Origin of the sequence: Microbacterium pumilum (assembly GCF_039530225.1) — a bacterium.
Classification (GTDB): Bacteria; Actinomycetota; Actinomycetes; order Actinomycetales; family Microbacteriaceae; genus Microbacterium; species Microbacterium pumilum.
In genome coordinates, this window is record NZ_BAAAOH010000001.1 from 115,344 (window position 1) to 170,306 (window position 54,963).

Genomic DNA, 54,963 nt, shown 5'->3' on the forward strand with positions numbered 1-54,963 from the left:
TGTGGACCCGCGCCCCGCTCGAGAAGCAGGCGAACCTGCTGGTCGACGCGTACAACGCCGGCCACGAGAACCAGGTCGAGCTCACGGTCGTCCCGAACGACGACTACGTCGCCAAAGTCGGCGCTGCCGCCGGCTCCGGCGGACTGCCCGACCTGTTCGCCGCAGACATCGTCTACGTGCCGAACTGGGTGGAGCAGGGCCTCTTCCAGGACATCTCGGCGCAGATCGATGCGCTGCCCTTCAAGGACGCGATCAACAAGGGTCACCTGACCGCCGGCACCGCCGACGGCAAGGAGCACGTGCTGCCCTTCGTGCTCGACCTCTCGATGCTGTTCTGGAACAAGGAGCTGTTCGAGGAGGCCGGGCTCGATCCCGACACGGCACCCTCTGACCTCGCCGAATTCGCTGCGGACGCCAAAGCCATCCAGGCGCTGAACAAGGACGGCGTGTACGGCACGGCGACCGGTCTGAACTGCGGCGGATGCCTCGTCTTCACGTGGTTCCCGAGCGTGTGGGCCGCGGGCGACCAGGTGATGAACCCCGAGGGCACCGAGTCGCTCCTGAACAGCGACACCGCCAAGGAGATGTACTCGACGTGGCGGGACCTGTGGGAGTCCGGCGCGGTGCTGCCGAGCTCGCAGGACGAGGCCGGCCCCACCTGGACAGCCGGATTCACCGAGGGCAACGTCGGCCTGATGTTCTACCCCGCGACGCTGCTCTCGTCGACACCGTTCGACGTGGGCGTCGCCGGGATCCCCGGACCCGACGGCGGCGCCTCGACGTTCGTCGGCGGCGACGGCATCGGCGTCTCGAAGGACTCCAAGAAGGCTGCGCAGGCGTGGAACTTCCTCAGCTGGATGATGTCGGAGGACGCGCAGGTCGGCGTGCTGGCCAAGGACAACGACGTCGTCTCACGTTCCGACCTCGCGACCAACGAGTACTCCGAGAAGGACCCGCGTCTGGTCACGATCAACGAGGTCGCGGGCAACGGCGACACTCCAGTGGCGCTGAACTTCCAGCAGGCGTTCAACGCACCGGGCAGCCCCTGGCTGACACTGGTGCGCAACGCTGTGCTCGAGGGCACCGACACCGTCGACGATGACAACCAGGGCATCACCGAGATCCTTCAGCAGTGAGGATTCGTGGGAGGCGACGTCCCCAGCGTCGCCTCCCACAGCCCGGTCCCCGACACGAAGGACAGTACACATGGTCGCCGACACCCTCCCCGCGCGCACCGGCCGCGCGTCGCGTCGCAGACGCTCGCCGCGCGCCCGGCGCGAAGCCGTGCGCGGCTGGGCTTACGCCGCCCCGACGGCGATCTTCGTCATCTTCGTCTTCCTCATCCCGCTCGGTCTCGTACTGCGGATGTCGGCCTCGGACTGGCCGCTCATGGCCGGCTATCAGGGACCGAACTTTCCCGACAACTACACCGAGGCCGTGCAGCACCGCCTGTTCTGGGACTCGATCGGCTTCACGCTGAAGTACACGGTGATCACCACGATCCTGCTCGTCGGACTCGGCCTCGGGCTGGCCCTGCTCGTGCAGGAGTCGACCCGCTGGAAGTCGTTCCTGCGCACCTCCTTCCTGGTGCCGAGCGCACTCGGGCTGGCCTCGGCATCCCTCCTCTTCTACGTCCTGTACTCCCCCTACGCCGGACCCTTCGCCGACCTGATGCAGTCATGGGGCTTCACCTTCCTCGGCACTCCCGAGGGGGCACTGTGGTCGACCGTGTTCCTCGTGGTCTGGCGGTACGCCGGCTTCTACATGCTGCTGATGCTGGTGGGACTCCAGGGCATCCCGGATGACGTCTACGAAGCCGCCCACATCGACGGGGCGTCCCGCTGGCAGACATTCCGCGACATCACCCTGCCGCTGCTGCGGCCCACGTTCGCGCTCACGATCGTGCTGTGCGTGACCGGCTCGCTGCTCGCATTCGAGCAGTTCTACATCCTCACCAAGGGCGGGCCAGACAACAGCACGATGACGATCGTCCAGCTCATCTACAACGTGGCGTTCCAGGGCCAGAACAACCTCGGCATCGCCGCGGCACTGTCGGTCATCGTCCTGATCGCGCTCATCGTGATCAACATCTTCCAGCTGCGCGCGTTCCGCCGCCCGGACGAGAACTGACGGAGGCGAAGGCTCACCGTGACCTCGAACAGCACCCTCACTCCCACCGACGTCCTGCGCGTCGCATCGACAGCGGCCGGTCACCGCCGGTCCCCCGGCATGCGGATCGTGCTCGGCATCCCGTACTGGGTTTTCACCACCGCCCTCGCGGTGATCTTCCTGTATCCGCTCATCTGGACGACGATCACGTCGGTACAGCCGCGCGCGGGCACGAGCCAGACCGATCGCTGGGGCTTCGGCAACTACGTCGCCCTCGCCGACTACCAGGCGGGCATCTGGGTGTACCTGGCGAACTCACTGTTCGTCTCGCTGCTGACGGTGCTTCTCACATTGGTGGTCTCGCTGCTCGGCGGCTACGCGTTCGCTCGGTTCTCGTTCCCGGGCAAGAACCTGCTGTTCCTCACGACCCTCGCGATCCTCATGGTCCCCTACGCCACGCTGCTCATCCCGCTCTACGTGATCCTCAACGCGGTCGGTCTCAGCAACTCCCTGGTGGGTGTCGCGATCGTGCTCGCCATGTTCCAGCTGCCGTTCGCGATGTTCATGATGCGCATCTCGTTCGAGTCCGTTCCGCGCGAGCTCGACGAAGCCGCGATGGTCGACGGATGCTCGAGCTTCGGCGCCCTGTGGAGGGTGCTGCTGCCGGCGGTCAAGCCGGGACTCATCACGGTGGGGCTCTTCGCGTTCCTCGCGGCGTGGAACGACTTCCTCGCGCCCCTCATCCTGATCACCGACACGAACAAGATGACGCTCCCCCTCGCGGTTGCGAACCTGCGCGTACAGGTGCAGGGGGTCATCGACTACGGCGCGACCGAGGCCGGCGTGGTCGTGCTCGCAGTGCCGTGCATCGTGCTGTTCCTCGTTCTGCAGCGGCACTATGTCCGCGGTTTCATGTCCGGCGCTTTCAAGGGATGACGATGACTTCGACCACCACACCGGCGACCCCCGTGGTTCCCGCGGGCGGCCGCTTGCGGCCCCTCGGACTCGACGAGGTCCGGATCACCGACGGATTCTGGGCTCAGCGTCAGCGCGTGAACGGCACGGCGACGCTGGCGCACATCGAGCACCGGCTCGAGTCCGAGGGCTGGATCGGCAACTTCGATCGCGCCGCCGACGGCACGCTGCCCGAGGGCCGCCGCGGACGGGAGTTCTCGGACTCCGAGATCTACAAGTACCTCGAGGCAGCGGCCTGGGAGATCGGACGCACGGGCGAAGATGCGCTCGAGACCCGGTTCCGAGCGGTCGTCGACCGTGTTGCGCGAGCGCAGGAGCCGGATGGTTATCTGAGCACCCGATTCGGGCGGCCGGGGCAGGAGCCGCGCTGGTCGCACCTCGAGTGGGGACACGAGCTGTACTGTCTCGGCCACCTGTTCCAGGCAGCCGTGGCCCGATACCGCACCCGCCCCGACGCAGACGACGGCCTCATCCAGGTGGCACGGCGGGCCGCCGACCTGGTGTGCGAGGTCTTCGGCGAGGGCGGGAACGAGTCGATCTGCGGTCACGCCGAGGTCGAAGTCGGACTCGCCGAGCTCGGTCGGGCGCTGGATGAGCCGCGCTACACGCGGCAGGCGCAGCTGTTCATCGAGCGTCACGGGAAGCACAGCCTCGCCGACATCGAGTTCGGCCGGTCCTACTTCCAGGACGACATCCCGGTCCGCGATGCGACGATCCTCCGCGGCCACGCGGTCCGCGCGAACTATCTCTCGGCCGGGGCCGCCGACGTCGCCGTCGACACGGGCGACACCGAGCTGCTCGCAGCTCTTCAGGTCCAGTGGCAGAACACGATCGCGCGCCGCACCTACATCACCGGTGGCCAGGGCTCGCACCACCAGGACGAGGCGTTCGGCGAGGACTGGGAGCTGCCGCCGGACCGTGCCTACTCCGAGACGTGCGCCGGCATCGGCTCGATCATGTTCGCATGGCGGCTGCTGCTCGCCGACGGAGATCCGCAGTACGCCGACCTGATCGAGCGGACGCTGTACAACGTCGTGGCGACCTCGCCGAACGACGACGGCCGTGCGTTCTACTACGCGAACACCCTGCACCAGCGCGTACCGGGCACACCGGCCGAGCCCGACGAGACCTCGCCGCGGGCGTCATCGTCGCTGCGCGCGCCGTGGTTCGAGGTCTCGTGCTGCCCACCCAACGTCGCGCGCACGCTGGCGAGCCTCGACGCCTACGTCGCGACGGCCGACGAGTTCGGCGTCCAGGTGCACCAGTATGCGTCTGCCACGATCCGCACCACGCTCGAGGACGGGCGTGCGGTGGCATTCGACATGTCGACGCACTACCCCGAAGACGGCGTCGTCCGCATCTCGATCGTGGACGATGCACCGGGCGAGTGGACCCTCGGCCTGCGCGTGCCGGCGTGGGCCCACGGGGCAAGCGTGCGAGTGACGAGCGCCGGCGAGACGGACACGCGGGATGCCGCGCCCGGCCGGTTCGATGTCACCAGGGCCTTCCGCGCCGGCGACGTGGTCGAGCTGCACCTGCCCGTGACGCCCAGGATCACGTGGCCCGATCCCCGCATCGACGCGATCCGCGGCTGCGTAGCCGTCGAGCGGGGGCCGGAGGTTCTCGCCCTGGAGTCGACGGATCTCGCACCGCTCGGAGTCGACGATGTCGGCCAGATCGTCATCGTGCCCAGCGCTCCGCCGAGCGATGCGAACGGACAGGTCTCCGCGACGCTTCGGGTGCGCACCTCGCCCTCGACCGAGTGGCCCTACGGCGACGCCGACGCGTCGACGGCGGGCGCCGACATCCCGATCCCCCTTGTGCCGTACCACTCGTGGGCCAACCGCGGTCCCTCGACGATGCGCGTCTGGATCCCGACGAGTCAGCCCGGAGCGCGCACAATCGAGTCATGACACGGCACTGGAGTCCACTCGCGTTCGTCTACCTCGGTCTCGCGATCGCCGGCTTGATCGGCACGTGGTGGTTCAACGTGATCGCGATCATCCAGCTGCGCGACTATGTCGGCGATCTCGTGACCAGCGGCGCGGCCGTGTCGTCGTTCACGATCGATCTTCTCGTCGCCGCGATCGCCGGGAGCATCTTCATCATCGTCGAGGCGAGGCGGCTGCGGATGCGGTTCGGCTGGCTCTACGTCGTGGGTGCCGCGATCACGGCTTTCGCGTTCACGTTCCCGCTGTTCCTCTCGATGCGGCAACGGCGGCTGACCGAGCTCGCCCGAGCGGAGGAGTGACGCCGCGCGTCACAGCGCGGCGATGCGAGTCTTCAGCTGCTCGAGCGTATCGGCCGGCAGCTGGCCGCCCGCCATCTTGAGCACGGCCGCGGCCGGCATCCCCTTGGCGAATCCGATCATCGGGTGATCCGGCAGCTCCGGGACGAGCTCGACGATGATCGCGCGCGCGTCCGGATCGTCGAGGAGCGTTCCCAGGGTCGTCGTCTCGAGGTCGAATCTGCCCGCCATGTGCGCTCCTTAGTGCATTGCCGGCGACACCCCCTGGGCGGCGCCGATGGTCCAGGATGTCAGACTTGCGCGGCGTGACGATCACGCCAGCGTGTCGAGGATGTCGACCAGCCTGTCGTACGTCGTGAGCGGGCTGATGATCGCGAAGCGCAGCACGGTCTCGCCGCGGTGCGAGCTCGGCACGACGAAGGCCACCTGGTCTTCGAGCAGGCCGTCCGACCACCGCTGATAGTCGGCCGGCGTCCAGCCCTCACGCCGGAAGACCACGACGGAAAGCTGCGGATCGCGCACCAGCGACAGTCCAGCGCGCGCCGTGATCTCGTCGGCGATCTGCTGCGCGAGGGTGATCCCGTGGTCGATCGCCGCGCGGTAGAGGTCGGTGCCGTGGGTGGCGAGCGAGAACCACAGCGGCAGGCCGCGGGCGCGGCGAGTCAGCTGGATGCCGAGATCCGACGGGTTCCAGTCGGCCGTCTCGGTGAGCGTGTCGAGGTACTCGGCCTTCTGGGTGTGCGCGAGCTTCGCCCCGGCCGGATCGCGGTAGATGAGGGCGCAGGCGTCGAACGGGGCGAAGAGCCACTTGTGCGGGTCGACGATCAGCGAATCGGCGAGCTCGACTCCGGCGAACGCCGGACGCATCCGTGGCACGAGCATGGCCGCGAGGCCGTATGCGCCGTCGATGTGCAGCCAGACCTCCCGCGCCTTCGTCTCGGCGGCGATCGAGGCGATGTCGTCGACGATCCCGAAGTTCGTGGTACCGCCTGTGGCGACAACCGCGAACACGGCTTCGGCGTTCTCATCGAGCGCGCGTGCGACGGCGCCGCCGTGCAGGCGTCCGTCGTCGCCGGGCGGTGCGGCGACGACGTCGACATCCATCACGGCCGCCGCGGACGTGATCGACGAGTGCGCCTCCGCGCTGCAGACGACGGCCCACCGCGCAGGGTCGGGTCTGCCCGCCTCGCGATTGCGCCGGCGTGCGGCATCCCGTGCCGTCACGAGCGCCGAGAGATTGCCGATCGTGCCGCCCTGCATGAAGACGCCGCCGGCGCCCGCCGGAAGGCCGAACTCGGCCGCAAGCCAGTGCAGCACCTCGTTCTCTGCGAAGACGGCGCCCGAACCCTCCATCCACGAACCGCCGTAGATCGACGACGCCGACACGACGAGGTCGAACGCGATGGCGGCCTTCGTGGGAGCCGAGGGGATGAACGACAGGTAGCCGGGGTGGTCGGTCGTCACGCACGCCGGTGCGAGGACGTTCTCGAACAGGGATGTCGCGCGTCGCGCCCCTATGCCCGCCGCCGTGATCGAGCCCGCCGCCAGGCGCGACAGGTCTCGTGGAGTCAGGGGCTTGTCGAGCGGGATGTCCTCCCAGACGGCTCGCCTGCGGGCATAGTCGAGCACCTCGTCGACGGTCGCCTTCGTCTCGGGCGAGATGGCGTGCATGCGGTCGGGTTCCTGCGCCGGCGAGCCGGGGGTTCGGGGCGGAGCCCCGTCGGGCACATCTGCGGTCACGGCCCCTCCTTGCGTCACTCCACGGTATCGGGCGCGGTGAGAGAATCAACCACCGGCGGCCTCGGCCGCACCGTCGACGCGAGGCTTGCCGATGACCCGCTTCCCCCGATCCGTGTACGAACGCGGCACCGAACCGGACGTCCGGTTCAGCCTGGCGAACGAGCGGACCTTCCTCGCGTGGATCCGCACCGGCCTGGCGCTGCTCGCCGGCGGCGTGGCGCTCGAGGTGCTCGGACTCGATCTGCACCCGGAGCTGCGGTTCGCGGCATCCCTCGTGCTGGTCATCGCGGGAGTCTTCACGCCGGCGCTGGCGTGGGCCAACCGGATGCGCACCGAACGTGCCATGCGAGAGGGGATGCCGCTGCCCGCTTCGCTGCTGGGTCCGATGCTCGTCGTCACCGTGACGCTCGCGGGTGCGCTCGTGCTGCTCGCCGTGATCCTGTGACGCAGCTGTCGCCGCGCGACCCCGGCCTGCAGCCCGAACGCACCGAGCTCGCATGGCGCCGCACGGCCCTCGCCCTCGCGGTCGGATCGCTCATCTCGCTGCGGCTGTTTCCCGAAGCACTCGGCGACCCGCTCTGGGCGATTCCCGGACTCGCCGGGCTGGTCGCCGCCGGCGCACTGTGGATGACCGCCCGCCGGCGATACCGGCAGACCGAGGCCGCTGTCACTGAGCCGGATGTCGCGCTGCCCGATGCCCGGGCCCTGATCGGCCTCGCGGCTGTCGCGCTGGCCGTCGGCGTGGTGGGGTTGGGTGCGGTGCTGGTCGCCGCTGTCGTTGGCTGACCCCGGTCGTTGAGCGAGCGAAGCGAGACGAAACGCCGACAACCCGGCGATCCGGTCAGGTTCGGCGCGTTTCGTCACTTCGACTCGCTTCGCTCGCTCAGTACGGCGCTCGGTGGCACGAAAGCGCCCGGTCCGCCGAAGCGGACCGGGTGCCTCAGCTCGTCAGCCGAAGTTGAAGTCGCCGATGTTGTCCTTGTCGAACACGTACGGGTCGCCGAGCAGCACGATGTTGTCGGCCCCGACCGTGTACGAGCCGAGCTTCCCACCGTCGAACTCGTCGCCCTCAGCGCCGGTGATGTCACCTTCGATGAGCGCCTTCGCCGCGTAGGAGGCCAGGTAACCGACATCAGCCGGGTTCCATAGCGCGAACGACGTGACCGTTCCGTCGTTGACGTAGTCGGGCATCGACGCGGTCCCGCTGAACCGGAACCTTCACGCGGCGCGTTAGCCTTGCGGCCGTGGCTGAACCTCTCCCCTACATCGTCGCGACCGACGGCGCGTGCCAAGGCAACCCCGGTCCGGCGGGCTGGGCGTGGGTCGCCGAGGACGGGCACTGGGCTGCGGGCTCAGTGCCGCAGGGCACCAACAACATCGGCGAGCTGCTCGGTCTGCTGCGCGCGATCACCGACCATCCGGAAGTCGAGAACCTGGTCGTGCAGGCGGACTCGATGTACGCGATCAACACGTATCGCACGTGGATGGACGGCCACCGGCGGCGGGGCTGGAAGACATCGACGGGTCAGCCCACGAAGAACCGCGACCTGCTCGAGGAGCTGATCGTGGCCCGCGACTCGCGACGCGCGGCAGGTCTGCCGGATGTCGTGCTCGAGCACGTGCGCGGACACTCCGGCCACCGGCTGAACTCGTGGGCGGATGAGCGCGCGGTCCGCGCCGCGACGCATGCCGCGAAGGGCCTCACCAGCGCGTGGTCGTCGCACTTCGGCCAGGAGCGCCTCGATGTGACGGTCGCGCCGTCCGGTGGGGAGGACCGCCCCACGCGCAAGCGGTGAGGGAAGCCGCTCGCCCCCGCTCCTCGCGAGAGCACATGTATTCGGCGAGGCGACACCTGCCGGTGCGCCACGATGCGTCGGCTCGCCGAGAGCATGTGTTCTCGCGGATGACGGCGGGTGCCCGGTTTGGCGGATCATCCGCGTGGGGTGATTCGGCTCGGTGAAAGCAGGGCCAGACTCGGCCTTGCCGCGGCGAACTCGCACGCCGCCCGATAGGAAGGTTCCCCCACATGACCGACACCACCGTGACCGGCTGGGCAGGCTGGGGCGTTTTCGCCTCGGTGCTGCTGCTCATCGCCGGCGTCTTCGACCTGGTCTTCGGCTTCGCAGCCATCATCGGGCCCGATTCCACACTCGTGATCACCGAACAAGGGCTGTTCGCGGTCAACGTGGCCTCGTGGGGATGGTGGCACATCCTCTCCGGTATCGTGCTGATCCTCGTGGCCGGTGCGCTGTACCGGGGGATGACGTGGGCTCGCGTCGTCGCGATCATCCTCGTGATCCTCAACGCGGTCGGCCAGCTGACACTCCTCGGCGCGCAGCCGTGGCTGTCGCTGATCATCCTGACGATCGACATCCTGATCATCTACGCGCTGACCGTCCACGGGCGCGAGCTGAAGGCGCGAAACGGCTGACACGCCGAACGACGTTGGGCGGGGGTCTGCGGATCCCCGCCCATCGTTGTTCTTCGGCGCTGGCAGACGGTCGTTCAGCTCCCCCATCCGCCCTTCGACAGGCTCAGGGACCGATGCTTGCGCCAGCCGGCTGCTACCAGGTCGAGACGTACGGCGACACGCGCTGCAGGGCGGCCTGCTCGACCAGCGGCAGGCCGCGGTTAACGGCCTGCTCGATGCGCTGGTGGATCGCTCCGTCATCGCGCAGGCGGTATCCGTCGAAGTCCGACGTGCTGGCGTAGACGCCCAGCGGAAGGGTCAGCGCCTGGAAGAAGCCGAAGAGCGGCCGGAGCTGGTGCTCGATGATGAGCGCGTGGCGCTCGCCGCCGCCGGTCGCCGCCACGAGGACGGGTTGACCCACCAGCGCGTACTGACCGACGAAGTCGAAGAGGTGCTTGAACAGACCGGTGAACGAGGCCCGATAGACGGGAGTGGCGACCACGAGGAGATCGGCGGTCTCGATGTCGACCAGGGCATCCTCGACGTACGCGGGCAGGTCCTCGCGGCGCAGCGCGCCGGCGAGCGACGGCCCGAGGTCGGTGAGCTCGATGAGCCGGGAGTCGATCTCGGTGTGGCCGGCAACCGCCTCGATGATGGCGGCCACCAGAGCGGTCGTCTTGCTCGGCTCGTGAAGCGAGCCCGAGACGCCGACGACGCGCAGTGGACGCGGGGTGCCGTCTTCGGTCCCGGGTACCACAGGAGCGAGTCGTTCGGTGTCGATGGTCATGAAGCGACCATAGGCCGACGGCGACATGCGTCGTCGGGGCGGCCGCAATGCGGCGACACACGAGCGTCACGGCGCGTAATGACGGCCGCGGCCTCTCGCGGCGAGGCTAGCGTGGCAAGTCCGTACCGGGCACTCCGCCCTCGGGGTGAAAGGGCACAGTGACCATGGGCGACTTCTTCGACCGCGAGGGCGACCGCGCGTACAACCGCGTGTACAAGGCTGAGACGCCCGACATCCTGCGCGCCTGGGTCGACTTCGACAGTGCCGTGTTCGCCTCGCAAGGACGCGACATCCCGCTGAAGTTCCGTGAGCTGATCGCCCTCGCCGTCGGCATCACGACGCAGTGCACCTACTGCATCGACTCGCACGCGCAGAAGGCTGTCAGGGCCGGGGCCAGCGAGGCCGAGCTCGCCGAGACCGCGTGGGTGGCGACCGCGATCCGTGCCGGCGGCGGGTTCGCGCACGGCAGGCTCGCGTTCAAGCTGGCCGAGGATGCCATCGTGCCGGTGCACCAGCACTGACGCGGGCTCGCGAGGACGATCCAGGCCGAACCCACGCGTTTGGACCCAGCCCATGCGTTCGGCTCGGTCGAACGGGTGGGTTCGATGCGAATGAGCGGGTTCGGGACGGAGCGGAGCGGTGGCGCACCGCTCCTCGATCGGCACGGACGAACTAGAGGCTGCTGCCGGGGTTCAGGATGCCGCGCGGGTCGAACAGGTCGCGGATACGGGTCTGCAGGGCATGGACGTCGGCCCCGAGCTCTCGCGCCGCCCACTCGCGCTTGAGGCGTCCGACGCCGTGCTCGGCCGTGATCGTGCCTCCGAGTTCGAGCGCCAGCGCGAAGATGCGGTCGGCCGCGCGCTGGGCCGCCGCCGGAATCGGCGCGCCCGCAGGCTCGGACTCGGTCACGATGATCGGGTGGAGGTTGCCGTCTCCGGCATGCCCGAACACGAAGATCCGCACGTTCTCCTCTTCGGCGATCGCACGGATGCGACGCACCGCCTCGGCGAGCCGCGAGCGGGGCACGGCGACGTCCTCGATGAGCGGGCGCCCGATGGCCTCGAGCGCCGGCAGGGCGCGCCGGCGCGCGAAGAGCAGACGATCGGATGCTGCGGCATCCGTCGCCGTCTCCACCAGTGCCGCGAACGGCGCGAGCGCCGCGGCGATCACCGCGAGCTCCTCCTCCGCGCCGAAACCATCCGTCTGCACCAGCAGGAAGGCCTCACCACGGACGCGCAGGTCGGTGCCCTCGACGGCGTCGATCGCGCCGAGTGTCTGTCCGTCGACGATCTCGAGCACCGCCGGCCGCGCACCCGAGCGGGTGATCGCCGAGACGGCGTGAGCTGCGGTCTCGATGTCGCTGAAGTAGGCCGAGAGGGTGGCGGTCCGTGCCGGCCGCGGCAGCAGACGCACGGTGGCGCCGACGATCACGCCGAGGGTTCCCTCCGAGCCGGTGAAGAGTCCGACGAGGTCGTAACCTGTCACGCCCTTGATCGTGTCGCGCCCGACGTGCACCTGCGTGCCGTCGGCGAGCACCACGTCCAGCGCGAGCACATGGTCTCGCGTGACGCCGTACTTCGCGCCGCGCAGCCCGCCGGCGTTGGTCGCGATGTTGCCGCCGATCGTGGAGATGCTGACGCTCCCCGGGTCGGGTGCGTACATCAGGCCGTGCGCGGCCGCGGCCGCATCGAGGTCGGCGGTGATGACGCCGGGCTCGACGCGTGCCAGCTGCTCGTCGGGATCGATGGCGAGGATACGGTCCAGACCGGACAGATCGAGCACCACGGCACCGTCCACTCCCGCTGCAGCGCCGGCGAGGCCGGACCCGCCGCCCCGGGCGATCACGGATGTGCCGGTCGCGTTCGCCCAGGCGAGCACATCCCTCACGTCGCCGACATCTCGAGCCCGCACGACCCCGCGGGGAGGAGCGGCACCCGGCCAGCCCGACCGGTCGGTCGTCGCGGAGAGGAGTGCGGCGGCATCCGTGTCGACGAGCGCGGGCAGCTCGACCAGGGTCATGCGCGCACCGCGGAGCGGGTGCGGGCCGGCACACCGGAGGCGAACTCCGGAGGGAGGCCGACCTCGCCGGGTCGGCCGCCGCGAGCGGCGAGCGCGCCGAGCTCGCGCGCCACTGCAGCGTTCAGGGGGGCCTCGAGCTCGTGCCGGCGGGCGATGAGCGCGATCTCGCCGCTCAGGTAGTCGACCTCGCTGGACGACCCGCGCGCGAAGCTCTGCCACGTCGACAGATGCCCGGGTTCGTGTCCTGGAACATCGCCGATGATGAGCGGCGACGCGTCGCGCGAGGGCGGCGCCACCGTGAGCCCGGCGTCGGCGAAGACGGTGCGCGCTTCATCCGCCAGCAGTCGCTCGGCGAGCTCGGCGTCCTCGAGCGTCGCGGAGAACACGCCGACGACGTTCCGCAGGTTGCCGATGAGCTTGCGGCGCTTGGCGGCCGCGATGTCGGGCTCGATGTACGCCCCGAACAGTGCACTCGCGAACGCCGCCCGGTGGCGCTCCTCCTCGCTCGGCAGGGATGCGGGGTACCCGCCGATCCACGCGACCCCGATCACCGGCCGCGCCGGGGAGACGATCACCCCGGGTTCGAGATGGCTCGCCGGAATGCCGATCGAGACTCCGATCACCCGGTCGAACCGCCGCAGGGCGATGTCTTCGGCGGCGAGGCCGTTCTGCAGGGTGAGGATCGGCAGATCCGCGACGACGCCGCGACCGTCGTCCAGCGGCACCCAGGCGATCGTGGCGATCGCCGCTTCTGCGTCCTGCGACTTCACCGCCAGCACAACGGTGTCCGACAGCGTCGGCCGTGCCTCGGCGATCGAGCCGACGACATCCACCTCGACCACGTCGTCGCCCTCGGGGCGCCGCACCCGCACTCCGTCGCGCGCGATCACCTCGAGCGCCTCGCCACGGGCGACCAGCACGGCGGGCACGCGCGCGAGGGTCCACTGGGCGGCGAGCAGGGCGCCTACGGCGCCCGCTCCGATCACGATGTAACGGCTCATGCGACGGCCACTCTCAGCGCTCGGCCGGGCACGGCGGCGAGCAGCTCCTTCGTGTAGTCATGCGATGGCGCGGCGAGGATGCGCTCGGCGGGTCCCTGTTCGACGACCTTGCCGCGACGGACGACGGCGACGTCATGCGCCACCTGGGCCACGACGCCGAGGTCGTGCGAGACGAGCACGTAGCCGACGCCGAGGTCAGTCTGGAGGCGCGCCAGCAGGCGCAGCACCTGGTCCTGCACCGACACGTCGAGGGCCGACACGGGCTCGTCGAGGTAGATCAGCTCGGGCTCGATCGCGAGCGCCCGGGCGATCGCCACGCGCTGGCGCTGCCCGCCCGAGAGCTCGTCGGGTCGCCGGGTCGCGGCATCCGACGGCAGTCCCACCAGGTCGAGCAGCTCTGCGACCCGGGCGCGCCGAGAGGTTCGATTGCCGATCCCGAAGGCGACGAGCGGCTCGGCGACGCTGCGGCCGACCGCGAACCGCGGGTCGAGAGACGAGAACGGATTCTGCTGCACGAGCTGGAAACGACGCCGCAGCGGACGTGCCGCCCGGCGGCTGAGCGTCGAGATGGGCACGCCGTCGAACACCACTCGACCGCTGGTCGGCGCCTCGACACCGAGCGCGATACGCAGCAGGGTCGTCTTGCCCGAGCCGGATTCGCCGACGATCGCCAGTGTGCGGCCGGCCCGCGCCTCGAGTGTGACCCCGTCCACGGCGCGGAGCGTCGTGTGCGCCCCTCCCGCGGGAAGCGCGAAGTCCTTGGTGACGTCCTCCCAGCGCACCAGCACGGCCGTGTCGCCCGAGGTCGGCGGCGGTGGCACGGGGGTCGTCAGACCCGGCGCGGCCGCGACCAGACTGCGGGTGTACTCGGTCCGCGGGGCGGCGAGCACCTCGAGCGACGGGCCGTGCTCCACGACCTTGCCCTCCCGCATCACGACGACCCGGTCCGCGCGGTCGGCGGCGACGCCGAGGTCGTGCGTGATGATCACGAGCGCGATCCCCCGCTCGCGTACGAGGCGGTCGAGATGGTCGAGGATGCGGCGCTGCACGGTGACGTCGAGTGCGCTCGTCGGCTCGTCGGCGACGATCACATCCGGCTGGCCGGCCAGCGCGATCGCGATGAGCACGCGCTGGCGGAGTCCGCCCGACAGCTCGTGCGGATACTGCCTGGCCCGGGCGACCGGATCTTCGATGCCCGCCTGCTCGAGCACCTCGATCACGGCGGCGTCGACGAGTGGCCGCGGAACCCCGCGCAGCTTGACCGCTTCGCCGACCTGATGCCCGATACGCTGCGTCGGGTTGAGCGAAACAGTAGGATCCTGCGGGACGAGACCCGCGACGCGCCCGCGGATGCCGCGAGCCACCTTCTCGCTCGCCCCGGCCAGTTCCACCCCGGCCACTTTCGCCGAACCGCCCACGACGTGCCCGACGTGCGGGAGCAGGCCGACGAGTGCCAGCGCCGCGGTGCTCTTGCCGGATCCGGACTCGCCGACGATCGCGACGCGTTCGCCCGGGCTCACCGTGAGGTCGATCCCGCGGAGCGCGTGCGATGTGCGGCCGTCGCGGCGGTAGTCGACCTCGAGGCCCCGGATGTCGATGAGCGGCTCGGTCATCGCTGCACCTCCTCGAGGCTCTTCGCCAGGTGGTTGAGGCTGAGCACGACCGCGGCGACGAACAGGCCGGGCAGCAGCGAGACCCACGGCGCAGTGATCAGATAGTTGCGGCCGTTCGAGATGAGCGTGCCCCACTCCGCGGCGGGAGGAGCCGCGCCGAAGCCCAGGAAGCTGAGCGCGGCCACGGCGAGGATCGCGGCGCCGAAGTCGAGCACCGCCAGCACGGCGACGGGGCCCCACGAGTTCGGCAGGATGTGGGTGAAGAGGATCCTCCCCCACGATGCGCCGCCGGTGCGCGCAGCCTCGATGTAGGGCAGCGTCTTCACGCGCAGCACTTCGGCGCGCGTGGTTCGGGCGAAGCCGGGGATGATGCCCACGCCCACCGCGATGGCGACGGGCAGGGTGCCGAACCCGAGCGCGGTGACGATGGCGAGCGCCAGCAGCAGGCCCGGGATGGCGAGGAAGACGTCCACGACGCGCATGGTTGCCGCATCCACTGTCCCGCCGATGAATCCGGCGAGGACGCCGAGCGCGAGTCCGCATACGAGGGCGATGCCGATCGCGAGGACGGTGGCGGCGATGGTCAGGGTTGAGCCGTGCACGACCCGGGAGTACAGGTCGCGGCCGAGCTCGTCGGTGCCGAACCAGTGCGAGACGGTCGGCGGCTGCAGTCGTTCGACAGGCGCGGTCGAGGTCGGGTCGTAGGTCGCGAACAACTGGGGCGCCACCGCGGTCAGCAGCGCGAACGCAACGATCGCGAGGGCGAAGATCACCCCCGGGCGTCGCAGCAGTGCGAGTGCGGGGCTGCCCGCGCGACGCTCGCGACGAACGGGCGGTGCGGATGCCGCAGTCGCGGTTGCGGCATCCGCCGGACTTTCCGGGGTCTCCCGTGCGACGGGCTTCTCGAGCAGATCGGTCATGCGCGTGTCACCTTCGGGGTTCGGGCGATGCGGGGATCGAGCAGGGGGTACAGCAGGTCGACGACGAGGTTCACGATCACGAACGCCGCCGCCGCGAGCACGACGATCGCCTGCACGACGGGGAAGTCCTGCTGCAGCACGGACTCCTGTGCGAGACGTCCGACGCCGTTGCGCGAGAACACGGTCTCGACGACGATCGAGCCCGTCACGGTCGCACCGACGAGCAGGCCGAGGATCGTGAGCGTCGGCAGCGCCGCGTTGCGGAAGGCGTGGCGCAGCTGTACGTCGAACCTGCTGAGTCCCTTCGCGCGCGCGGTCGTGATGTACGCCTCGCCCAACGTGTCGTCGAAGGACCGCGTCAGCACCTGCGCCAGCACGGCCGCGGTCGGAATCGCCATCGTGACTGCCGGAAGCACGTAGCTCTGCCAGCCCTCGCTGCCCATCGCCGGGAACCAGCCGAGCGTGAACGCGAACACCTGGATGAGGAGCAGTCCGATCCAGAAGTTCGGAACGCTGACCCCCACGGCGGGCACTCGGCGCAGCAGGTTCGAGACCCGCCCGCGGGGCAGCCACGTCGCGATCAGGGCGATCGCGACGCCGAAGACGAGTGCGAGGACGACCGCCACCACGCTCAGTGCGAGGGTCGAGGGAAGGCGCTGCGCGAGCAGTTCGGTGACCGGGATCCCCTTGGCGAAGGAGGTTCCGAAGTCGCCGCGCAGCGCCGCCCCGAGCATGCCGAAGTACTGCTCCCAGAGGGGCCGGTCGAGCCCGAGCCGGGCCGCCGCGACCTCTCTCTCCTGGGCCGTGAGCGAGTCGACCTCGATGTTGTTGGCCGACAGCATCAGGGCGACGGGATCGCCCGGCAGCAGGTAGAGGATCGCGAAGGTGACCGTGTAGGCCGCCCACAGCACAAGCACCGCTTGGCCGATCCTCCGGAGCACGTACTTCGACATGAGAGCTACTCCCCGCTCTTCCAGATGTCGTAGTACGACAGGAAGGACTCACTGGTGAAGCGGAATCCGTGCACGTCCGAGGCCGTGGCAGCGAGCTGCACCCGCTCGAAGATGGGGAACGAGATCCCGTCCGAGATGAGGAGCTCCTGCAGCTCGGCGTAGTAGTCCGCGCGAGCTTCGGGATCGGTCTCCTGCACCCCGTTGTCGAACAGCTGCTGCACCGTCTTGGCGGTCTCGGCTTCCTGCGCGTTCGCGGCGAACGCCTTCGACCCGGCAACCCGCTCATCGAGGATCCACGCCAGCACACCGGGATCGGCGCGCGTGTAGTACGTCGCGAGCAGGTCGTACTTGCCCTCGGCGGTGATCGTCGCCCGGTCGGCCGGCTGGTATACCGACAGCACGAGCTGGATGCCGACCTGCTTGAGCTGGTCCTGCAGCAGCACATCGCCCGGCGTCTCGGCCGTGATGGGGGCCACGAGGCTCAGCGTCTCGCCGTCGCGAGTGCGGTAGTCGGCGCCGTCCTCCAGTACCCACCCGGCGTCGTCGAGGATCTCGCCGGCGCGCTCGGGGTCGTAGGCGAGAGCATCCGCCTGGCTGACGAAGAACGGGGTCGTCGTGTCGAACGCACCCTGGACGACCGGGTAGTCCTCGCCGTAGATCGTCGCCGCATACGTCTCGCGGTCGATCGCGATCTGCAGCGCGTCACGCACCGCCTTCTCGGCGAGGATGTGACCCTCGCTCACATTCGGGTAGTAGGCGGATGACGGTCCCGGCAGCGATCGGCTCTCGATGGTCGCCCCCGACGACGTCAGCAGCGCCGAGTCCTCGGGTGTGAACGGGGCACGCGGCCACGCGATGTCGCTCGCGCCGCTTGCCAGGTTGCCGACGCGCACGCTGTCTTCGGCCACGTAGTTGATGTGCACCGCGTCGAGGTATGCCTCACCCTGGTGGTCGTTCAGCTCGCTCGCCCAGTTGTAGCCGTCCCGCTTCGACAGGTCGATGCCGTCGCCGGGCGTGTACTGGTCGAGCACGAACGAACCAGAGCCCACGACATCCCCGAGGCAGCGTTCTTCGGGCGTCGCGTCATACGACGATGCGGCGAGGATCGCCAGGTTGGTCGTCGACGTTCCCTGCAGGAAGGCGGCGTTCGGGGTGGCGAAGTGGACTTCGACCGTGTCGCTGTCAACGGCCGTCGCCGAGTCGAGTCCCGCGATGTAGACGCCGCCGTACGCACCGGGCACCGCCTCGAGCGTGTCCTTCGCGCTCTGGAGCGCCAGCACGACGGAGTCGGCGGTGAACGGGGTGCCGTCGCTGAACGTGACGTCGTCACGCAGATTGAAGGTGTAGGTGAGGGCGTCGCCGCTGATCTCCCAGTCCGTTGCGAGCCAGGGAACGATCTCGCCGGTCTCGGGGTTCTGGTCGGTCAGCGAGTCCGCGACGTTCCGGATCACCTGGCGGTGCTCGATCCAATAGGTCTGGAACGGATCGACGCACGCGAAGGCGGCGTTGTCCGGCCAGAACTCGATCGTCAGCTCGCCTCCGGCGACCGGGTCGTTCTCCGGCGCCGCAGACGAAGACGGGCTTCCGCCGGTGGCGCACCCCGCCATCATGACGACGGATGCCGCGGCCAGCGCGGCGAGCGCAGGGGTTCGGTATCGGTGGGTCGTACGCATGGTGGGTGGTGCCTCTCTGTTGGGTCGTGCTGTTCGGTGTTGCGGATCAACGGTGGTTGAGCGACATTTCGACTCGCTTCGCCCGCTCAGTGCGGGACTACGCGAGACGAAACGCGCTCGGGGTCAGGAAAGAAGAAGGGCCCGGCCGGCCGCGACGATCGCCGCGTCATCCTGCGGCGGGTGCGGCCGGGCGCAGAGCACGTCGCGCAGGTGCCGCTCGAACGGCAGGCTGCGGGTGAGTCCGGGATTGCCGATCGCTGCGACGAGACCCTGCACCGCGTCGATCGCGCTCCGCGAGGTGAGGAGCTTCACAAGACCGAGTGATGCGGCATCCGAGCGACCGTCGTCGACCTGCGCGGCCACCGCGCTGATGACGAGCTCCGCCTGCACGATCTGCGCCTGCGCCTCGCCCGCGACGGATTGGATGCGCTCCAGCGTCGCGATCGGACGCCCGAGCGAGGACGGCACGCGGTTGCGTGTGAACTCGACGAATGCCTTGAGCGCCGCCTTCGCGACGCCGACGTAGAGCGCGGGCACGGCGACGGCGAAGGCCCCGAGGGCCCCGCCGTTGTTCGGCACCGTTCCCACGGGCGCGCCGTTGAAGTTCTCGAACGGAACGCGCACGTCGTCGTAGATGACGTCGTGGGTGGAGCTCGCGCGCATGCCGAGGTGATCCCACGTGCGCTCGATCCGGATGCCGGCGGAGTCGCCCGGAACGATCACGTGACCCACCCGCTGGTCGGCCTCATCCGTGACGACCCACACCAGGTGGTACGCCAGACCTTCCGAACCCGTGGCGAAGCCCTTGTGCCCCGAGACCGACCAGCCGTCGGCCGTGCGCCGGGCGACGGTCGCGGGGAGCCCGCCACGGGCCGGGGCGCCGAGCTCAGGTTCCGCGCGGATCGCGTTGATCAGCTGCGGGCGTTCGGCCGAGTCGCGGAGGACGGTGCGGTACAGCTCCTCGGGCCAGAACGGTGCCGCCGACTGCAGCGCGTGCTGCACGACGGTCATCGCGGTGATGAGCGCCACCGACGGGTCGCCCTCGCCGAGCGCGAGGAAGATGTCGGCGGTCTCGCGCGCCGACACGCCCTGCCCGCCGTAGCGGGCGCCGACGGAGGCTGTGAGCAGACCCGCTTCGTGCACCGCGGTGATGCCGGGCCACGGGAATGAGGCGTCTCGATCGTGCTTCGGCGCGCGCTCGGCGAGTTCGTTCCTCACCGCCGCGAGCGTCTCGGCGTCTCGACGGGGACGAGCGATGCCCACGGCCTCCGCCGTGCTCACGCGCGAACGCCTTCGACGATCGGGGGCTGCGGCACGACCTCGCCCCGGATGCCGGTGGCCTCGCGGTGCGCGAGCTCCTGGCGGACGAGGGGCAGCACGTAGCGGCCGTAATCGATCGCGTCGTTGAGGTTGTCGTAGCCGCGGATCGAGATCAGGTCGGCGCCGAGGTCGACGTAGTCGAGGATCGCCGCCGCGACGGTCTCGTAGCTGCCGACGAGCGCCGTCGAGGCGCCTCCGGCGTTCGTGACCTCGGCGGGCTTGGTCCACAGGGCGCGGTCGTGGATCTCACCGCGGGCCGCGGCATCCAGCAGTCGCTGCGAGCCGACATTCTGCGGAGCGCCCTTGCCCGCGCGGAAGGGCACCAGACCGGCGTTCGCGTACGTCTCCGCGACCTTCGCGATATGGCGGTGCGCCTTCTCCCAGGCGAGCTCGTCGGTCTCGGCCACGATCGGGCGGAACGTCACCCAGGTGCGCGGCGTGTCATCGCGACCTGCGTCGCGCGCAGCTTCGGCGACACGGTTGATCTGGTCGCGCGTATCGGCGAGCGGCTCCCCCCACAGCCCGAAGATATCGCCGACTGCGCCACCGACGCGGTAGGCGGCATCCGAGGATCCCCCGACCGAGATCGGGATCGGCGAGTACGGGCGGAAACCGGGGCCGAAGTCGTCGAACCGGTAGTAGCGGCCCTCGTGGCTGAAGGGGGCGTCTTCGGTCCACGCCCGGCGGACGATGCGGATCCACTCCTCCGAACGGTCGTATCGCTCGTCCTTCGAGAGGTAGTCGCCGTGGCGCGCCTGCTCGGCATCGCTGCCACCGGAGATGATGTGAACGACCGCGCGGCCGTCCGAGACTTGGTCGAGCGTCGCCAGCTGCTGCGCCGCCACTGTCGGATACGCCGTGTTCGGACGTACGGCGACGATCGGCTTGATGCGCTCGGTCGCCGCGGTGACGGCCGTGGCGACGACGAACGAGTCGGCCGACGCGCTGCCGTACGGCACCAGCGTGTAGTCGAACCCGGCGTCTTCGAGCGTGCGCGCGTAGCGCTTGAGGTAGGCGGGATCGAGCGGACGGCCGCCACGCTGGGGGTTGAGCTCGTCGCCCTCCCGCACGTTGATCGCGCTGATGAACTCGACGGTCATGACTGCTCCTTCTCGAGGACGCCGGCCGTGGCCGCGTCATCCGGGTGAGGTCCCGTGGCGACGGGACGATCGGGGTGGTTCGACCACTGGCTCCACGAGCCGGGGTACAGCTGCGGCTCGAAGCCGGCGAGCGCGAGTGCGACGTACGCGTGGGATGCGGTGATGCCCGACCCGCAATACACTCCGACGGGCTCATCCGCTGTGGCACCGGCATCCTCGAACCGCCGTCGCAGCTCTTCGGAGTCGAGGAAGCGGCCGGCGGAATCGACGTTGCCCGTCGTCGGCAGGTTGCGTGCGCCGGGGATGTGCCCGGCGCGAGGGTCGATCGGCTCGGCGTCGCCCAGGTAGCGCTCCGGCGCCCGGACGTCGAGCACCACGCCGTCTTCGGCGAGCTCCGCCACTGCGTCGATGGAGAGCGCCGCCAGGTGGCCGCGCGACAGTTCCACGCCCCCGAGGGCGGGCACGACGTCTCCGTCTTCGAGCGGGTGGCCGGCATCCGTCCACCCGCGCAGCGAGCCGTCGAGGATGCGGACATGCGGGATGCCGGCATCCGTCAGCAGCCACCATGCGCGCGCCGCGGACAGCGACTTGAGGTCGTCGTAGACGACCACGCCGTCTCCGGGGTCGATGCCCCACCGCTGCGCGGCCGTCTGAAGCCGTTCGAGAGAAGGCAGCGGATGACGCCCGTCACCGGGTTCGCCGTGCTCGGCCAGCTCGTTGTCGAGGTCGACGTAGACAGCACCGGGGATGTGGCCCGCCAGGTACTCCGGCCGGCCATCGGGGCGGTCCAGGCGCCAGCGCACGTCGAGGATCCGGACGCGCTCGCCCGCGTCCAAGCGCTGGGCGAGCTCGGCGGGCGAGATGAGGATGTCGGACACGATTCTCCTGTGTTCGGGGTCGGCGGAGGGAGGCCCCGCGCACGGTCGTGCGGGGCGAGAAGAGGGGGACGCGGCGGTGCTCAGCCCGCGACGGGCATGAGAGAGCGACCGCGCATTCGCGCGACCAGACAGGCGGATGCCGCGGTCACAGCAACGCCACCCGCGAGGGGTGCGAGGTCCGCTGCGCCGGTCATGTCGTCATCCTGCCTGTCGGTGGTGTGAGGCCAGACTACGGACGATCGGCACGCCGTTTCAGGCTCGGCCGCGGTTTGTGTCGGAACGTGTCGTCGTGAGACGAAGCGTGTCATCCTCGGCGCGCACGGCGAGGTGCTCGCGTGTGGTGGCGTGATGGTTTCGACCGTTTGATCAGTGCTTTTCGGGTTGGCTGGAGCACTTGCGGCGGCGCTCTGCCGCGGCCGGGCCGGCGACATATGGGGCGCAACATTACGCCCCGCATCCCGTGCCGGTCGCGCTCAGCGATCGGTCGCCGCCAGCCGGTCGCTGAGCCTGCCGGCCGGTCGCTGGGCCTGTCAGCCGGTCGCTGGGCCTGTCAGCCGGTCGCTGAGCCTGCCAGCCGGTCGCTGAGCCTGTCAGCCGGTCGCTGAGCCTGTCAGCCGGTCGCTGAGCCTGCCAGCCGGTCGCTGAGCCTGCCAGCCGGTCGCTGAGCCTGCCAGCCGGTCGCTGAGCCTGCCAGCCGGTCGCTGAGCCTGCCAGCCGGTCGCTGAGCCTGTCGAAGCGCCCGGCGGCCACATCGACCCTTCGACAAGCTCAGGGACCGACCCTTCGACAAGCTCAGGGACCGACGCTCGCGCTCAGGGACCGACGCTCGGGCTCCGGGACCGACGCTCGCGCTCAGGGACCGACGCTCGCGCTCAGGGACCGACGCTCGCGCTCAGGGACCGATGCTCGGGCTCCGGGACCGACGCTCGGGCTCAGAGACCGACGCTCACGCTGAGGATGGGGTGCTCCCCTTCCACTGGGCGGTCGGTGTGAGCGGCACGGGCTCGGGACGCGCCACCGTCGTCGTCAGCTCGACGCGGCGCCCGGCATCCGCCGACTCGAGCAGGGCTGTCATGGCGTCGAGGCTGTGCAGGGCGACCGCCCCGCTCGCGCGCCCAGGGCCGTGGTCGCGCCGTGCGGCGATGAAGTCGAGGAGGCCGGCCCCGCGCGCCGCGCCGACGTAGCCGGCCGCCGGCGGCAGTGTCTCCCACTTCCGCGTGCTTCGCGGGATGAGGCGAACCTCGCCGTCGAACGTGTTCGGGTCAGGGACGGCGAGGGTGCCCTCTTCGCCGTGCACCTCGATCGGGGCGGCGGTCGTGGTCACGCCGTCGAAGCTCGTCGTGATGGTGGACAGCACTCCGCTGGCGTGCTCGAAGACACCGCTCACATGCGTCTGCACCTCGACGGGGATCCGCTCGCCGTTGCGGTCGCCCGAACTGATGATGCGCTCGGACCGCAGGCGGCTGGCCGAGCCCACGACAGAGCGCACCGGACCGAGCAGCTGGATGAGCGCAGCCACGTAGTACGGACCCATGTCGAGCAGCGGCCCGCCGCCAGGGCGGTAGTAGAAGTCCGGGTTCGGGTGCCACGATTCGTGACCGGGTGTCACCATGACGGCGCTCGCCGCGGTGAGCGGGCCAAGCCTGCCGGAGTCGATCGCGGCGCGGGCGGTCTGGATTCCCGTGCCGAGCACCGTGTCGGGAGCCGACCCGACCCGCACGCCGGCGCCTTCCGCGGCAGCCATGATCTCGCGCGCCTCGGCCATCGTCACCGCGAGCGGCTTCTCGCCGTACACGTCTTTGCCATGCGAGATGGCTCCGTGCGCGATCTCGGCGTGCGCAGCCGGGATGGTGAGGTTCAGGACGGTGTCGACCTCGTCGCTGGCCAGCAGTTCCGCCACGGTCAACGCCCGAGCCTCGGGAAGACCGGACGCCACGGTCGATGCCCTCGCGGCATCCAGATCGGCAACCGCCGTGATGACCACCGCCGGGCTGTCAGCCAGCGTCGTCAGGTACGCCGCCGAGATGGAACCCAGCCCTACGATGCCGATGCGGTGCGCGTCGCCCACAGCATGCCCCTCTCGATGATCGTCCGCACGCTCGGGTGCTCGAGGATGTCGGGGGTGTGCCCAGGGGTGGTGACCACGACGCGACCGCGACCCCACAGTCTCGTCCACACCGCCGGGGATGTGATCGGCCGATGCCATGGGTGCCACGGCTGCGTGGGGTGCGTCGTCGTGGCGAGCACGTCGTTGAGGTCGTCGTGCAGCACCCAGTACTGCTCGGTGTTCAGCTCGAAGTCCTCGACGCCTGCGGTGATCGGATGCCGGCTCCCCAGGTCGGTGATCTCGATCGTGTACGGCAGGTAGTTGTTCTCCTCCGACCCCTCGACGAGCAGCTCGGGCCGCCGGCTCGGGTGCGTGGCGAACTGACCGCCGACCAGTTGCAGGTAATCGGATGACGCGCGGTACGAGTCGGCGATCCCGCCGTGCCAGCCCGTCAATCCGGTGCCGGCCTCGACGGCGGCTCGCAGTCCCGTCACCTGTTCACGTGTGGCATCCGACATGGTGACGGACTGGACGATGAGGTCGGTCGCGGCCATCGCCTCAGCGTCCGCATAGATCGCGGGCGACTCCTCGATGCGGATGTCGTACCCGCTTTCCTCGAGGAAGGGGATGAAGACCTCGGTGGCGGCGACAGGGTGATGCCCCTCCCAGCCGCCTCGGACGATGAGGGCGTTGCGTGAAGTCATGGATGTCCTCGAACGTTGGCAAGTTGTCTTGCCCAACCTATTCGTTCCGCGACGCACGTGTGCGGCGAGTCGGGGCCGTGGCGTGTCGGAGAGGCTCGGCAGCGCCAGCGCGCAACACGTAAGGAGCCGGTCTGGCCCGAGCCGGCCGCTGAGCCAGCCCACACGCCCGGCCCGAGTCGGTCGCTGAGCCTGTCGAAGCGTCCGGCGACCGCCTTGGGGCTCCGACGAACTCGAGGCGCGTCGATTCAACCCGGGCTATAGCGCGAGCAGTCTCTCGGTGTCGCCGAACACCTCGAGCCCTGCGCATTCCGCGACCCCTTCGATGAGCATGCGACCCTCGGCGTCCCGATGACGGAACGAGACCCGCGCGTCCAGCGTCTCTTCCACCCGCTGATGCATCGCCGTCCGCAGCGGAGCGTGCAGCAGACCGCCGCGCACCCGCTCGGCATCGAGGTCAAGCACGCCATCCGGACCCGTCACCGACCAGCGCACGTGGGTGTCGTCGATCGCGAGACGCGTCTCACGCGATCGGTTGTACGTCGTCCACTTATGCAGGCGGCCGCTGTGACGGAAGCCGATGATGGAGCCGCGGAACGACCCCGTGAGCCACGGGATGATGGCGACCGAGGCGATGAGCGAGGCATCCGCCTGCTCTTCGCCGGCGCTCTCGACGCCCTCGGTCGACGCATCGATGTGGTTGCTCGCCATCCAGACGTAGCCGGCGGGGAAAGCCTTGCCCCAGTCCTTCTCGATGTAACCGCGACCGCCGTCGAAAGAGGTGCCGTGGCCCTCGATGTCGAGCGAACCGGCGAGGCCGTGACCGAACGAGACGATGCCGTGGAAGCACTCCATGAAGGGGACCATTCCGTACCAGCCCATGATTCCGGGCTCGCGCAGGGTGACCGGCCAGGGAGTGAGTGCCGTGGTGAAGTCGACGCTCCCGCGCAGCTGAGGCAGATCGAGGATCGCTCCCTCGGATGTGAAGCGATTGGTGCCGACTTCGACATCGAACCCGCGATCCGACGCACGGAACTGCTCGAGAGGCATGCGGTGGTACCAAGAGCGGCCCGTCAGTCCATCGAGCACCTGCACGAACGCTTCGTCGCGCTCGCCGTCGTCCCCCGCGAGACCACGGAACACCCCCGGTATGACCGCCCACCGCTGCGCGCGATCCGCCGTCACCAGCTTGATGTACCAGCCCTCGAAGAAGCCGCGACGAACGCCCGTACCGTGGAAGGCTTCCGGATGCCGCACGCCTCGAACCGCAGCCGCCGGAGTTCGCATGCGCCCAGACTAGGGCGTGTCAGATCGCACTCCGCCTCGAGAAGCGGGGACGGCCGATCGGCTTCACCAGCTGAAGCTTGGCCATCGGGGACGCAGAGTCGTCGAGCGCTGCTTCACCGAGCTCACGCACCGGCGTGGGATCGCCATGAGCTCAGACAAGACAGCCGCGCACCGTCAGCTCGACGATAGGTCGGATCGGCGTGTCGGGCGCGACCGTCAATCGGTTCACGATGATCCCTGCGCCGGTCGCCAGCAGGGCACGGGCAGCGGTGTCGGGGTCGGCTGCGCCGAGGTCCGTGAGGCGCTCCCGCGTCCAATCCTCGAACAGCGATCGCTGAGCGCGCATAGACGGCTGCGCACCGGGCGTCGCCGTGGTCTCGAAGAACAGCGCGTATCTCGCCCGCGTCCTCGTCGCGTAGCGACCCGTCGCGTCTTCGAGCAGGCGCGTGAGCACGTCGACGACGTCGTCGATCGTACGAGCGGAAGCCATCGCGGCCGTGAGGTCGGCCCGCTCCTGCTCGGCGATCGAGACGACCACGCCGGCGACGAGTGCGTCGCGCGTGCGGAACCAGTTCGACGTGGAGCCTTTCGGGAGGCCGGCCTCTGCATCGACGCGCGCGTGTGTGAGAGCGCGCACGCCCTGCTCGCCGACCAGCCGGACGGCAGCGTCCAGAGCGCGCTCTCGGGTGGAACTCACAATCCGACCTTAGGCTCGACGACTCTACTATGGAAGTAGTGACACAGCACTACTTCCATAGTAGCCTGACGGGCATGGGATACGTGGTGCTCGGGGCGTGGTTGATCCAGGCCACCGTAGGAGTGACGCTGCTGGTCTCCTGGGCGAGGCATGCGCACGGGCAGAGCGCCGGGCTCGTCTGGACTCACGCCGTCGCAATGGTCGGGTTCCTCGTGCCATGGTCCGCCTTCGTCGTGACGGGCGCCGCGCTGTGGGCGTGGGTCGGTTTCGGTGTGCTGCTCGTCTTCATCGGCTTCGGTGACGCGACGATGGTGCGTCGCGCACGCACGGTGCTCGGTGAGACGAACCCGGGTCTGCGCGACTACGTGCCCGCAGCCCTGGTCGCGCTGTCGGGACGTCTCGGTCGTCGCACCACCTTCCACATGCTGTTCAGCGCCGTCGTGTTCTTCGGCGCCCTCGCCGTCGCGATCGGTGCGACCGTCGCGGCCGCAGCATCGTGACGCGACGGATCCGTCGAGACCTCGGTAGACCTGCGTGTCGGCGGCACGTCAGAGCCGCCCGATCTCGGGCGTTCGAGTATGGACCTCTCGTTACTGTTTCGTGATGCGCCGGCGCGCTGACGGGCGTTCCTGCCCACGGGAATGTCGGTGGACCTTCGTATATTTCCGCCGACCCCGCACAGGCGTTCGGCGACCGTCAGCCCGGGGTTCGGATCGTCGTCGAGGCGTCGGCGATCACGGCGGCCGGCACTCGAGGCGGGATGCGCATCACGGGTGTCGGACACCTCGAGGACGGCGGACAGGCACTGCCGGGCGGCCTGATCGAGAAGTACCTCTGCGACGCCGGAGCGGTGCCGGTCATCCAACATGAGCATCACCGACCACTCGACGTGGGGCGCGACCAACGTCTCTTCACCACGAAGCAGCGCATCGCGATCGCGGTACGTGACGGCGGGTGCATCTGGCCGAGCTGCACGGCGCCTCCATCGGTGTGCGAGCTCCACCATCTGGACCATTGGTGGGAGCACCACGGCAAGACGGATGTCGATCATGGCGTCCCGTTGTGCCGCAACTGCCACTTGAGGCTGCACAACGAGGGGTGGCGGATCACCCGTGAGCGGGTTCCGGAGACGGGGATCGACACGTACTGGCTCCATCCTCCGGCGCACCCCGTGACGGGCGAAGCCGGCGAGCCGTTGCGATTGACCTCGAAGTCCCCGCGTCGCTTCACGGCAGCCTGACGCAAATGGGAGCGCGAATGAGAAGATCGCGGCGCGGGGCTACGGCGTCGCGACCTCCACCGATCCGCCAGGCTCGGTCAGACCGGACGGCCTGCTACCGCTCCAGGACGACCGCGAGTCCTTGGCCGACGCCGATGCAGATCGCGGCGACGGCGACACCACCACCGCGACGCGCGAGCTCGTGCGCCGCGTGGCCGATGATGCGTCCGCCCGAGGCGCCCAGCGGGTGGCCGATCGCGATCGCACCGCCGTGGATGTTGACGATCTCGGGGTCGAGGTCTTCCCAGAGCGTGATGCACGCGAGCGACTGCGACGCGAATGCCTCGTTGAGCTCCACGAAGTCGACGTCCGCCCACGACCGACCGGCACGAGCGAGTGCTCGGTTCGCAGCCTCGACGGGAGCGACACCGAACACGTCGGGGTCGTTGCCGAAGACTCCACGACCGGTGATGCGGGCGAGCGGCTCGATATCCAGCGCGCCCTCCGCGCCCAGCAGGATGGCCGACGCACCATCGTTGATCGGCGAGGAGTTGCCCGCGGTCACGGAGCCGTCGGCGGCGAACAGGGCGCGCAGTCCGCCGAGCACCTCGAGTGTGGTGTCGTCGCGGATGCCCTCATCGCGGGCGAGCGACGTGCCATCGACCTGCACGATCTCGCCGTCGTAGGCACCGTCGGCCCACGCCTGCGCCGCGAGCCGGTGACTGCGGAGCGCGAACGCGTCCTGCTGCTCGCGCGAGATCCCGTAGATCGTCGCGAGCTTCTCTGCGGACTCGCCGTTGGAGATCGTCCAGTCCTTGCGGAGCTTCGGGTTCGTCATCCGCCATCCGATGGATGTGTTCCACATCGTCTGGTTGCCGACCGCGGGAAACGGCTTCGCGGGCTTTTCGACCACGTACGGCGCACGGCTCATCGACTCCACGCCACCGGCGAGGATCACGTCGGCGTCGCCTGCTTCGATCGCACGACTGCCCTGGATGACGGCTTCGACCGACGATCCGCAGAGCCGGTTGACCGTGACGCCGGGGACGCTGGACGGAAAGCCCGCGAGCAGAGCGCCGAACCGTGCGACGTCACGATTGTCCTCGCCGGCCTGATTCGCATCGCCGAAGATCACGTCGTCGATCCGTGCCGGATCTAGCCCGGTGCGCTCCACGATGGCGCGCATCGCGACCGCGGCGAGGTCGTCCGGGCGCACGGTCGAGAGCGCGCCGCCGGCACGACCGAAGGGGGTGCGAACAGCGTCGAAGATGTAAGTGCCGGCCATGTCAGTCCTCCTGGATCGCAGCGGAGAGCGAGAGGCCCGTGAGCTGTTCAAGGTCTTCCACCGTGTTGTCGCCGAATGCCTCGCGCACCGCGAAACCCTCCGGCGTGACGTCGAATACGGCGTGGTCTGTGTAGACGCGCGTCACGCAGCCCACGCCGGTGAGGGGGTAGGTGCACGCCGCGACGAGCTTGGATTCGTCGGACTTCGTGAGCAGGTCGGTCATGACGTAGACCGACTTGGCGCCGATGGCAAGGTCCATTGCGCCACCGACCGCCGGAATCGCGCCGGGCGCCCCGGTCGACCAGTTCGCGAGGTCGCCGGTCTGCGACACCTGGAATGCTCCGAGCACGCAGACGTCGAGATGTCCACCGCGCATCATCGCGAACGAGTCCGCATGGTGGAAGAAAGCTGACCCCGCCAGTTCGGTGACGGCCTGCTTGCCGGCGTTGATGAGGTCCGGATCGACGTGCGTGGCATCCGGAGCCGGTCCCATGCCCAGCATCCCGTTCTCGGTGTGCAGAATGATCTCGAGCTCAGCGGGCAGGAAGTTCGCGACAAGGGTGGGGGCGCCGATGCCCAGGTTCACCACGGCGCCCTCGGGGATGTCGGCGGCGATGCGACGCGCCAGGTCGTCGCGGCTGATGCGGGTGGTCACTGGTCGGCTCCCCTCACGGCGGGTGCAGCAGCGGATGGGCGACCTTCGAGGTCGACTCCGCCGATGAACTCCCCGCCATCGAGCCACCGCCGCTCGCCGACCGCGATCACGCGATCGACGAAGATCCCTGGGGTCACGATGGCCTCGGGGTCGAGCGACCCGAGCGGCACGATCTCGTCGACCTGCACCACGGTCACTGCGGCCGCGGTCGCCATGATCGGGCCGAAGTTGCGCGCGGTCTTGCGGTAGATCAGGTTGCCCCAGCGGTCCGCCTTCAGCGCACTGATGAGCGCGAAGTCCGCGCGGATCGGGTACTCGAGCACATAGTCGCGCCCGTCGATCGTGCGGGCCTCTTTGCCCTCGGCCAGCTCGGTGCCGACGCCGGTCGGCGAGAAGAACGCTCCGATGCCGGCGCCCGCGGCGCGGATCCGCTCGGCGAGGTTGCCCTGCGGCACGATCTCTAGCTCGATCTCACCCGCTCGATAAAGTCCGTCGAAGACCCACGAGTCGTGCTGCCGCGGAAACGAGCACACGATCCTGCGCACCTGGCCCGCGGAGAGCAGCGCTGCCAGCCCCGTGTCGCCGTTGCCCGCGTTGTTGTTGACGATCGTCAGTTCGCGCGCGCCGTGCGCGATCAGGGCGTCGATGAGCTCCACGGGCTGACCGGCTCGCCCGAAGCCGCCGATCATCACCGTCGCGCCGTCGGGGATGCCGGCCACGGCGGACCCGGCATCCGCCACTGTCTTGTCGATCATGACGACTCTCCCGTCGTTGGTTCGGCGAAGACCTCGCTCGCGATGCGGAACGCGGTGTTCGCCGCGGGAACGCCGGCGTACAGCCCGCCCTGGAGGATGACCTCGCGGATCTCGTCGATCGTGAGCCCGTTGCGGAGCGCCGCGCGCAGGTGCATCGCGAGCTCCTCGTGATGGCCGAGGGCGATGAGCGTGCTGAGCACCGCGACGGATCGCGATCGGCGATCGAGGCCAGGCCGCGACCAGATGTCTCCCCACGCGACGCGGGTGATGAAGTCCTGGAAGTCCGCCGTCAGGTCTGTCGTCCCGGTGATCGCACGGTCGACGTGGGCATCCGAGAGCACCTCGCGGCGCACCGTCATCCCTCGCTCGTATCGTTCACCGTCGGTGAGTCCGGCATCCCGCGTCATCGCGCGTCCCTTCCGTTCAGTCCGTCGAAGAAGTCCAGGATCGCGCTGGCCGTCCCGGGCGGGCGCTCCGCCGGGGGGAGGTGGGCCGCGCCATCGATGCGCACGGTACGCCCATCGATCACCCCGTCGGCGATCTCGCGCGACTTGGCCTCCGGTGCCACCGCGTCATGCTCGCCCCACGCGGCGAGCACAGGCACTCGGATCTCGCCGAGCCGGTCGCGCACGTCGTAGTCCGCAAGCGCTTCGCAGCACAGCGCATAGCTCTCGTCGTCCGCGTCCTGCAGCGCGTGCAGCAGCCGGCCCGACAGGTCGGGCTCTCGCTCGATCGAACCCGGGGCGAACCAACGTCCCGCCGACGCGCTGATCAGCGACGAGGTGGACTGCGCACGCACCTGCGCAGCGCGATCGTGCCAGCCGGGCGGGTCGCCGAGCTGGGCGCCAGACGCGATGATGGCGGCGCCTTCGACGAGCTGCGGATGCCGCAGCAGCAGCTCCAGTCCTGTTGCTCCGCCCAGCGACACACCCGCATACAGGACCCCGCCTGCCCCCGATGCAACGATTGCGTCGGCAACAGCGTCCGCGAGATCGCCGATCGTGAACGCGTCGCCGGCAGGCGTGGAGGCGCCGTGACCCGGCAGATCCCACGCGATCACCCGGTACCGGCCGGTGAGAGCGGGCACGACCTTCTCCCACAGGATGGTCGACGTGCCGAGGGAGGGCCCGAGCACCACGAGCGGCGCGCCCGCGGGTCCGGGCGACTCGCTCAGGGCGATCGACGGAACAGCCATCACTCGGCCTCCCGTGCTTCCCGCACCGCCGCATCCGCGAGTGAGACCGCGAGCCCGAGGTACTCAGCCGGATCGAGCAATGCGTCCACGTCGAGGTCGGCGGCCTCCGGCAGGGTCGCGACGAGCTCGCGCAGGTCTCCCCCGGCTCCAGCCGCTTCGACGAGCTCGTCGAAGCGGGCGGATCCGATGAGCGGCCTCAGCGCGATGCCGAGGCGTTCGGTCACGATGAGCCCGCCCGTCAGCGCGAGGTTCGCCCGCGCGCGTCCCGCGTCGAAGCCGAGTCCGCCGGTCAGCGCGGCGCCACGGGACGCCGCGCCGGCGGTGAGCTGCAGCAGCTCGACCAGCACAGGCCATTCGGCGTGCCACGCGCCGTCCGGTCGTTCGTCGACCGCAAGCCCCGCCGCCAGATGCAGCTGGGCGGCCAGGCCGGGAGCGCGCAGCGCGGCGGAGCGGATCAGCACGGCGTCGACGGGATTCTGCTTGTGGGGCATGGCGCTCGATCCGCCTCCGGCACCGAGCGACACCTCGCCGATCTCGGTGCGCGCCAGAGTTGCGACATCCGTGGCGACGAGCCCGAGCGCCGCCACCACGGTGGCCAGGGCATCCCCCAGACGCGTCACAGGTCGACGTTCGGTGTGCCATGGCGCACGCGGCTGAGCGAGCCCGAGCTCGTCGGCGAAAAGGGCCGGCAGGGCGGCGGCGGTATCGGGTCCGAACTGTTCGACGAAGGCGGCGAGGGTGCCGGCCGCTCCGCCGAGCTGTGCGGGCAGCGAGTTCGCCACGACGTGCAGATCGCTGCGTGCATCGATCAGGGCACGGATCCATCCCGCGACGCGCGCACCGATCGTGGTCGGCACCGCGTGCTGGGTGAGCGTGCGGGCGGCGGCGGGATCGGCGCGGTGCCGCTCGGCGAGCAGGGCGAGCGTGGCGATCGTCTCGCCGAGGTCCGCATCGATGCGCGACGCGACGTCACGGCCGAGTGTCATCAGGGCGGAGTCGATGATGTCCTGGCTGGTAGCACCGCGGTGGATCCAGGCGGCGGCATCCGGGTCCTCGCCCGCCACCCGCGCGCGCAGCAGCGCGATGAGCGGGATCATCGGATTTCCATCGGCGACGGCGTCGCCCGCGAGACGCGGGATGTCGATCTCGCGCAGCCAATCGGGATCCGCCGCGGCATTCAGCGCTGCGAGGATCGACTCCGGGGCCGCTCCCACCGAGACGAGAGCGCGTCCCAGCGAGATCTCCGCCTCGACCAGGTGTCGCAGCACGACATCGTCGGATGCCGCGCCGCGCGTGCGGGCGGTCACCGGCGAGAGCAGCCCCGCGTCGACGGGGGCTGCCGCGTCTTCACCGCCCCGGAACGACCGGTCATCAGAAGGCAAGGAACACGGTCTCCTTCTCGCCCTGGAGCCGGATGTCGTGGCGAAGGCCGCCCGCAGGCGTCCGCGTCGCGACGAGCGTAGCGCGCTCACCCTGGTCGAGCGAGGACAGCAGCGGATCCGCCGAGAGGAGCGCTTCGTCGTCGGGCAGGTAGATCCGGGTGTGCAGCTTGTCGGGAAGGCCCCGGGCGAACACGATGACGGCGAAGAACGGAGCCTCGCCGTCGACCGAGCCCGGGTCGCGCGTCCAGAACTCGTAGTGGCCCTCGTCGTTCGTGGCGGCGCGCCCGAATCCGGTGAACGTGTGGTCGTCGCGCCGCTGCGCGCCGCGGGCACGGGGCACCGAGCCGTCGGAGTCGGCCTGCCAGATCTCGACCACCGCGTCGGGGATCGGCGCACCGACACCGTCGTAGACCGTGCCTTCCAGGACGATCGCGCCGCGCGAGTGGGGAAAGACGACCTGGTGCATCTTGGGGTAGATGAGCCCGAATGCGAAGAACGGGCCGACGGTCTGGCCGGCGGTCGCCCCGTGGGTCTTCGGTTCGCGCGCGGCGAGCGCGGCTGCGGTGTCGTGCGTCATGTCAGTGCTCCCCCTCCGGCTCGAACCACGTGGCATCCGGCCCGTCGACGACGATGTCCCAGCGATAGCCCATCGAGAACTCCGGAACCGTGAGGTCGTGATCGTAGGTCGCGATCAGGCGCTCGCGATCCTTCGCGTTCCGGATCGTGTTGTAGATCGGGTCGAGTGCGAAGAGCGGATCGCTGGGAAAGTACATCTGCGTCACGATCCGCTGCGTGAACCCGGATCCGAACACCGAGAAGTGGATGTGCGCCGGCCGCCACGCGTTGATGTGGTTCTTCCATGGATAGGGCCCCGGCTTGATCGTCGTGAAGAAGTACTCGCCGTTGTCGTTCGTGACGATGCGGCCCGCGCCGGTGAAGTTGGGATCGAGCGGGGCGGGATGCTGGTCGCGCTGATGGATGTAGCGCCCCGCCGCGTTCGCCTGCCAGATCTCGACGAGCTGGTTCGCGAGCGGCCGACCCCAGCTGTCGAGCAGTCGCCCCGTGACCGTCATCCGCTCACCCTGCGGTTCGCCGCTGTGCTGCAGCGTGAGGTCCGACTCGATGGCGGCGACATCCCGCTGCCCATAGGCCGGCGAGAACAGCTCGATCGTCTCAGGGTCGACGAGCCGCGGATTCTTCGTCGGATGGCGCAGGATGCTGGATCGATACGGCGGGAAGTCGTACAGCGTCGTGGGAACCCGCTCCCCGGCAGCGTCGCGCTCGGCAGCTTCGCGGTGGTACTGCGCGATCTCGTCGTTGATCCGCGACTGCGGCGGCATGTCGGCCGATGCGAGCAGAGATTCGGGGGCGGCGGCGACCTGCTCCAGCACGACGTGGGACGAGAAGTTCTCTTCGTCGGAGCCGGCCGATGGGCTATCTGTCATGGTGTCTCCCTCGACATCCATCTCATTGCGGGGATCACGCTATCGTGCGTCACGCACGCCCTCTGAGGGCGCACTTTCCCATTGGATGGGAATCGGATGCCGCGCCTATGCCATTCTCGACGTATGGCGAACTCCGATTCGGGTGACTCGGTCACCGACCGCATCGTGCGTGTGCTCGAGACCTTCACCCCGACGCGGACGGTGCAGACGGCGGCCGAGATCGGACGCCGCTCCGGGCTGCCGACGTCAACGGCGCATCGGATCGTGGGCGACCTGATCGAGGCAGGCCTGCTCGAGCGCGACGACGACCGCCGGGTGAGGATCGGACTCCGTCTGTGGGAGCTCGCCACCCGCTCATCTCATGCCCTCCGGCTGCGCCAGCTCGCGATGCCGGCGATGGAGCGGGTGCAGTCGCGCGTGCGCGAGCACACGCAGCTCGCGATTCTCGAGCAGGATGAGGCGCTGTTCCTCGAGCGGCTCAGCGGTCCCGGCTCGGGCTCGAACGTCACGCGCATCGCGGGTCGGCTGCCGATTCACGCCTCATCGTCGGGACTCGTGCTGCTCGCATATGGGGACCGCGACTTCCAGGAGCGGATCCTGTCGGGCAAGCTCTCGCGGGTGGCGCCCGAGACGATCACGGATGCCGCCATCCTGCGCCGCAAACTGGCCGAGGTGCGTCATCTCGGCCATGCCGTCGCCCCCGGCTTCATCGAGAGCATCGCGACGGGGGTCGCGGTGCCGGTGCGAGACGAGACGGGTGCGGTCATCGCGGCGCTCTCGGTGGTCCTCCCCCGTGACGCCCCGGTCGATCCCGCTCTCGTCGAGCTGCGCGGCGCCGCTCGCGAGATCGAGCGCGCGCTGGGTTTCCGCGGCTGATCGGCCGGCTGACCGCATCCCGTTCAATGGGAACCGGTACACGATGGAGAGCGTGCCGACGGGACAATGGTGACGCCCCCGTCGAAGGAGACGACCCATGACCACCACCGTCCGCACCCGTGTCGCGATCGTCGGCGCCGGCCCCGCCGGCCTGCTGCTCTCGCACCTGCTCGCGAAGGCCGGCATCGAGTCCGTCGTCATCGACCAGCGCACGCGCGAAGAGATCGAGACGACGATCCGCGCGGGCATCCTCGAGCAGGGCACCGTCGCGATCCTCGATTCGATCGGACCGGCATCCCGCGCCCGCACGGTCGGTCATCGTCACGACGGCATCGAGTTGCGGTTCGACGGCGAGGGCCATCGCATCGACTTCGCAGCCCTCGTCGATCGCGGGGTCTGGCTCTACCCGCAGCACGAGGTGCTCAAGGACCTCATCGCCGCGCGCCTCGCCGACGGGCAGGACCTGCGTTTCGGCGTGACCGCCGAGCGCGTCGAGGATGCCGACACCGCACGACCCCGGATCGTCGCGGTGGATGCAGAGGGCGCCCCGCTCGTGATCGACGCCGAGTTCGTCGTGGGAGCCGACGGCTCCCGCAGCGTCGTGCGCGGCGCGGTCACCGGATCGTCGACCGGTGGATACTTCCGCGAATACCCGTTCGCCTGGTTCGGCGTACTGTGCGAAGCACCGCCGAGCGCGCCCGAGCTCATCTACAGCAACTCCGCCAACGGGTTCGCACTGATCAGTCAGCGCAGCGCCACCGTGCAGCGCATGTACTTCCAGTGCGATCCGGATGTCGATCCGAACTCGTTCACCGAAGCGCAGCTCTGGGAGGAGCTCCAAGCCCGGGTTCCCGGCGTCGACCTGCAGGAGGGTCCGATCTTCCAGCGTGATGTGCTGCGCTTCCGCAGCTTCGTCGCTTTCGAGCTGCGCAAGGGCCGTGCGGCGCTCGTCGGGGATGCCGCCCACACCGTCCCGCCGACGGGCGCGAAGGGCATGAATCTCGCGGTTGCGGACGTCGTGGTGCTCGAGCGAGCGCTTCGAGCGCTGCTGCTGGACGGCGACGAGCGCCTGATCGACGCCTACGCCGAGACGGCGCTGCGTCGCATCTGGAAGGCGCAGCACTTCTCGTGGTGGATGACGAGCATGCTCCACGTCGCGCCCGGCGCGAGCGACTTCGATCGGCTGCGCCAGCTCGGCGAGCTCTCGACGGTGGTCGAGTCGGAGGCCGGTCGTACCTATCTCGCCGAGGCGTACACCGGGTGGCCGCTCGCGTAGAGGATGCTGCGAGCATCGATCCCTGAGCCTGCCGAAGGGTCCGATGGGGGACGCCGGACGCTTCGACAAGCTCAGCGACCGGCTCGGGCTAAACCACCGGCTCGGGCTCAGCCACCGCCTCGGGCTCAACCACCGGCTCGGGCTCAACCACCGGCTCGGGCTCAACCACCGGCTCGGGCTCAGCCACCGGCTCGGGCTCAACCACCGCCTCGGGCTCAGCGACCGGCTCGGGCTCGCGACCGGCGCGCGGCCCCGCGACTGGCTCGGGCTCAGCGAACCGGCTCGCTCAGAGAGCGGGTCACGTCGTCGCGCGCGGCAGCCATCGACTCGGCGTCTCGATGACGGAGCGACCACGCGACGCCGCTGATGACGGTCGCGCCCGTGAACATCGCCCCGGCAACGCCGACGAGCACGAAGACCCATCCCTGCAGTGTGGCGACGCCTGCGACATCCCAGGTCGCGTAGTCCGTCATCTGACCGATGACGATGTCGATCATGAACGCGAGCACGAGGACGAAGCCGCCCGCGCTCAGCAGTCCGACGTGATAGGGATTGCGCCTCATGGGTCGCATCCTGCCATCCCCGAGAGTCGCGCGCGACCGCGCAGCGAATCATGCCCTGGGCGAACGCGCGGCCCACCCCGTCCGCGCAGTGCTGAGATGGTGGACATGGAGCCGGAACCAGCCATGGATGCCTACTCAGCGGCGGTGATACGCGTCGCCGAGTCGGTGCTGCCGTCGGTCGCCGCGGTCGAGGTGCGCACCTCGCGGGGGGCCGGCGCGGGCAGCGCGTCGGTGATCTCGGCCGACGGCCATCTGCTCACGAGTGCCCACGTGGTAGCGGGAGCCGACCGTGTGGAGGTCGCCTTCGGCGACGGCACCGAGCTCACCGCGACCGTCGTGGGGCGTGATCCGCTCTCCGACCTGGCCGTCCTGCTCGCGGACGGAGCCACACCACCGCCGGTGCCGTGGGGCGATGCCGCAGCACTGCGCGTCGGCCAGCTCGTGGTCGCGGTGGGCAATCCGCTGGGGCTGGCCGGCAGCGTCACGGCCGGGGTGGTGTCCGGCCTCGGTCGCTCGCTGCCCACCCAATCCGGTCGCGTCGTGGACGAGGTGATCCAGACGGATGCCGCGCTCAACCCCGGCAACAGCGGGGGCGTCCTCGCCGACAGTGCGGGCCGGATGGTCGGCGTCAACACGGCGGTCGCGGGGATCGGCGTGGGCCTCGCGGTGCCGATCAACTCCACGACCCGCGAGATCATCGATGCGCTCATCCGCACCGGGCGGGTGCGCCGCGCGTGGCTGGGCGTCGCCGGCGCGAGAGTTCGGCTTCGACCCGAGGTCAGCGCGAAGGTCGGGTCGCGGGTCGGGATGCAGGTCGCCGCCGTGGTGCCCGGCAGCCCTGCCGCGAAGGCCGGAGCGCAGGAGGGCGACATCGTCGTCTCGCTCGACGGAGTCGCGATCGCGAGCGCGACGGATGTCCAGCGACGAATGGTCGAGCACGCGATCGGCCGCCGCATGGAGATGACGCTGTGGCGCAACGGCGCCCTCGTCGACATCGTGCTCGAGCCCGAGGAACTCCGCGTCCCCTGACGCGCCCGCGGCTACGTGACGCGATACGCCGTGTACGTCACGCGGTCGGCCGTCCGAACGGCGGATGCCACGAAGATCGAGTTCTGCAGGCTGGCGAGCTCGGTCGACGACGCCTCGAGCGTCACGACGGTGCGGAAGTAGTACGCGGACGGGTCCACGGGTTCGCCGCGCAGCAGAGCCTCGAGCACATCGGGCGGACCGCTCCGCACGCCGGTCGCATGGATCAGGACATGCGCGGCATCCGCCGTTCTCGCGGTGTAGCGCGCGTCCACCTCGATCGCCCCGTCGTCGCGCACGATCTGCCAGTCGGCACCGCCCGGCAGGATCTCGGCGTCGAAGGCGCCCCGCACCGAGCCGCCGACGATCGGCACCACTCGTCGGTGCCCTCGCCGAGTCGGGCCGTGGTCTTCGAGCGGTCCGAGCACGACCTCGACCTCGAACGCGGGCTCGAGGCCGGGGACCGGCGCGGCGGTCATCGGTGCCACACCGGCAGCTCGATGCGCGAGGCCTGGGCGCTTTCGTGCGAGATCTCCTGCGCCGCGACCTGTGTCACGGATGCGCCGAAGGCCGGCTCTGCGGACCCAGGGTTGCGCGCATATCTCGGATGCGCGCCCGAGCTGACCTGGATGCCGACCGCGTGCCCCGCCGCGAAGCGGTGGAATGCGGGCCAGAGCCGTACCTCGACCTCGCGGAATCCCTCGGCGTCGGGCGCCGGATCCGTGTCGGCGGTACCGACCGTGCCGATGCGCCGGATGCCGTCGCAGACCGTCATCGACTTCCCGTCGGGGTGCACATCGGTGATCCGCACGAACACGTCGTAGCTCGGTGCCGACGAGCGCATGCGGATATGCGCCACGGGGTGGCCCGCGATCTCCAGCGGTTCGGCCAGCGTCGCACTGCGGAACACCGCGACGTCAGAGCGCGCCTCGTGGTCGCTGTTGTCGACGGGTTCGGTCTTGGGCAGCAGGCTCGGACCACCCACGGCCGGGGTCGGGTCACCCGGATCGTACGTGTAGGTGGTCGTGCCGCCGGTTGCGGCATCCGTTGCGAGCGTCCCTCCCTTGTGAAGGTTCCAGTCCTCCGCCGCCGAGCCGGCCGGCGGCCACCTCTCGAGGTCGTGCCAGATGTCCGCCCCGGTCTCGAATGCACGCACGGGGGTCGAACGCGCACCGGGAGCGCCGACGAAGGTCTCTTTGAGGAAGGCGATCGTCTCGGTGTGCGCAGGTTCACCCATGCCCGGCGACACGTGTCCCCACGGTCCGATGATGATCCGCGGCGCGCGGCCCGCCGCGACCAGCTGCGCGAAGTCGTCGAGCTGCCACGGCAGGAAGATGTCGTACCACCCCGTGATCATCGAGACCGGGGCTGCGACATCCGGCACGGACGCGGTGTGGGACTGCTGGGTCCAGTACTCCTCGTCGAGGCTTTCGTAGCGCGTCCAGTCCTGGTACCAGTGGATCTGCTCACCCGTTGCGGCGGAGTCGCCCGCGCTCAGCGGCAGCACGTCGAACGCCTTGTCGAGCTTTCGGTCCGGCAGGGCCATGGCGATGAGCGCGATGCCGCCGCGACGCATGCGATGCATCATCCGGCTCCAGCCGAGTGCGTTGCGCAGTGCGAACGCCCCGTTGTCCCAGGTGATCGCGCCGAAGTCGGGCATCGTCGTCACGAGCACGAGCGCCTCGGGGGCGTTCTGCGGATCCTCACGCTGCATGCGACCGGCGACCGCCCATTGCGTGTAGCCCATGTAGCTCTGGCCGTACATGGCCAGACGCCCCGTGAACCACGGCTGCGCGCGAACCCAGCGGATCGTCGTCATCCCGTCGCGCTGCTCATCGATCTGCGGGGTGAACAGCCCCTGCGATCCCCAGGTGCCGCGGCAGCTCTGGAAGAGCACGGTGAAGCCCTCGTACGCAAGCGCCCGCGCAGACCCGGCCAAGAGCCCGCGGCGCCCGTACGGGCCTCGGATGAGGATGGTCGGCAGCGACGGCACCGTGGCGCCGATGGGGCGGATGAGGTCGGCGAGCAGCTCGATACCGTCATCCATCGGCACGCGCAGGTCGCGCTCGATCGTGATCTCGTACGGACCGAGGTCGACACCTTTGCGAGTGCGTGCGTCGATCGAACGCGTGAGACGCTGGCGCAGCGTGGTCATTCCGCCTCCTTGCGGGTATGGGGGGATTCGGATTTCGGATGCCGTGTGGCGAGGGCGTCGCGCAGGTGCTCCAGGGCCGGAACGGCCGCCGCGAGCGCGCCGCGGTCTGCATCGGTGAGGGATGCCGTGGCCTCGCCGACGAGCTCGGCGCTCGCCTCGTCGAATCGCTCGAACAGCGCCAGCGCCCTCGCCGAGGCGAGCACCTCGACCCGCCGGCGGTCGTCTGCCGCGGGGCGCCTCGCGATGAGGCCGCGCGCCTCCATGGTGGTGAGCAGGTTGCTCACCGTGGGGCGGCTGAGGCCGAGCCGCTCGGCCAATTCCCCCGGAGACGAGACGACTCCGCGCGGCAATGCCCGCACCACCTCGATCTGAGCGTCAGGGATCTCGGGCAGGCGCTCGGCGGCCCTGACGCTCGCAAGCAGTACTCGCCGCAGCGGAGAGATGACCGAGGCGAGGCGGGCGGAGTCGAAGGCGACGCCCGCACTCGCGGTCAGGTCCGCGCTCTCGCCGCGGTCTGCGTCGGCGCTCATCGCGGTGACGGTGTCAGCGATGGACGGGCGTCGAGGATGTCGGGGTGGAACCCCGCAGCCCGCTTGTACCCCGCGGAGATCCCGGTGAGCTCGTCGGCCGGGATCACGTCGTGGATGTCGGTGAAACCCTCCGGCGCCCGTTCGTGGGCGAGCACCATGACCCGTTCCGGGCCCTGGCCGCGGTTGCTGAGCACGAGCGCCGACGTCGCGGGCCGACGTTGCCCCTCGTAGGCGCTGAGTGCACCGTCCACCGACGAGGCCGTCGCAAGGTGGAATGCCAGCGTGCGCGCGTCGATGATCGCCTGGGACGCGCCGTTGGAACCGTTGGGGTACATGGCGTGCGCGGCATCCCCGAGCAGCGTCGTGCGGCCGAACGTCCAGCGCGGGATGGGGTCGCGGTCGACCATGGGGTACTCGAGCAGCTCGTCGGCGGCGGCGATCACCGCAGGCACGTCGAGCCAGTCGAATCGCCAATCGCGGAAGAGCGCGACGATGGGGCCGGCGTCGACCGCGAGGTTCCAGTCCACGGTCTCGGAGCCGACACCGCGCCGCTCGGCGATGAAGTTGACACGGGCGATGCCATCGGCATCCGGTGCGCTCAAGGGGTAGGCGACGAACTTCTGCTCGCCGTCGCCGGCCATGATCATCGTGCGTCCGTCGAGGTAGGCGGGCACGCGTGCGGTGCCGCGCCAGAGGGTCAGGCCGTTCCAGATCGGAGCACCCTCGTCGGGGTGGCGCGCGGCGCGCACGGCCGAGTGGATGCCGTCCGCTGCGACCACGAGGTCTGCGACGACGGATGTGTCGCCCTCGGCGGTCGCGAAGACGGCGGTGGCGGCATCCGCCCCTTCTTCGACCCGGACGAGACGATGCCCGAGCTGCAGCGCATTCGCGCCGAGCCGCTCGCGCACCGCATCGGCGAGCACGAGCTGAAGCTCTCCGCGATGGACAGACACTTGCGGCCAGCGATAGCCCGCCTCGCGGCCGCGCGGTTCGCTCCAGATCGGCTGGCCGAAGCGGTTGAAGTACGCGAGCGTCGACGGTGCGACGCCCTGATCCAGCACCTGGTCGGCGAGCCCGAGCTCGGTGAGCTCGCGCATCGCGTGCGGCAGCAGATTGATGCCGACGCCGAGGGCACGAAGCTCGCTGACGCGGTCGTAGACGCGGATGTCGGTCTCACCGACCGCATGCAGGCTCAGCGCGGCTGCGAGCCCGCCGATGCCGGCGCCGACGATGACGATCCTCAAGGGTTGACTCCGTTGTTCAGACCCAGGGTTGTTCAGACCCGGCGTTGTCCACGCTGTTATCCACATAGTTTTGTGGGCAAAGCCATTCGTGTCAACGGCGAATTTGCTCTCGGCGAGACGAAGCGATCGCTTTCAGGGTTGCGACGCGGCCAAGGCAGGGTCACATCCCCGCAGTGAACCTCGTGGTCAGCGTTCCGATCCCTTCGATCGCACTCACCAGCACGTCATCGGGGCCGATGAACCGCGGCGGCGTCCGGCGGTTGCCGATGCCGGACGGGGTTCCCGAGAAGATGATGTCACCCGGCAGCAGCGGGCAGACGGCCGAGATCCGCACGAGCAGCTCGGGCACGTCGTACAGCATCATCGACGTGCGCGAGGACTGCATCTTCTCGTTCGAGAGGGTGCACGAGATCGCGAGGTCGTCCTTGTCGGCGAACTCGTCGGGCGTCACGAGCCACGGCCCGGTCGGACCGAAGCCGGGGAACGACTTGCCGAGGCTGAACTGCGGCGCCGAGCCCTGCAGCTGCGTGATGCGCTCCGACAGGTCCTGCCCGATGGTGAGCCCGGCGACGTGATCCCACGCCGACTCACGGTCGACCTTGTGCGCCTCGCGGCCGATCACGACGACGAGCTCGACCTCCCAGTCGACGTGACCCTCGGGCAGCTCGACGACCGTGTCGGGACCGACGATCGACGACGGGAACTTCGTGAACGTGACCGGCATCGAGTCCGGCGGGTATCCCGCCTCTGCCGCGTGCTCGGCGTAGTTGAGACCGATCGCGAAGACTTGACGGGGTCGCGGTACGGGGGCTCCGAGTTCAGTGACATCGACCGATTCGGATGTCGCCGCATCCGCTCTGTCCAACGCCGCGGCCCACTCTGCGAACGCGTCCCAGTCGTCGAACAGCGACTGCGGATCGGGGCCGAAGCGGCCGTCGGACGCCACGGCGACGTCGATCGCGCCGTCGGTCCCTGAGCCGGTCGACGGGCCGACGATCACCGCGCGGCCTGCGAGATTCGCGATCCTCACCAGTCGACCCGCTGCGGGGCAGGCTCGCCGTAGCGGTCCTCCCACGAGATCACGCGGTTGCGGAGCGTGCCGATGCCGGTGATCTCGGCCTCGATCTCGTCGCCGGGCTTGAGGTAGAAGTCGAACGGGTTCGGCTGCACGGCGGCCACGCCCGAGATGGTTCCTGTGGTGATGAGGTCGCCCGCGCTGTAGGTCTGCGGCGAGTGGTAGGCGATCAGGTGCGGGAACTTGATACGCGTCTGGTTGGTGTTGCCCTGCTGGCGCACCTCGCCGTTGACACGTAGCTGCATCGGCAGCTCGTGCATGTCGGGCACCTCGTCGGCCGTGACGATCCAGGGACCGATCGGGCAGAACGTGTCGATGGCCTTCGAGAAGGAGAAGACTCCCGATTCCATCTCCTTGCGCTGGATGTCGCGAGCCGAGATGTCGTTGAACACGGTGAAGCCGGCGATGTAGTCGACGGCTTCGTCAGGGCCGAAGAACTTGCCCGACTTGCCGATCACGATGGCGAGCTCGAGCTCGTAGTCGAGCTCTTTCGTGAGCCCCTCGGGGTAGACGATGTCGTCGCCCGACCCGATGATCGCGTCGACGTTCTGGAAGAACACGATGCCCTTGTGCACCGGGTGCGACCAGTCCACAGCCGTGAGCTCGTTGTGGTGGTCGGCGAAGTTGCCGGCGGTGTGGAAGAACTTCTTCGGGCGGATGGGCGCCTCGAGCTTGACGTCGGCGTAGTTCAGACGCTCACCCGTCTCGCTCACGTCGCCGCCGCGCTCGAAGTACTCGCGGGTCGAGGGCACGTCGAGTTCGATGACAGTGCCTTCTTCGAGTTCGAGCCGGCCGACCCGGCCGCCGTCGAAGGTGATGAGCTTCATTGGTTTCTCCTTGGTTCAGTGCGTTTCGTCTCCTTCGCTCGCTCAGCGAGCGAAGGAGAGGTTCGAGATGGGGGTCAGGCGCCGACCATGTTGAAGCCGCCGTCGGCGAGCATGTAGCCACCGGTGAGGTGAGCCGCCTCGTCGGTCGCGAGCCAGAGGCAGGCGCCGGTGACGAACTCGGGCGGTGGGATGACGCCCATCGGCGTCTGCGAGATCAGCACCTCGCGGCGCCCGCCCTTCCAGTCCTCACGATTGAGCAGGCGCTCGGTCTCCATGAAGCCCGGCGCGAACGTGTTCACGCGCACGGACGGAGCGAACGCCTTGGCGTAGGACTTCGTGATGCCGAGGATGGCGTACTTCGCGGCGGCATACTGCGGGGCGCGCGCGGAGCCGCGGACGATCACGGTGGAGCCGACCTGCACGATGTTGCCGTGGCCCTGCTCCAGCATCCGCGCCCCGAATTCGTGGGTCATGAGCAGCGTGCCCTTGACATCGATGTCGATGACCGCATCGAGGGCCTCCTGGGTCAGCTCATCCCAGTTCATCTGCTCGCTCGAGACGTCGCCGACGTTGTTGATCAGCACGTCGAGCGTGCCGAACGCCGCCCACACCTCGTCGGCCATGCGCTTGATCTGGTCCCACGAGCCGATGTCGGCCTGAACCAGGATGCCGTCGCTGCCCGCCTCGCGGATGCGCTCGAGAGTGGCCTCGGCACCCGCCCTCGATGAGCGGTAGTGCACGGCGACCTTGGCGCCCTCCTGCGCGGCGCGCACCGCGATCTCGGCGCCGAAGCCGGTGCCGGCACCCGTGACGAGCACGGTCTTGCCTGCGAACCGGGGGAAGATCTGCGGGGTGGAATCCGTCATGTTCTGTCCAATCTTCGTTCTTCAGTCCTAGACCAGCGTGCGTCCGCCGTCGATGTACATCACGTGGCCGGTGATGAAGCCGGCATGGCGTGAGGACAGGAACAGCGCCGGGCCGGTGAGCTCGTCGGGCGTGCCCAGCCTGCCTGCCGGCACGAGGCTCTCGAGGTCCTCGCGCTTGCCTGGCTTGGCGAGTTCGCCCGCCGTGAGGGGCGTCTCGATGTAGCCGGGAGCAAGCGCGTTGACGGTCACGCCCGAGGCCGCCCATTCGCGGGCCATCACTCTGAGCAGCTGATTGATGCCGCCCTTGGATGCCGCGTACGGACCGTGCGAGTGGTGGGCGAGCAGGCCCGAGACGCTCGACAGCGCGAGGACCCGCCCATAGCCCTGGCCGACCATGTGGCGACCAGCGGCCTGCGCCAGCCCGAAGACCGACGAGAGATTGACGCGCAGGATGTGGTCCCACTCGTCTTCGGTGAACTCGAGGATCGGACGCCGATCGTTGATGCCGACGGCGTGCAGCACCACGTCGAGACCTCCGAGCCGCTGGACGGCCTCAGTCACGACGCGAGCGCCGGCGCCATGCTCCGTGAGGTCCGCCTCGATCAGCTCGTGACGTGCGCCGATCGCGGTCAGCTCGGACCCGATCGCATCCAGCGCCCGGCGGTCGCGATCGACGACCACGACGCCTGCGCCGGCTCGTGCGTAGGCGAGCACACACGCCCCGCCGATACCGCCGGCGCCCGCTACGAGCACCCGCGCGCCGTGCAGTCCGAGCCAGTCGGCGTCCGTTCGGGCTTCGACCATGGCCTCGATCGACATCGACGCCTCCTTGCGATCTGAGTCGGGAATTCATTGCGCGAAAGTTACTTTCGTTCAATGAATCTATCCGACCAGCCTCGACGTGTCAAACGAGGCCGACGCACAAGATCGCCGGTGAATGTCGTCGACTCCCACAGACTCGGGCATTTACTAAACGAAAGTTACTTTTGCTGGTTGAATAGCCTTTGACCGAGGGCATAGCAGCCGGAAGGAGCTCATTCGCATGACATCGCGCATCCGCCCACTCACACCGGGCGAACTGGCTCCCGACCAGCGTGCTCTGTACGACACAATCGTCGGTGGCCCCCGCGCGCAGGGTCCCCAGCACTTCGCACTCACCTCGACGGACGGGTCGCTGCGCGGGCCGTTCGACGTGATGCTGCGCTCCCCTGCGGTAGGCACGGCACAACAGGAACTCGGCGCCGCGATCCGGTACCGCACGGGATTCACCGATCGGATGCGCGAGCTCGCGATCCTGCTCGTGGCGACCCGTTGGAGCAGCGCTTTCGAGCGCGAATCGCACGAGGCCATCGCCCGAGCGATCGGCTTCGGCGACCTCGAGCTCGCGGCGCTCCGGGTCTCGGATGTCTCGGACTTCGCGGGCGACGAGCGGGTGGTCGGGCGTGCTGTCATCGCCCTCCTCGACGGCGACCTGTCCGACGAGCTGTGGAGCGAGACATCCGTCACCATCGGGGTCGATGGCGTCTTCGAACTGACCGCGCTCGTCGGGTACTACTCGACCCTCGCCCTGCAGCTGCGGGTGTTCCGTGCCGACTGAGATTGTGCGGCTGGGTCAAGGCGAGCTACGGTTTCACTCAATGAAAGCGACAGTGTCATGAGCGACGAGCAAGAGCCCGCCAAGACGGGCAGCCGATACCGCATCGAGGCCCTCGCAAAAGGACTCGACGTCCTGCGACTCTTCGACGAGTCGGTGACCTCGCTCAAGCTGCGCGAGATCTGCGACCGCACCGGCATCCCGATGCCGACGGCCTTCCGAGTCGTGGCGACTCTCGAGGAGGGCGGCTACCTCGAACGGATGCCCGACGGAAGCATCCGCCCGGGCGTCGCTGTGCTGCTGCTCGGCTCGGCTGCGCTGCGCGGATCGAGTCTCGTCCAACTGAGCGAGCAGCCCCTCCGCCACCTGGCCGAAGAGTCCGGCGAGACGGTCAACCTCGGTGTGCTGGTCGGCGATCAGGTGCTGTATCTCGCGCGGCTGCGCAACTCCGACCTCGTGACGGCGAACATCCAGGTCGGCTCGACACTGCCTGCCGCCTACACGTCGATGGGCAAACTGCTGCTGGCATATCTCAGCGATGATGAGCTCGCGGTGACGCTCGCCCGCCACGATTTCGGAGCGGACGCCGGACCCAACGCAGCGAAGTCGCTCGCTGAACTTCGCCGACGACTGGCCGTCATCCGCGAGCAGGGGTATTCGCTGCAGGACCAGGAAGTCGCCGCCGGCCTGCGATCAGTGTCGGTTCCTGTGTTCGGTCGCGACACCGGCCGTCCCGCGGCTGCCATCAACATCGCAGTGGCGTCATCCCGCCACGAGCTCGACTCGCTGCGCGGCCCGCTGCTCGAGCGCCTGCGGGCGACGGCCGACGACATCTCGCGGCTGTTGCGCTCCACCTGACGCACTCCCGCGGTGTGCGCCATCCACAGTCCGCAGAATCCCGATCCCCGTGTCAGCGTGCAGCGACGGCGGCGTCGAGGAGCATCAGGGTGTGCTCTGCAGCCGGGTGCCCGATCTCGTTGAGATAGCCGTGCATGGCACCAGGTTCCCGCACGACGCGGACGTCGACGCTCGCCGCGGCCAACTCGGCGGCGAAGGCCTCGCCCGAAGGTCGCAGGCTGTCGAGCTCGGCGTTGACGATCAGCACCTCCGGCAGGCCCGCGAGGTCATGGCCGCCCGCGAAGGCGTAGCCGTGGGGGTCATCGCCGTCGGGCAGATAGTTGCGGTTGATCGCGGCCCGGCTCTCTGGGGTGAACAGCCGCGCAGGCGGAACGTCCCGCAAGAGCTCGGCGGTCTCCGCATTGGGCGGCAGGATGCCGTCGTGCAGTGACGGGTACACGAGAGCGAGAAGCCGCGGCGCCGTCGTGGCGCGATCGCGCAGTCGCATCGCTGCGCCGGCGGACAGGTTGGCGCCGGCGCTCGCCCCGCCCAGCGCCACCCGCCCGGGATCTGCGCCGTACGTGCGAGCGTTCTCCACCGCCCAGTCGAACGCGGCGACGACCTGGAGACCGGCGACGGGAAAGCGCGCGCGGGGGCCTGCGGCCTCCGCCTCCGCGCGCAACTGCTCCGCGGACGGGAGATCGGCATCAGGGTCGGGCGGGCCGAGTGCCTTCAGCGCATCCAAGGGGGCGAGCGTGTAGTCCACGGAGACCACCGTGGTGCCTGCGGCACTGAGGCGCCGGCCGACCTGATCCGCCTCGGGCATCTCCAGCGTGCCGAACATGAATGCGCCACCGTGCAACCAGACGAGCAGCGCGCCACTGGGCTTCCCCGCGGAATAGAGGCGCACGCGGAAGTCGTGGCCGCCTCCGGAGAGCGTGATGTCGTGAGTACCGCTCATGGGTGGATTCCCTCTGGTCGCAGCCGGAGTGCGGCTTCGGTCGGGTTCAGGGGCGCGATGATCCTTGCAGCATCCATTGTCGCGAACCGGTTCGTCAGGAGATCGCTCGCCGAACGAACCGGATCGCGGAATCGAAGAGCGGCTCCGTGTCTAGAAGGCCCTGCCAGAAGTGCCTGCCGCCGTCGACGGGGTGGAACTCGACCTCGGCGCCGACGCCACTCAGCGCGGCGGCGAGAGCCTCGCTCTGCGCGAACGGCACGTGCTCGTCGGCGGTGCCGTGCGAGATATGGAACGGCGGTGCACCGGCGTGCACCTGGTACACCGGGCTGGCCGCGCGTGCGAGGTCGGGCAGCTCTGCCGCAGGCCCACCGATCCACCGGGCCTCGCGGGTCTCGTCGGGCGGGTCGCCCGAATCGTGCTCGGCCATCGTGAACAGGTCCGCCGGCCCGAACCAGTCCACGACGCCGAGCACGTCGTCGCGGGCAAGGCCGGACAGCGCCGCGAGTGTGGCACCGGCTGACACTCCCCACAGCACCACCCGCGAGGCATCCACACCGTACCCCGCGCCGTGGGTCTGCAGCCACGTGAGCGCGGCGGAGACGTCATCGAGCTGCGCGGGAAATCGCGCCTCACCGCTCAGCCGGTATTCGCACGACGCCACGGCGAAGCCCGCCGCGACGATGCGGTCGAAAGACTGGGCATCGCTGATTCCCGGGGTGAACACCTTGCGGCTGCCGCGGAGCCACCCACCGCCGTGCAGGAACACGATGAGAGGCGCCCCTTCGGCATCCGGCGTGCGCAGATCCATCGACAATGGGCGGAACCCGGCCGGCTGAGCGAAGTCGATCTCGAAGATCGAAGACACGATCGCTGCGTCAGTCCTTGAACGGGAACTCGGGCATGAAGATCGTGGCGTACTTCTCACCCGCCGCGCGCAGCACACTGAAGTCGGGAACGTACACACCCTGAGGCTCGGTCGCGTCGGTCTTCTCACCGATCGCGTGGAAGAAGCGTTCGAAGCCCGCGGTGCCGACGCCGAACACCTTGGTGGTGTTCTCGATCTTGAACGCGTGAACGATGCCTGCCGGCACATACGCGAAGTCACCGGTGACGAGCGTGGTCTTGCTGTGATAGTCGGCTTGGTCGTCCATCCACACGGAGATCTCGCCGTCGACGACATAGAAGATCTCGTGGGTCTTGAGGTGGATGTGCGCGGGGATGCGGTCGCCGCGCGGCGCCTTCATCGTCCACGCTCCGTACTGATCGTCGGTCTCATCTCCCGTGAGGAGGATCTCGAACAGCTGGTCGAAGACGAGCGACTTCTCGCCCTTCCCTTCGCCGAGGATGAACGGCTTCGTCGCCGCGGGAAGGATGCCGGCGAACGGCAGCTTGTCGGGGTCGTCAGCGGGGAAGATGGTCATGCTTACCTCCTTGTATGCAGTGGATGCCGTTAGGCCGAACGGAACGGTCGGGCCGTCTCGCACGTCCGTTCCAGACCTCCCCAGTCTGTTCAGGATCGCAGGAGGAGTGAAGTTCGACATCCCTACCCGGCGTTAGCCTGCGACTAAGATTCGAGCATGGATGTGTCTATCCAGGTGATCCGATATTTCTGTGTGCTCGCGGAAGAGCTGCATTTCGGTCGCGCGGCGGAACGGCTGAGCATCACACCCCCCTCGCTGAGTCAGCAGATCAGCAGGCTCGAGCAGCAGCTCGACGTCAGGCTGTTCGACCGCAGCCCCCGAAAAGTCGAGCTCACGGCCTTCGGACGTGAACTCCTGCCCCTCGCTCGACGGGTGCAGGACGACCACGATCAGCTGCTCAGCTGGGGACGCTCGATCAGGCGCGAGCGGGATGCGCCCACACTCCGAGTCGGTGTCGTCGCGGCAGGCGCAGGCAGCCTCACCACCTCGGCGATCGCGGCGACGATGCAGGCGATTCCGAGGGCGCGCATCGAGATGCGCAGACTCGGCTTCTTCGATGTCGCCGAGGAGCTCGAGGGAGGACGTGTCGATGTCGTGTTCGCCCCATGGCCCATGCGCCTGCCGCCGCGCGTGCTCGCGGAACCGCTGTGGCGCGAGCCGCGGGTGCTCGTGGTGCGCGCGGACCACCCACTCGCCGGCCGCGAATCGATCTCGATCCTCGAGACCGGCGACGAGGTCTTCGTGGCTGTCGCGAAGGGGGTTCCCGAGGTCGTGGACTGGTGGATCGTCGACCCTCGGCCCGACGGATCCCGTCCCAAGCGCGGGCCCAAGGCGGACAGCGTTGAGGGCCTGCTGGAACTCGTCGCGGCCGGCGCGGGCGTCAATATCGCAGGCCAGTCCGCCAGCAAGCACTACCGGCGCGACGAGTTGGCCTTCATCCCGATCGACGACATCGAACCCGCCACCATCGTGCTGTGCAGCCTGAGCGACACGCGCAATCCGATGGTCAAGGCCTTCCGTGACACGGCGCAGTCGCTGTCGCCGCTCGTCGATGCGACATTCCATTGACGAGGCGGGCGCGGTCGGCCTCGTGCTTCACGCCACCGGTGCCGCGGCCTTGAGGGTCTGCCACGCCTCTCGCCGACGGGCCTGCTCGTCGGGGTCGGGTACGGGCGAAGCCGCCATGAGCACCTGCGTGTAGTGGTGTCGCGGGTTGCGCATCACCTCGAGCGTCGGGCCCTCCTCCATCACGCGGCCGCGATTGAGGACGACCACGCGCTGCGCGAGGAACTCGACAACGGCCATGTCGTGGGCGATGAAGAGGTAGCCGAGATCCGTTCCGGAACGCAGGTCGGCGAGCAGATTCAGGACCTGGGCTTGCGTGGAGAGGTCGAGAGCGCTGACAGCCTCGTCGCAGACGACCAGCCGCGGATCGGTGACCAGCGCGCGGGCGATCGCGATGCGCTGCCGCTGCCCGCCGGAGAACTGACGCGGGTAGCGCGCCTCCGAACCCGGCGCGAGCCCCACGGCATCGAGCACCTCCTTGACTCGCCGATCGCGCTCCGCACGAGCGACACCCGCCACCCGCATCGGCTCGCTGATCGCATCGCCGATGGGGCGTCGCGGGTTCAGCGATGAGAACGGGTCCTGGAACACCGCGCGAAGGTCCCCCTGCAGCGAGCGGCGATCGGCCGCACTGGCCTTCGTGATGTCACGGCCCTCGAACAGGATCTGGCCGCTCGTCACCGGCTGCAGCCCGAGGATGGCGCGGCCGATGGTCGTCTTGCCCGAGCCCGACTCGCCGACGAGTCCGAGAGTCTCGCCGCGGGCGATCGTGAACGACACGTCGTCGACGGCGGCCGGACCCTTCTTGTTGTAGCGGACGACAAGGTTGCGCACCTCGAGGAGCGGCGAAGTCGCGGCATCGCCGTCCGTGTTCACGAGCGGGAGGTCGGTCACAGTTCTCCTCCGATCGATACCGGCTCACGCCATTCCTCTTGTCTGCCGCGCACTTCGTCACGGCGGATGCAGCGCACGCCGCCGTCACCCTGCGATCTCGCGAGCAGCGGGATGGGCGTCATGCAGGCCGCTTCGACGAACCGGCAGCGCTGCGCGAAGCGGCATCCGGTCGTCCACGATCCGGGCAGGGGCACCTGGCCCGGAATCGAGGCGAGTCGGGTCGTGCCCTCGAAATCGATGATGGCGTGCGGGTCCGCTGCGAGGAGGGCCATCGTGTAGGGATGCTCGGGACGCACGAGAACGTCTCGCACGCTGCCTGTTTCGACGATCTCGCCGGCGTACATCACCGACACGTCGTCGCAGAGGTCCGCGACGACGCCGAGGTCGTGGGTGACGAGGATGATCGACATCCCGCGCGCGGCGATGAGCCCGCGCAGCAGCGCGAGGATCTCGGCCTGGATCGTGACATCCAGAGCCGTGGTGGGCTCGTCAGCGATGAGCAGCCGCGGAGATCCGGCGAGCGCCAGGGCGATCGCGACGCGCTGCGCCATGCCGCCGGAGATCTGGTGCGGGTAGCTCTTGAGCACGCGCGGCGGATCTACGATGCCGACGTCGACGAGGAGCTGTTCGGCGACGCGCTTCGCCTCGCCCGATCCCACCCGACGCATTCGCTTGATGGCCGAGGCAAGCTGCCAGCCGATGGTGAACATCGGGTCGAGTGCGCGGCTCGGCTCCTGCGAGATGAACGCGATGTCATGGCCGCGAACTTTGGCGAGCGTCTTCTCGTCTGCCCTCGCGAGGTCGACATCCCCCCATTGGATGCGTCCCGACCGTACCGACAGACCGGGCGAGAGCAGGCCGAGCAGTGCGTACGACGTCACGCTCTTGCCGCATCCCGACTCACCCACCAGGCCCATGACCCGCCCTGGGCGCACACGAAGCGAGACACCCGTCACGAGCGCAGGGCCGCCGTCGACGCCGAGGACGAGGTCCTCGACGATGAGCTCTCCGGGGGCGGCGGGGCCGCTCGGCACCTGCTGGTCGCTCGCAGCGGGGGCGCTGAGAGCGGGTGCGTCTTCCGGGATCTCCACTGCTTCCGAGTAGTCCGCGACGGTGTCGACGGGAAAATTAGCGGTGGCTTCCAGCGGGTACTCCACAGGTGCCGACTCGGGAGCGGCCGCCAGGACGTACGTCGTGTCCGGCGCGACCTTGCTGCGCTTGCGCCGCAACGCCACGAGCGGCGGGGGCGTTGCGGCACCGCCGGAGAGGACGTCTGCCAGTGCGTTCGCCGCGATGATCGTCAGAGCGAGGACAGCACCGGTGGGCACCATCATCCACGGATCCTGGAAGATGAAGCGCGCGGCGGTCTGGATCATGCCACCCCACGTCGGCTCGGGCGGCTGCGCACCGAGCCCGATGAAGGCCAGACCCGCCTGCATCATGATGCCCACGCCGAAGAACAGGACGAATTGCACGATCACGGTGGTCGACATGTTGGGCAGCACATGCCGGAATCCCACACTGGCCGGTCGTACTCCGTCGACTGCTGCCGCCTCGATGAACAGCTGCTGCTGCAGCGACTTCGCCTGGCCGAACAGGATCCGGTAAAGCGCACCGAACAGCAGCAGACCGAACAGCGCCATGACCAGCGGCATGTTCGTGCCGACGGCCGCGATGAACGCGAGGATGATGACCATCCCGGGAAGCGACATCACGATCTCACTGATCCGGTTCATGATGCCTTCACCACGGATGCTGCGAGCGGCCCAGAGCACGACCGGCACCGTGACGAGCACCGCGACGAGCGGGGGGATGCAGGCGATCGCGAGTGTCGGCGCTGCGGCAGTCACGATGCGCGACAGAAGGTCCCGCCCGAGCTCATCGGTGCCGAGGAGATGTGCGGCAGACGGACCCTGCAGGACTGCGCTCAGATCCTGCTGGAGCGGTCCGTAGCGCAGCCACAGCGGCGAGGTGAGCGATGCGATGACGAGACCGATGATCCAGATCAGCGCGAGGATCGCCGTGGGCGACCTCAGCCGACCGCCCCGCTTGCGCTCGGAGCGGCGGATGGTCAGGATCGCTGTGGTCGAGACGGTCATGATGTGCGCAGTTTCGGGTCGAGGGTGCGGTTGAGGGTTTCCAGCAGCACGTTCACGAAGACGACGACGAGTGTCGCCACCAGGACGAGCGCCTGCACGAACGGCAGATCGGCGGAGCCCACGGCTGCCTGCATGGCCTGGCCGATGCCGGGGAGCGCGAACAGCAGCTCGATCATCACCGAGCCGCCGAAGAGCACGATGAACTGGACCGCCACACTGGCGAGGATGGGAAGGCTCGCGCCGCGGAGTGCGTGCACGTAGACGATGCGATTCGTGGGGGTCCCGACCGCACGGAGCGTGCGGATGTGCTCCTGGGCGAGCGACTCCGCCATCGATGCACGGGTCTGGCGGGCGATGAATCCGGCTGACGTGAGCGCGATCGTGAGGACAGGCAGCACCAGCGATTTGAACCACTTCTCAGGGCTGACGTCGAACGGTACGAAGCCCGTCGCCGGCAGCAACCGCATCTGCACTGCGAAGACATAGACGAGAAGGATGCCGACCCAGAAGGCCGGCAGCGACAGCATGATGCCGGTGATGACGGTGATGGCCCGGTCGACGGCACCGCCGCGGACGGCGGCGACAACACCGAGGACGATGCCGATCACCGCGCTGAGAATCGTGCCGCCCAACGCGAGCGCCGCCGTCACGGGAAGGCGTTTCGCGATGTCGGGACCAATGGGACGCCCGTCGATGAGTGAGACGCCCAGGTTGCCCTGCAGGACTTGGCCGACCCACGCCAGGTACTGCTGGATCCACGGGTCGTACCAGCCGACCGACTCGTTGTAGGCGAACACCTGCTCGGGGGTCGCCGACTGGCCGAGCGCGACACCACCGGGCGTCGAACCCGAGAGGTGGACGAGCACGAACGCGATCCACGACGCGATCAACAGCGTCAGGATCGCCCAGGCGACCCGCTTCAACACGAAGATGAGCATCAGAACTCCTTGGGATGCCGGTGCCGGCGGCGCAGAGTCGCCGGCACCGGCATCGGCTCAGGATGCGGGCTGGATGGCTGACAGGATCGGGAACGACTCGGCGCCCGGGAACGTGAGCTCCGCGACCTTCGCCTCGTTGTACGCCCACGGCGACAGCTGCTCGTAGAGCGGGATGAGCCACCCCGAGTCGACGATCGCGCGGTTGAGGTCCTGGAGCGCGGTCTCCTTGGCGGCGTCGTCCTGCGCTGCCCCGTACGCGCCGGCCGCGGCCTGGATGTCCGGGTTCTCCGCCTTGTGGAAGT

58 protein-coding genes and 1 pseudogene (2 of these 59 running past the window's edge) are annotated in these 54,963 nt (G+C 69.2%); 18 read left to right on the top strand and 41 right to left on the bottom strand.

What is annotated here, in order from left to right; translation table 11 throughout:
- From ABD188_RS00500 to ABD188_RS00520, 5 genes are all read left to right on the top strand, one after another.
- Positions 1-1,136, top strand: the 3' portion of a protein-coding gene (locus ABD188_RS00500; protein WP_344057475.1) for an ABC transporter substrate-binding protein. The gene continues 166 nt to the left of window position 1, outside the view; only the last 1,136 of its 1,302 coding nucleotides appear in the window; the start codon falls outside the window, past its left edge; the stop codon is at positions 1,134-1,136.
- Between the two features lie 70 nt (positions 1,137-1,206).
- Positions 1,207-2,130: a carbohydrate ABC transporter permease gene (locus ABD188_RS00505; protein ID WP_344057477.1), complete on the top strand. Its 924-nt coding sequence runs from the start codon at positions 1,207-1,209 to the stop codon at positions 2,128-2,130.
- An 18-nt stretch (positions 2,131-2,148) separates the two neighbouring features.
- Positions 2,149-3,045, top strand: a complete 897-nt coding sequence (locus tag ABD188_RS00510) for a carbohydrate ABC transporter permease (protein ID WP_425561309.1) — start codon at positions 2,149-2,151, stop codon at positions 3,043-3,045.
- The gene (locus ABD188_RS00515) at positions 3,042-4,997 is read left to right on the top strand and encodes a glycoside hydrolase family 127 protein (protein ID WP_344057479.1); all 1,956 of its coding nucleotides are present in this window, start codon (positions 3,042-3,044) and stop codon (positions 4,995-4,997) included. The genes ABD188_RS00510 and ABD188_RS00515 overlap by 4 nt, the downstream gene beginning before the upstream one ends.
- Entirely contained in the window at positions 4,994-5,335 is a 342-nt protein-coding gene (locus ABD188_RS00520; RefSeq protein WP_344057481.1) for a DUF2834 domain-containing protein, read from the top strand. The genes ABD188_RS00515 and ABD188_RS00520 overlap by 4 nt, the downstream gene beginning before the upstream one ends.
- Positions 5,336-5,344: 9 nt before the next feature.
- On the opposite strand, the gene ABD188_RS00525 is transcribed toward ABD188_RS00520, so the two are convergent.
- Both ABD188_RS00525 and ABD188_RS00530 read right to left on the bottom strand, forming a co-directional pair.
- The gene (locus ABD188_RS00525; protein ID WP_344057483.1) at positions 5,345-5,563 is read right to left on the bottom strand and encodes a hypothetical protein; all 219 of its coding nucleotides are present in this window, start codon (positions 5,561-5,563) and stop codon (positions 5,345-5,347) included.
- Between the two features lie 81 nt (positions 5,564-5,644).
- Positions 5,645-7,003, bottom strand: a complete 1,359-nt coding sequence (locus tag ABD188_RS00530; protein ID WP_344066778.1) for a pyridoxal phosphate-dependent decarboxylase family protein — start codon at positions 7,001-7,003, stop codon at positions 5,645-5,647.
- A gap of 160 nt (positions 7,004-7,163) precedes the next feature.
- On the opposite strand from ABD188_RS00530, the gene ABD188_RS00535 reads away from it, so the two are divergent.
- Positions 7,164-7,517 carry a YidH family protein gene (locus tag ABD188_RS00535; RefSeq protein WP_344057485.1) on the top strand — a complete coding sequence of 118 codons (354 nt, stop codon included), beginning with the start codon at positions 7,164-7,166 and terminating at the stop codon, positions 7,515-7,517.
- Complete coding sequence (locus tag ABD188_RS00540) at positions 7,514-7,858, top strand: DUF202 domain-containing protein (protein ID WP_344057487.1); 345 nt, start codon at positions 7,514-7,516, stop codon at positions 7,856-7,858. The genes ABD188_RS00535 and ABD188_RS00540 overlap by 4 nt, the downstream gene beginning before the upstream one ends.
- A gap of 162 nt (positions 7,859-8,020) precedes the next feature.
- Here the strand turns inward: ABD188_RS00540 and ABD188_RS00545 are convergent.
- Positions 8,021-8,263: pseudogene (locus ABD188_RS00545) on the bottom strand (rhamnose ABC transporter substrate-binding protein); the annotation flags it as partial.
- A gap of 53 nt (positions 8,264-8,316) precedes the next feature.
- Between ABD188_RS00545 and ABD188_RS00550 the strand changes: the two are divergent.
- Positions 8,317-8,868: a ribonuclease H family protein gene (locus tag ABD188_RS00550; protein ID WP_344057489.1), complete on the top strand. Its 552-nt coding sequence runs from the start codon at positions 8,317-8,319 to the stop codon at positions 8,866-8,868.
- A gap of 230 nt (positions 8,869-9,098) precedes the next feature.
- The gene (locus ABD188_RS00555; RefSeq protein WP_344057491.1) at positions 9,099-9,503 is read left to right on the top strand and encodes a DUF7144 family membrane protein; all 405 of its coding nucleotides are present in this window, start codon (positions 9,099-9,101) and stop codon (positions 9,501-9,503) included.
- A gap of 133 nt (positions 9,504-9,636) precedes the next feature.
- On the opposite strand, the gene msuE is transcribed toward ABD188_RS00555, so the two are convergent.
- The gene (msuE, locus tag ABD188_RS00560) at positions 9,637-10,269 is read right to left on the bottom strand and encodes an FMN reductase (RefSeq protein WP_344057493.1); all 633 of its coding nucleotides are present in this window, start codon (positions 10,267-10,269) and stop codon (positions 9,637-9,639) included.
- A gap of 164 nt (positions 10,270-10,433) precedes the next feature.
- On the opposite strand from msuE, the gene ABD188_RS00565 reads away from it, so the two are divergent.
- Complete coding sequence (locus ABD188_RS00565; RefSeq protein WP_344057495.1) at positions 10,434-10,790, top strand: carboxymuconolactone decarboxylase family protein; 357 nt, start codon at positions 10,434-10,436, stop codon at positions 10,788-10,790.
- A gap of 151 nt (positions 10,791-10,941) precedes the next feature.
- Here the strand turns inward: ABD188_RS00565 and ABD188_RS00570 are convergent, their stop codons facing one another.
- From ABD188_RS00570 to ABD188_RS00630, 13 genes are all read right to left on the bottom strand, one after another.
- Positions 10,942-12,288, bottom strand: a complete 1,347-nt coding sequence (locus ABD188_RS00570; protein ID WP_344057497.1) for an FAD-binding oxidoreductase — start codon at positions 12,286-12,288, stop codon at positions 10,942-10,944.
- On the bottom strand, positions 12,285-13,289 hold the full coding sequence (locus ABD188_RS00575; RefSeq protein ID WP_344057499.1) for a ketopantoate reductase family protein: 1,005 nt from the start codon (positions 13,287-13,289) through the stop codon (positions 12,285-12,287). The genes ABD188_RS00570 and ABD188_RS00575 overlap by 4 nt, the downstream gene beginning before the upstream one ends.
- Positions 13,286-14,902: a dipeptide ABC transporter ATP-binding protein gene (locus ABD188_RS00580; protein WP_344057501.1), complete on the bottom strand. Its 1,617-nt coding sequence runs from the start codon at positions 14,900-14,902 to the stop codon at positions 13,286-13,288. The genes ABD188_RS00575 and ABD188_RS00580 overlap by 4 nt, the downstream gene beginning before the upstream one ends.
- Positions 14,899-15,822 (bottom strand): ABC transporter permease, encoded by a 924-nt coding sequence (locus ABD188_RS00585; RefSeq protein WP_344057503.1) that lies wholly within the window; start codon positions 15,820-15,822, stop codon positions 14,899-14,901. Before ABD188_RS00585 ends, ABD188_RS00580 begins: the two co-directional genes overlap by 4 nt.
- Complete coding sequence (locus ABD188_RS00590; protein WP_344057505.1) at positions 15,819-16,775, bottom strand: ABC transporter permease; 957 nt, start codon at positions 16,773-16,775, stop codon at positions 15,819-15,821. The genes ABD188_RS00585 and ABD188_RS00590 overlap by 4 nt, the downstream gene beginning before the upstream one ends.
- Positions 16,776-16,780: 5 nt before the next feature.
- Positions 16,781-18,448 (bottom strand): ABC transporter substrate-binding protein, encoded by a 1,668-nt coding sequence (locus tag ABD188_RS00595; protein WP_344057507.1) that lies wholly within the window; start codon positions 18,446-18,448, stop codon positions 16,781-16,783.
- Between the two features lie 123 nt (positions 18,449-18,571).
- The gene (locus tag ABD188_RS00600; RefSeq protein WP_344057509.1) at positions 18,572-19,729 is read right to left on the bottom strand and encodes an acyl-CoA dehydrogenase family protein; all 1,158 of its coding nucleotides are present in this window, start codon (positions 19,727-19,729) and stop codon (positions 18,572-18,574) included.
- Entirely contained in the window at positions 19,726-20,868 is a 1,143-nt protein-coding gene (locus tag ABD188_RS00605; RefSeq protein WP_344057510.1) for an LLM class flavin-dependent oxidoreductase, read from the bottom strand. Before ABD188_RS00605 ends, ABD188_RS00600 begins: the two co-directional genes overlap by 4 nt.
- On the bottom strand, positions 20,865-21,746 hold the full coding sequence (locus ABD188_RS00610; RefSeq protein ID WP_344057511.1) for a sulfurtransferase: 882 nt from the start codon (positions 21,744-21,746) through the stop codon (positions 20,865-20,867). Before ABD188_RS00610 ends, ABD188_RS00605 begins: the two co-directional genes overlap by 4 nt.
- A 946-nt stretch (positions 21,747-22,692) precedes the next feature.
- A complete protein-coding gene (locus ABD188_RS00615) occupies positions 22,693-23,814 on the bottom strand; it encodes a Gfo/Idh/MocA family protein (RefSeq protein ID WP_344057513.1) in 1,122 nt (373 codons plus the stop codon).
- Positions 23,784-24,497: a ThuA domain-containing protein gene (locus ABD188_RS00620; protein ID WP_344057515.1), complete on the bottom strand. Its 714-nt coding sequence runs from the start codon at positions 24,495-24,497 to the stop codon at positions 23,784-23,786. The genes ABD188_RS00615 and ABD188_RS00620 overlap by 31 nt, the downstream gene beginning before the upstream one ends.
- A 255-nt stretch (positions 24,498-24,752) precedes the next feature.
- Positions 24,753-25,781: a tocopherol cyclase family protein gene (locus ABD188_RS00625; RefSeq protein ID WP_344057517.1), complete on the bottom strand. Its 1,029-nt coding sequence runs from the start codon at positions 25,779-25,781 to the stop codon at positions 24,753-24,755.
- A gap of 151 nt (positions 25,782-25,932) precedes the next feature.
- On the bottom strand, positions 25,933-26,478 hold the full coding sequence (locus tag ABD188_RS00630) for a TetR/AcrR family transcriptional regulator (protein WP_344057519.1): 546 nt from the start codon (positions 26,476-26,478) through the stop codon (positions 25,933-25,935).
- 29 nt (positions 26,479-26,507) lie between these two features.
- Here ABD188_RS00630 and ABD188_RS00635 point away from each other — a divergent pair, with 29 nt between their 5' ends.
- Positions 26,508-26,978, top strand: a complete 471-nt coding sequence (locus ABD188_RS00635; protein ID WP_344057521.1) for a hypothetical protein — start codon at positions 26,508-26,510, stop codon at positions 26,976-26,978.
- A gap of 260 nt (positions 26,979-27,238) precedes the next feature.
- The gene (locus tag ABD188_RS00640; RefSeq protein ID WP_425561310.1) at positions 27,239-27,718 is read left to right on the top strand and encodes an HNH endonuclease signature motif containing protein; all 480 of its coding nucleotides are present in this window, start codon (positions 27,239-27,241) and stop codon (positions 27,716-27,718) included.
- 94 nt (positions 27,719-27,812) lie between these two features.
- On the opposite strand, the gene ABD188_RS00645 is transcribed toward ABD188_RS00640, so the two are convergent.
- From ABD188_RS00645 to pcaH, 8 genes are read right to left on the bottom strand one after another with little or no spacing between them, the layout of a single operon-like run.
- Positions 27,813-28,982: a thiolase family protein gene (locus ABD188_RS00645; protein ID WP_344057523.1), complete on the bottom strand. Its 1,170-nt coding sequence runs from the start codon at positions 28,980-28,982 to the stop codon at positions 27,813-27,815.
- A 1-nt stretch (position 28,983) separates the two neighbouring features.
- Complete coding sequence (locus ABD188_RS00650) at positions 28,984-29,637, bottom strand: 3-oxoacid CoA-transferase subunit B (protein WP_344057525.1); 654 nt, start codon at positions 29,635-29,637, stop codon at positions 28,984-28,986.
- On the bottom strand, positions 29,634-30,392 hold the full coding sequence (locus ABD188_RS00655; protein ID WP_344057527.1) for a 3-oxoacid CoA-transferase subunit A: 759 nt from the start codon (positions 30,390-30,392) through the stop codon (positions 29,634-29,636). The genes ABD188_RS00650 and ABD188_RS00655 overlap by 4 nt, the downstream gene beginning before the upstream one ends.
- Complete coding sequence (pcaC, locus tag ABD188_RS00660; RefSeq protein WP_344057529.1) at positions 30,389-30,799, bottom strand: 4-carboxymuconolactone decarboxylase; 411 nt, start codon at positions 30,797-30,799, stop codon at positions 30,389-30,391. Before pcaC ends, ABD188_RS00655 begins: the two co-directional genes overlap by 4 nt.
- Positions 30,796-31,587: an alpha/beta fold hydrolase gene (locus tag ABD188_RS00665; protein WP_344057531.1), complete on the bottom strand. Its 792-nt coding sequence runs from the start codon at positions 31,585-31,587 to the stop codon at positions 30,796-30,798. The genes pcaC and ABD188_RS00665 overlap by 4 nt, the downstream gene beginning before the upstream one ends.
- Positions 31,587-32,969, bottom strand: a complete 1,383-nt coding sequence (locus ABD188_RS00670) for a lyase family protein (protein WP_344057533.1) — start codon at positions 32,967-32,969, stop codon at positions 31,587-31,589. Before ABD188_RS00670 ends, ABD188_RS00665 begins: the two co-directional genes overlap by 1 nt.
- A complete protein-coding gene (pcaG, locus tag ABD188_RS00675) occupies positions 32,959-33,546 on the bottom strand; it encodes a protocatechuate 3,4-dioxygenase subunit alpha (protein WP_344057534.1) in 588 nt (195 codons plus the stop codon). The genes ABD188_RS00670 and pcaG overlap by 11 nt, the downstream gene beginning before the upstream one ends.
- Before the next feature lies 1 nt (position 33,547).
- Complete coding sequence (pcaH, locus tag ABD188_RS00680; protein WP_344057536.1) at positions 33,548-34,414, bottom strand: protocatechuate 3,4-dioxygenase subunit beta; 867 nt, start codon at positions 34,412-34,414, stop codon at positions 33,548-33,550.
- 123 nt (positions 34,415-34,537) lie between these two features.
- Between pcaH and ABD188_RS00685 the strand changes: the two genes are divergently transcribed.
- Together ABD188_RS00685 and ABD188_RS00690 are read left to right on the top strand one after the other, a co-directional pair.
- Positions 34,538-35,290, top strand: a complete 753-nt coding sequence (locus ABD188_RS00685; protein WP_344057538.1) for an IclR family transcriptional regulator — start codon at positions 34,538-34,540, stop codon at positions 35,288-35,290.
- A 97-nt stretch (positions 35,291-35,387) separates the two neighbouring features.
- On the top strand, positions 35,388-36,566 hold the full coding sequence (locus ABD188_RS00690) for a 4-hydroxybenzoate 3-monooxygenase (RefSeq protein WP_344057540.1): 1,179 nt from the start codon (positions 35,388-35,390) through the stop codon (positions 36,564-36,566).
- Between the two features lie 269 nt (positions 36,567-36,835).
- Here ABD188_RS00690 and ABD188_RS00695 read toward each other — a convergent pair whose 3' ends face one another.
- Positions 36,836-37,129: a hypothetical protein gene (locus tag ABD188_RS00695; RefSeq protein ID WP_344057542.1), complete on the bottom strand. Its 294-nt coding sequence runs from the start codon at positions 37,127-37,129 to the stop codon at positions 36,836-36,838.
- A gap of 105 nt (positions 37,130-37,234) precedes the next feature.
- On the opposite strand from ABD188_RS00695, the gene ABD188_RS00700 reads away from it, so the two are divergent.
- Positions 37,235-38,158, top strand: a complete 924-nt coding sequence (locus ABD188_RS00700; RefSeq protein ID WP_425561311.1) for a S1C family serine protease — start codon at positions 37,235-37,237, stop codon at positions 38,156-38,158.
- Between the two features lie 11 nt (positions 38,159-38,169).
- On the opposite strand, the gene ABD188_RS00705 is transcribed toward ABD188_RS00700, so the two are convergent.
- The 8 genes from ABD188_RS00705 to ABD188_RS00740 form a co-directional block, all read right to left on the bottom strand.
- Positions 38,170-38,634, bottom strand: coding sequence for a DUF3237 domain-containing protein (locus ABD188_RS00705; protein WP_344057546.1), 465 nt, complete (start codon positions 38,632-38,634; stop codon positions 38,170-38,172).
- On the bottom strand, positions 38,631-40,310 hold the full coding sequence (locus tag ABD188_RS00710; RefSeq protein ID WP_344057548.1) for a CocE/NonD family hydrolase: 1,680 nt from the start codon (positions 40,308-40,310) through the stop codon (positions 38,631-38,633). The genes ABD188_RS00705 and ABD188_RS00710 overlap by 4 nt, the downstream gene beginning before the upstream one ends.
- A complete protein-coding gene (locus tag ABD188_RS00715; RefSeq protein ID WP_344057550.1) occupies positions 40,307-40,840 on the bottom strand; it encodes a MarR family winged helix-turn-helix transcriptional regulator in 534 nt (177 codons plus the stop codon). Before ABD188_RS00715 ends, ABD188_RS00710 begins: the two co-directional genes overlap by 4 nt.
- Positions 40,837-42,084, bottom strand: coding sequence for a flavin-dependent oxidoreductase (locus ABD188_RS00720; protein WP_344057552.1), 1,248 nt, complete (start codon positions 42,082-42,084; stop codon positions 40,837-40,839). Before ABD188_RS00720 ends, ABD188_RS00715 begins: the two co-directional genes overlap by 4 nt.
- Before the next feature lie 160 nt (positions 42,085-42,244).
- A complete protein-coding gene (locus ABD188_RS00725; RefSeq protein WP_344057554.1) occupies positions 42,245-43,114 on the bottom strand; it encodes a fumarylacetoacetate hydrolase family protein in 870 nt (289 codons plus the stop codon).
- The gene (locus tag ABD188_RS00730) at positions 43,111-43,986 is read right to left on the bottom strand and encodes a fumarylacetoacetate hydrolase family protein (protein ID WP_344057556.1); all 876 of its coding nucleotides are present in this window, start codon (positions 43,984-43,986) and stop codon (positions 43,111-43,113) included. Before ABD188_RS00730 ends, ABD188_RS00725 begins: the two co-directional genes overlap by 4 nt.
- Before the next feature lie 74 nt (positions 43,987-44,060).
- A complete protein-coding gene (locus ABD188_RS00735; RefSeq protein WP_344057558.1) occupies positions 44,061-44,852 on the bottom strand; it encodes an SDR family NAD(P)-dependent oxidoreductase in 792 nt (263 codons plus the stop codon).
- A 27-nt stretch (positions 44,853-44,879) separates the two neighbouring features.
- Positions 44,880-45,671, bottom strand: coding sequence for an SDR family NAD(P)-dependent oxidoreductase (locus tag ABD188_RS00740; protein WP_344057560.1), 792 nt, complete (start codon positions 45,669-45,671; stop codon positions 44,880-44,882).
- A gap of 223 nt (positions 45,672-45,894) precedes the next feature.
- Here ABD188_RS00740 and ABD188_RS00745 point away from each other — a divergent pair, with 223 nt between their 5' ends.
- Both ABD188_RS00745 and ABD188_RS00750 read left to right on the top strand, forming a co-directional pair.
- Positions 45,895-46,449: a carboxymuconolactone decarboxylase family protein gene (locus tag ABD188_RS00745; protein ID WP_344057561.1), complete on the top strand. Its 555-nt coding sequence runs from the start codon at positions 45,895-45,897 to the stop codon at positions 46,447-46,449.
- A 57-nt stretch (positions 46,450-46,506) separates the two neighbouring features.
- The gene (locus tag ABD188_RS00750; RefSeq protein ID WP_344057563.1) at positions 46,507-47,304 is read left to right on the top strand and encodes an IclR family transcriptional regulator; all 798 of its coding nucleotides are present in this window, start codon (positions 46,507-46,509) and stop codon (positions 47,302-47,304) included.
- Positions 47,305-47,356: 52 nt separating this feature from the next.
- On the opposite strand, the gene ABD188_RS00755 is transcribed toward ABD188_RS00750, so the two are convergent.
- The 3 genes from ABD188_RS00755 to ABD188_RS00765 form a co-directional block, all read right to left on the bottom strand.
- Complete coding sequence (locus ABD188_RS00755) at positions 47,357-48,244, bottom strand: alpha/beta hydrolase fold domain-containing protein (protein ID WP_344057565.1); 888 nt, start codon at positions 48,242-48,244, stop codon at positions 47,357-47,359.
- Positions 48,245-48,338: 94 nt separating this feature from the next.
- Positions 48,339-49,109, bottom strand: coding sequence for an alpha/beta hydrolase fold domain-containing protein (locus ABD188_RS00760; protein ID WP_344057567.1), 771 nt, complete (start codon positions 49,107-49,109; stop codon positions 48,339-48,341).
- 10 nt (positions 49,110-49,119) lie between these two features.
- Positions 49,120-49,665 carry a quercetin 2,3-dioxygenase gene (locus tag ABD188_RS00765; RefSeq protein ID WP_344057569.1) on the bottom strand — a complete coding sequence of 182 codons (546 nt, stop codon included), beginning with the start codon at positions 49,663-49,665 and terminating at the stop codon, positions 49,120-49,122.
- 156 nt (positions 49,666-49,821) lie between these two features.
- Between ABD188_RS00765 and ABD188_RS00770 the strand changes: the two genes are divergently transcribed.
- Positions 49,822-50,733 carry a LysR family transcriptional regulator gene (locus tag ABD188_RS00770; protein WP_344057571.1) on the top strand — a complete coding sequence of 304 codons (912 nt, stop codon included), beginning with the start codon at positions 49,822-49,824 and terminating at the stop codon, positions 50,731-50,733.
- A gap of 27 nt (positions 50,734-50,760) precedes the next feature.
- Here ABD188_RS00770 and ABD188_RS00775 read toward each other — a convergent pair whose 3' ends face one another.
- The 4 genes in view from ABD188_RS00775 to ABD188_RS00790 are tightly spaced (at most 57 nt apart) and all read right to left on the bottom strand, a layout consistent with a single transcriptional unit that may run on beyond the window.
- Positions 50,761-51,624, bottom strand: a complete 864-nt coding sequence (locus ABD188_RS00775) for an ATP-binding cassette domain-containing protein (protein ID WP_344057573.1) — start codon at positions 51,622-51,624, stop codon at positions 50,761-50,763.
- Positions 51,621-53,723, bottom strand: a complete 2,103-nt coding sequence (locus tag ABD188_RS00780; protein WP_344057575.1) for a dipeptide/oligopeptide/nickel ABC transporter permease/ATP-binding protein — start codon at positions 53,721-53,723, stop codon at positions 51,621-51,623. Before ABD188_RS00780 ends, ABD188_RS00775 begins: the two co-directional genes overlap by 4 nt.
- Positions 53,720-54,661 (bottom strand): ABC transporter permease, encoded by a 942-nt coding sequence (locus ABD188_RS00785; RefSeq protein ID WP_344057577.1) that lies wholly within the window; start codon positions 54,659-54,661, stop codon positions 53,720-53,722. The genes ABD188_RS00780 and ABD188_RS00785 overlap by 4 nt, the downstream gene beginning before the upstream one ends.
- 57 nt (positions 54,662-54,718) lie before the next feature.
- A protein-coding gene (locus ABD188_RS00790; RefSeq protein ID WP_344057579.1) for an ABC transporter substrate-binding protein crosses the window boundary here: on the bottom strand, positions 54,719-54,963 show its end. The gene runs 1,318 nt beyond the window's last position; the window shows 245 of its 1,563 coding nt (coding positions 1,319-1,563); the start codon falls outside the window, past its right edge; the stop codon is at positions 54,719-54,721.

What these genes read in the sequence shown, in the direction of transcription:
- ABD188_RS00785 (WP_344057577.1), bottom strand. Translation starts at nt 54,661, where the DNA reads ATGCTCATCTTCGTGTTGAAGCGGGTCGCCTGGGCGATCCTGACGCTG.
- ABD188_RS00770 (WP_344057571.1), top strand. Translation starts at nt 49,822, where the DNA reads ATGGATGTGTCTATCCAGGTGATCCGATATTTCTGTGTGCTCGCGGAA.
- ABD188_RS00515 (WP_344057479.1), top strand. Translation starts at nt 3,042, where the DNA reads ATGACGATGACTTCGACCACCACACCGGCGACCCCCGTGGTTCCCGCG.
- ABD188_RS00620 (WP_344057515.1), bottom strand. Translation starts at nt 24,497, where the DNA reads ATGACTTCACGCAACGCCCTCATCGTCCGAGGCGGCTGGGAGGGGCAT.
- ABD188_RS00525 (WP_344057483.1), bottom strand. Translation starts at nt 5,563, where the DNA reads ATGGCGGGCAGATTCGACCTCGAGACGACGACCCTGGGAACGCTCCTC.
- ABD188_RS00765 (WP_344057569.1), bottom strand. Translation starts at nt 49,665, where the DNA reads ATGACCATCTTCCCCGCTGACGACCCCGACAAGCTGCCGTTCGCCGGC.
- ABD188_RS00740 (WP_344057560.1), bottom strand. Translation starts at nt 45,671, where the DNA reads ATGTCGATCGAGGCCATGGTCGAAGCCCGAACGGACGCCGACTGGCTC.
- ABD188_RS00605 (WP_344057510.1), bottom strand. Translation starts at nt 20,868, where the DNA reads ATGACCGTCGAGTTCATCAGCGCGATCAACGTGCGGGAGGGCGACGAG.
- ABD188_RS00505 (WP_344057477.1), top strand. Translation starts at nt 1,207, where the DNA reads ATGGTCGCCGACACCCTCCCCGCGCGCACCGGCCGCGCGTCGCGTCGC.
- ABD188_RS00700 (WP_425561311.1), top strand. Translation starts at nt 37,235, where the DNA reads ATGGAGCCGGAACCAGCCATGGATGCCTACTCAGCGGCGGTGATACGC.
- ABD188_RS00715 (WP_344057550.1), bottom strand. Translation starts at nt 40,840, where the DNA reads ATGAGCGCCGACGCAGACCGCGGCGAGAGCGCGGACCTGACCGCGAGT.
- ABD188_RS00750 (WP_344057563.1), top strand. Translation starts at nt 46,507, where the DNA reads ATGAGCGACGAGCAAGAGCCCGCCAAGACGGGCAGCCGATACCGCATC.
- pcaC (WP_344057529.1), bottom strand. Translation starts at nt 30,799, where the DNA reads ATGACGCGGGATGCCGGACTCACCGACGGTGAACGATACGAGCGAGGG.
- ABD188_RS00685 (WP_344057538.1), top strand. Translation starts at nt 34,538, where the DNA reads ATGGCGAACTCCGATTCGGGTGACTCGGTCACCGACCGCATCGTGCGT.
- pcaG (WP_344057534.1), bottom strand. Translation starts at nt 33,546, where the DNA reads ATGACGCACGACACCGCAGCCGCGCTCGCCGCGCGCGAACCGAAGACC.
- msuE (WP_344057493.1), bottom strand. Translation starts at nt 10,269, where the DNA reads ATGACCATCGACACCGAACGACTCGCTCCTGTGGTACCCGGGACCGAA.
- ABD188_RS00695 (WP_344057542.1), bottom strand. Translation starts at nt 37,129, where the DNA reads ATGAGGCGCAATCCCTATCACGTCGGACTGCTGAGCGCGGGCGGCTTC.
- ABD188_RS00575 (WP_344057499.1), bottom strand. Translation starts at nt 13,289, where the DNA reads ATGAGCCGTTACATCGTGATCGGAGCGGGCGCCGTAGGCGCCCTGCTC.
- ABD188_RS00565 (WP_344057495.1), top strand. Translation starts at nt 10,434, where the DNA reads ATGGGCGACTTCTTCGACCGCGAGGGCGACCGCGCGTACAACCGCGTG.
- ABD188_RS00730 (WP_344057556.1), bottom strand. Translation starts at nt 43,986, where the DNA reads ATGAAGCTCATCACCTTCGACGGCGGCCGGGTCGGCCGGCTCGAACTC.
- ABD188_RS00645 (WP_344057523.1), bottom strand. Translation starts at nt 28,982, where the DNA reads ATGGCCGGCACTTACATCTTCGACGCTGTTCGCACCCCCTTCGGTCGT.
- ABD188_RS00555 (WP_344057491.1), top strand. Translation starts at nt 9,099, where the DNA reads ATGACCGACACCACCGTGACCGGCTGGGCAGGCTGGGGCGTTTTCGCC.
- ABD188_RS00710 (WP_344057548.1), bottom strand. Translation starts at nt 40,310, where the DNA reads ATGACCACGCTGCGCCAGCGTCTCACGCGTTCGATCGACGCACGCACT.
- ABD188_RS00595 (WP_344057507.1), bottom strand. Translation starts at nt 18,448, where the DNA reads ATGCGTACGACCCACCGATACCGAACCCCTGCGCTCGCCGCGCTGGCC.
- ABD188_RS00570 (WP_344057497.1), bottom strand. Translation starts at nt 12,288, where the DNA reads ATGACCCTGGTCGAGCTGCCCGCGCTCGTCGACACGGATGCCGCCGCA.
- ABD188_RS00640 (WP_425561310.1), top strand. Translation starts at nt 27,239, where the DNA reads ATGCGCATCACGGGTGTCGGACACCTCGAGGACGGCGGACAGGCACTG.
- ABD188_RS00690 (WP_344057540.1), top strand. Translation starts at nt 35,388, where the DNA reads ATGACCACCACCGTCCGCACCCGTGTCGCGATCGTCGGCGCCGGCCCC.
- ABD188_RS00530 (WP_344066778.1), bottom strand. Translation starts at nt 7,003, where the DNA reads ATGCACGCCATCTCGCCCGAGACGAAGGCGACCGTCGACGAGGTGCTC.
- ABD188_RS00655 (WP_344057527.1), bottom strand. Translation starts at nt 30,392, where the DNA reads ATGATCGACAAGACAGTGGCGGATGCCGGGTCCGCCGTGGCCGGCATC.
- ABD188_RS00580 (WP_344057501.1), bottom strand. Translation starts at nt 14,902, where the DNA reads ATGACCGAGCCGCTCATCGACATCCGGGGCCTCGAGGTCGACTACCGC.
- ABD188_RS00665 (WP_344057531.1), bottom strand. Translation starts at nt 31,587, where the DNA reads ATGGCTGTTCCGTCGATCGCCCTGAGCGAGTCGCCCGGACCCGCGGGC.
- ABD188_RS00625 (WP_344057517.1), bottom strand. Translation starts at nt 25,781, where the DNA reads ATGCGAACTCCGGCGGCTGCGGTTCGAGGCGTGCGGCATCCGGAAGCC.
- ABD188_RS00745 (WP_344057561.1), top strand. Translation starts at nt 45,895, where the DNA reads ATGACATCGCGCATCCGCCCACTCACACCGGGCGAACTGGCTCCCGAC.
- ABD188_RS00635 (WP_344057521.1), top strand. Translation starts at nt 26,508, where the DNA reads ATGGAAGTAGTGACACAGCACTACTTCCATAGTAGCCTGACGGGCATG.
- ABD188_RS00780 (WP_344057575.1), bottom strand. Translation starts at nt 53,723, where the DNA reads ATGACCGTCTCGACCACAGCGATCCTGACCATCCGCCGCTCCGAGCGC.
- pcaH (WP_344057536.1), bottom strand. Translation starts at nt 34,414, where the DNA reads ATGACAGATAGCCCATCGGCCGGCTCCGACGAAGAGAACTTCTCGTCC.
- ABD188_RS00705 (WP_344057546.1), bottom strand. Translation starts at nt 38,634, where the DNA reads ATGACCGCCGCGCCGGTCCCCGGCCTCGAGCCCGCGTTCGAGGTCGAG.
- ABD188_RS00585 (WP_344057503.1), bottom strand. Translation starts at nt 15,822, where the DNA reads ATGACCGATCTGCTCGAGAAGCCCGTCGCACGGGAGACCCCGGAAAGT.
- ABD188_RS00535 (WP_344057485.1), top strand. Translation starts at nt 7,164, where the DNA reads ATGACCCGCTTCCCCCGATCCGTGTACGAACGCGGCACCGAACCGGAC.
- ABD188_RS00735 (WP_344057558.1), bottom strand. Translation starts at nt 44,852, where the DNA reads ATGACGGATTCCACCCCGCAGATCTTCCCCCGGTTCGCAGGCAAGACC.
- ABD188_RS00590 (WP_344057505.1), bottom strand. Translation starts at nt 16,775, where the DNA reads ATGTCGAAGTACGTGCTCCGGAGGATCGGCCAAGCGGTGCTTGTGCTG.
- ABD188_RS00755 (WP_344057565.1), bottom strand. Translation starts at nt 48,244, where the DNA reads ATGAGCGGTACTCACGACATCACGCTCTCCGGAGGCGGCCACGACTTC.
- ABD188_RS00520 (WP_344057481.1), top strand. Translation starts at nt 4,994, where the DNA reads ATGACACGGCACTGGAGTCCACTCGCGTTCGTCTACCTCGGTCTCGCG.